Annotated in this window: 53 protein-coding genes and 1 pseudogene (2 of these 54 only partly in view); 28 read left to right on the top strand and 26 right to left on the bottom strand. The window is 37.7% G+C overall.

What is annotated here, in order from left to right:
• The 8 genes and pseudogenes from KYH19_RS02050 to KYH19_RS24115 form a co-directional block, all read left to right on the top strand.
• Positions 1–868: the 3' portion of a glycoside hydrolase family 31 protein gene (locus KYH19_RS02050; protein ID WP_219077379.1), read on the top strand. 1,595 nt of this gene lie to the left of the window's left edge; only the last 868 of its 2,463 coding nucleotides appear in the window; the start codon falls outside the window, past its left edge; its stop codon occupies positions 866–868.
• A 60-nt stretch (positions 869–928) separates the two neighbouring features.
• A complete protein-coding gene (glgB, locus tag KYH19_RS02055) occupies positions 929–2,893 on the top strand; it encodes a 1,4-alpha-glucan branching protein GlgB (protein ID WP_219077380.1) in 1,965 nt (654 codons plus the stop codon).
• A gap of 1,287 nt (positions 2,894–4,180) precedes the next feature.
• Positions 4,181–6,358 (top strand): Ig-like domain-containing protein, encoded by a 2,178-nt coding sequence (locus KYH19_RS02060; RefSeq protein WP_219077381.1) that lies wholly within the window; start codon positions 4,181–4,183, stop codon positions 6,356–6,358.
• Between the two features lie 39 nt (positions 6,359–6,397).
• The gene (locus tag KYH19_RS02065; RefSeq protein WP_219077382.1) at positions 6,398–7,102 is read left to right on the top strand and encodes a hypothetical protein; all 705 of its coding nucleotides are present in this window, start codon (positions 6,398–6,400) and stop codon (positions 7,100–7,102) included.
• A gap of 18 nt (positions 7,103–7,120) precedes the next feature.
• Positions 7,121–8,056, top strand: a complete 936-nt coding sequence (locus KYH19_RS02070) for a gliding motility-associated C-terminal domain-containing protein (protein WP_219077383.1) — start codon at positions 7,121–7,123, stop codon at positions 8,054–8,056.
• A gap of 22 nt (positions 8,057–8,078) precedes the next feature.
• Entirely contained in the window at positions 8,079–9,050 is a 972-nt protein-coding gene (locus tag KYH19_RS02075) for a type IX secretion system membrane protein PorP/SprF (RefSeq protein ID WP_219077384.1), read from the top strand.
• Positions 9,051–9,741: 691 nt separating this feature from the next.
• Positions 9,742–10,320 carry a Crp/Fnr family transcriptional regulator gene (locus tag KYH19_RS02080; protein WP_219077385.1) on the top strand — a complete coding sequence of 193 codons (579 nt, stop codon included), beginning with the start codon at positions 9,742–9,744 and terminating at the stop codon, positions 10,318–10,320.
• Between the two features lie 457 nt (positions 10,321–10,777).
• Positions 10,778–10,891, top strand: a pseudogene (locus KYH19_RS24115) (DDE transposase); the annotation flags it as partial.
• 681 nt (positions 10,892–11,572) lie between these two features.
• Here the strand turns inward: KYH19_RS24115 and gap are convergent.
• Genes gap through pfkA form a run of 3 tightly spaced genes read right to left on the bottom strand, consistent with a single transcriptional unit; the run spans position 11,573 to position 14,409 of the window.
• Positions 11,573–12,571: a type I glyceraldehyde-3-phosphate dehydrogenase gene (gene gap / locus KYH19_RS02085; protein WP_029280245.1), complete on the bottom strand. Its 999-nt coding sequence runs from the start codon at positions 12,569–12,571 to the stop codon at positions 11,573–11,575.
• A gap of 7 nt (positions 12,572–12,578) precedes the next feature.
• Positions 12,579–13,421 carry a hypothetical protein gene (locus KYH19_RS02090; protein ID WP_121282345.1) on the bottom strand — a complete coding sequence of 281 codons (843 nt, stop codon included), beginning with the start codon at positions 13,419–13,421 and terminating at the stop codon, positions 12,579–12,581.
• A gap of 1 nt (position 13,422) precedes the next feature.
• On the bottom strand, positions 13,423–14,409 hold the full coding sequence (pfkA, locus tag KYH19_RS02095; protein WP_057932582.1) for a 6-phosphofructokinase: 987 nt from the start codon (positions 14,407–14,409) through the stop codon (positions 13,423–13,425).
• Positions 14,410–14,520: 111 nt separating this feature from the next.
• On the opposite strand from pfkA, the gene KYH19_RS02100 reads away from it, so the two are divergent.
• A complete protein-coding gene (locus KYH19_RS02100; RefSeq protein ID WP_051692040.1) occupies positions 14,521–15,210 on the top strand; it encodes an NUDIX domain-containing protein in 690 nt (229 codons plus the stop codon).
• Positions 15,211–15,389: 179 nt separating this feature from the next.
• Here the strand turns inward: KYH19_RS02100 and KYH19_RS02105 are convergent, their stop codons facing one another.
• A complete protein-coding gene (locus tag KYH19_RS02105; RefSeq protein ID WP_132395084.1) occupies positions 15,390–16,250 on the bottom strand; it encodes an N-acetylglucosamine kinase in 861 nt (286 codons plus the stop codon).
• A 219-nt stretch (positions 16,251–16,469) separates the two neighbouring features.
• Between KYH19_RS02105 and KYH19_RS02110 the strand changes: the two genes are divergently transcribed.
• From KYH19_RS02110 to KYH19_RS02130, 5 genes are all read left to right on the top strand, one after another.
• Positions 16,470–17,495, top strand: a complete 1,026-nt coding sequence (locus KYH19_RS02110) for a low specificity L-threonine aldolase (protein WP_219077386.1) — start codon at positions 16,470–16,472, stop codon at positions 17,493–17,495.
• Positions 17,496–17,598: 103 nt separating this feature from the next.
• On the top strand, positions 17,599–19,110 hold the full coding sequence (gene accC, locus KYH19_RS02115; protein ID WP_219077387.1) for an acetyl-CoA carboxylase biotin carboxylase subunit: 1,512 nt from the start codon (positions 17,599–17,601) through the stop codon (positions 19,108–19,110).
• A 135-nt stretch (positions 19,111–19,245) separates the two neighbouring features.
• On the top strand, positions 19,246–19,830 hold the full coding sequence (locus KYH19_RS02120; protein WP_219077388.1) for a riboflavin synthase: 585 nt from the start codon (positions 19,246–19,248) through the stop codon (positions 19,828–19,830).
• Positions 19,831–19,992: 162 nt separating this feature from the next.
• Positions 19,993–22,641, top strand: coding sequence for a glycoside hydrolase family 78 protein (locus tag KYH19_RS02125; RefSeq protein ID WP_219077389.1), 2,649 nt, complete (start codon positions 19,993–19,995; stop codon positions 22,639–22,641).
• A 156-nt stretch (positions 22,642–22,797) separates the two neighbouring features.
• Positions 22,798–23,259 carry a DUF4268 domain-containing protein gene (locus KYH19_RS02130; protein ID WP_219077390.1) on the top strand — a complete coding sequence of 154 codons (462 nt, stop codon included), beginning with the start codon at positions 22,798–22,800 and terminating at the stop codon, positions 23,257–23,259.
• On the opposite strand, the gene KYH19_RS02135 is transcribed toward KYH19_RS02130, so the two are convergent.
• Positions 23,256–24,407, bottom strand: coding sequence for a hypothetical protein (locus tag KYH19_RS02135; RefSeq protein ID WP_219077391.1), 1,152 nt, complete (start codon positions 24,405–24,407; stop codon positions 23,256–23,258). The two genes, KYH19_RS02130 and KYH19_RS02135, sit on opposite strands and share 4 nt — an antisense overlap.
• Positions 24,408–24,537: 130 nt before the next feature.
• On the opposite strand from KYH19_RS02135, the gene KYH19_RS02140 reads away from it, so the two are divergent.
• From KYH19_RS02140 to KYH19_RS02155, 4 genes are all read left to right on the top strand, one after another.
• Positions 24,538–24,834 (top strand): hypothetical protein, encoded by a 297-nt coding sequence (locus KYH19_RS02140; RefSeq protein WP_121282359.1) that lies wholly within the window; start codon positions 24,538–24,540, stop codon positions 24,832–24,834.
• Between the two features lie 12 nt (positions 24,835–24,846).
• Positions 24,847–25,437: a porin family protein gene (locus KYH19_RS02145; RefSeq protein WP_121282361.1), complete on the top strand. Its 591-nt coding sequence runs from the start codon at positions 24,847–24,849 to the stop codon at positions 25,435–25,437.
• A 202-nt stretch (positions 25,438–25,639) separates the two neighbouring features.
• Positions 25,640–26,059, top strand: coding sequence for an organic hydroperoxide resistance protein (locus tag KYH19_RS02150; protein ID WP_219077392.1), 420 nt, complete (start codon positions 25,640–25,642; stop codon positions 26,057–26,059).
• Between the two features lie 147 nt (positions 26,060–26,206).
• Positions 26,207–26,686, top strand: a complete 480-nt coding sequence (locus KYH19_RS02155) for a MarR family winged helix-turn-helix transcriptional regulator (RefSeq protein WP_255562534.1) — start codon at positions 26,207–26,209, stop codon at positions 26,684–26,686.
• A gap of 35 nt (positions 26,687–26,721) precedes the next feature.
• Here the strand turns inward: KYH19_RS02155 and KYH19_RS02160 are convergent, their stop codons facing one another.
• From KYH19_RS02160 to KYH19_RS02170, 3 genes are all read right to left on the bottom strand, one after another.
• Positions 26,722–27,639, bottom strand: coding sequence for a YihY/virulence factor BrkB family protein (locus KYH19_RS02160; RefSeq protein ID WP_219077393.1), 918 nt, complete (start codon positions 27,637–27,639; stop codon positions 26,722–26,724).
• A gap of 75 nt (positions 27,640–27,714) precedes the next feature.
• The gene (locus KYH19_RS02165) at positions 27,715–28,113 is read right to left on the bottom strand and encodes an META domain-containing protein (protein ID WP_219077394.1); all 399 of its coding nucleotides are present in this window, start codon (positions 28,111–28,113) and stop codon (positions 27,715–27,717) included.
• 82 nt (positions 28,114–28,195) lie between these two features.
• Positions 28,196–28,714: a GNAT family N-acetyltransferase gene (locus KYH19_RS02170; protein WP_219077395.1), complete on the bottom strand. Its 519-nt coding sequence runs from the start codon at positions 28,712–28,714 to the stop codon at positions 28,196–28,198.
• A gap of 499 nt (positions 28,715–29,213) precedes the next feature.
• Between KYH19_RS02170 and KYH19_RS02175 the strand changes: the two genes are divergently transcribed.
• A complete protein-coding gene (locus tag KYH19_RS02175; protein WP_219077396.1) occupies positions 29,214–30,005 on the top strand; it encodes a hypothetical protein in 792 nt (263 codons plus the stop codon).
• A gap of 30 nt (positions 30,006–30,035) precedes the next feature.
• Positions 30,036–30,779 carry a hypothetical protein gene (locus tag KYH19_RS02180; protein WP_219077397.1) on the top strand — a complete coding sequence of 248 codons (744 nt, stop codon included), beginning with the start codon at positions 30,036–30,038 and terminating at the stop codon, positions 30,777–30,779.
• A gap of 84 nt (positions 30,780–30,863) precedes the next feature.
• On the opposite strand, the gene KYH19_RS02185 is transcribed toward KYH19_RS02180, so the two are convergent.
• From KYH19_RS02185 to KYH19_RS02210, 6 genes are all read right to left on the bottom strand, one after another.
• Complete coding sequence (locus tag KYH19_RS02185; RefSeq protein WP_219077398.1) at positions 30,864–31,472, bottom strand: alpha-ketoglutarate-dependent dioxygenase AlkB; 609 nt, start codon at positions 31,470–31,472, stop codon at positions 30,864–30,866.
• Positions 31,448–31,696, bottom strand: coding sequence for an Ada metal-binding domain-containing protein (locus KYH19_RS02190; protein ID WP_219077399.1), 249 nt, complete (start codon positions 31,694–31,696; stop codon positions 31,448–31,450). Before KYH19_RS02190 ends, KYH19_RS02185 begins: the two co-directional genes overlap by 25 nt.
• Positions 31,693–32,541, bottom strand: a complete 849-nt coding sequence (locus tag KYH19_RS02195; protein ID WP_219077400.1) for a methylated-DNA--[protein]-cysteine S-methyltransferase — start codon at positions 32,539–32,541, stop codon at positions 31,693–31,695. Before KYH19_RS02195 ends, KYH19_RS02190 begins: the two co-directional genes overlap by 4 nt.
• A 91-nt stretch (positions 32,542–32,632) precedes the next feature.
• On the bottom strand, positions 32,633–33,169 hold the full coding sequence (locus KYH19_RS02200) for a MepB family protein (protein ID WP_219077401.1): 537 nt from the start codon (positions 33,167–33,169) through the stop codon (positions 32,633–32,635).
• Between the two features lie 31 nt (positions 33,170–33,200).
• The gene (locus tag KYH19_RS02205) at positions 33,201–33,539 is read right to left on the bottom strand and encodes a n-acetylglutamate synthase (RefSeq protein ID WP_121282383.1); all 339 of its coding nucleotides are present in this window, start codon (positions 33,537–33,539) and stop codon (positions 33,201–33,203) included.
• Between the two features lie 106 nt (positions 33,540–33,645).
• On the bottom strand, positions 33,646–34,005 hold the full coding sequence (locus KYH19_RS02210; protein WP_121282386.1) for a hypothetical protein: 360 nt from the start codon (positions 34,003–34,005) through the stop codon (positions 33,646–33,648).
• A 238-nt stretch (positions 34,006–34,243) separates the two neighbouring features.
• On the opposite strand from KYH19_RS02210, the gene KYH19_RS02215 reads away from it, so the two are divergent.
• Positions 34,244–34,591 carry a single-stranded DNA-binding protein gene (locus tag KYH19_RS02215; protein WP_132395054.1) on the top strand — a complete coding sequence of 116 codons (348 nt, stop codon included), beginning with the start codon at positions 34,244–34,246 and terminating at the stop codon, positions 34,589–34,591.
• Between the two features lie 55 nt (positions 34,592–34,646).
• Here the strand turns inward: KYH19_RS02215 and KYH19_RS02220 are convergent, their stop codons facing one another.
• From KYH19_RS02220 to KYH19_RS02240, 5 genes are all read right to left on the bottom strand, one after another.
• Positions 34,647–36,698: a TonB-dependent receptor gene (locus tag KYH19_RS02220; protein ID WP_219077402.1), complete on the bottom strand. Its 2,052-nt coding sequence runs from the start codon at positions 36,696–36,698 to the stop codon at positions 34,647–34,649.
• A gap of 81 nt (positions 36,699–36,779) precedes the next feature.
• On the bottom strand, positions 36,780–38,099 hold the full coding sequence (locus tag KYH19_RS02225; RefSeq protein WP_219077403.1) for a sorbosone dehydrogenase family protein: 1,320 nt from the start codon (positions 38,097–38,099) through the stop codon (positions 36,780–36,782).
• Between the two features lie 403 nt (positions 38,100–38,502).
• Positions 38,503–39,075 carry a hypothetical protein gene (locus KYH19_RS02230; protein ID WP_219077404.1) on the bottom strand — a complete coding sequence of 191 codons (573 nt, stop codon included), beginning with the start codon at positions 39,073–39,075 and terminating at the stop codon, positions 38,503–38,505.
• 376 nt (positions 39,076–39,451) lie between these two features.
• Positions 39,452–40,798 carry an ankyrin repeat domain-containing protein gene (locus KYH19_RS02235; RefSeq protein ID WP_255562535.1) on the bottom strand — a complete coding sequence of 449 codons (1,347 nt, stop codon included), beginning with the start codon at positions 40,796–40,798 and terminating at the stop codon, positions 39,452–39,454.
• A 9-nt stretch (positions 40,799–40,807) separates the two neighbouring features.
• Positions 40,808–42,052, bottom strand: a complete 1,245-nt coding sequence (locus tag KYH19_RS02240) for an ankyrin repeat domain-containing protein (protein WP_219077406.1) — start codon at positions 42,050–42,052, stop codon at positions 40,808–40,810.
• An 866-nt stretch (positions 42,053–42,918) separates the two neighbouring features.
• Between KYH19_RS02240 and KYH19_RS02245 the strand changes: the two genes are divergently transcribed.
• Both KYH19_RS02245 and KYH19_RS02250 read left to right on the top strand, forming a co-directional pair.
• Positions 42,919–45,138 carry an NADP-dependent isocitrate dehydrogenase gene (locus KYH19_RS02245; RefSeq protein ID WP_219077407.1) on the top strand — a complete coding sequence of 740 codons (2,220 nt, stop codon included), beginning with the start codon at positions 42,919–42,921 and terminating at the stop codon, positions 45,136–45,138.
• A gap of 396 nt (positions 45,139–45,534) precedes the next feature.
• The gene (locus KYH19_RS02250) at positions 45,535–45,942 is read left to right on the top strand and encodes a hypothetical protein (protein ID WP_219077408.1); all 408 of its coding nucleotides are present in this window, start codon (positions 45,535–45,537) and stop codon (positions 45,940–45,942) included.
• A gap of 114 nt (positions 45,943–46,056) precedes the next feature.
• Here the strand turns inward: KYH19_RS02250 and KYH19_RS02255 are convergent, their stop codons facing one another.
• Positions 46,057–47,880, bottom strand: a complete 1,824-nt coding sequence (locus KYH19_RS02255; protein ID WP_219077409.1) for a DNA polymerase III subunit gamma/tau — start codon at positions 47,878–47,880, stop codon at positions 46,057–46,059.
• Positions 47,881–48,016: 136 nt separating this feature from the next.
• Between KYH19_RS02255 and KYH19_RS02260 the strand changes: the two genes are divergently transcribed.
• Complete coding sequence (locus KYH19_RS02260) at positions 48,017–48,763, top strand: hypothetical protein (protein ID WP_219077410.1); 747 nt, start codon at positions 48,017–48,019, stop codon at positions 48,761–48,763.
• Between the two features lie 5 nt (positions 48,764–48,768).
• On the opposite strand, the gene KYH19_RS02265 is transcribed toward KYH19_RS02260, so the two are convergent.
• The 3 genes from KYH19_RS02265 to KYH19_RS02275 all read right to left on the bottom strand — a co-directional run bounded on the left by KYH19_RS02265 (position 48,769) and on the right by KYH19_RS02275 (position 52,792).
• The gene (locus KYH19_RS02265; RefSeq protein WP_219077411.1) at positions 48,769–49,527 is read right to left on the bottom strand and encodes a DUF1570 domain-containing protein; all 759 of its coding nucleotides are present in this window, start codon (positions 49,525–49,527) and stop codon (positions 48,769–48,771) included.
• Between the two features lie 21 nt (positions 49,528–49,548).
• Entirely contained in the window at positions 49,549–51,852 is a 2,304-nt protein-coding gene (locus KYH19_RS02270) for a TlpA disulfide reductase family protein (RefSeq protein WP_219077412.1), read from the bottom strand.
• A gap of 76 nt (positions 51,853–51,928) precedes the next feature.
• Positions 51,929–52,792: an AraC family transcriptional regulator gene (locus KYH19_RS02275; protein WP_193419849.1), complete on the bottom strand. Its 864-nt coding sequence runs from the start codon at positions 52,790–52,792 to the stop codon at positions 51,929–51,931.
• 181 nt (positions 52,793–52,973) lie between these two features.
• On the opposite strand from KYH19_RS02275, the gene KYH19_RS02280 reads away from it, so the two are divergent.
• From KYH19_RS02280 to rplI, 4 genes are all read left to right on the top strand, one after another.
• Positions 52,974–53,567, top strand: coding sequence for a hypothetical protein (locus KYH19_RS02280; RefSeq protein WP_219077413.1), 594 nt, complete (start codon positions 52,974–52,976; stop codon positions 53,565–53,567).
• 246 nt (positions 53,568–53,813) lie between these two features.
• Positions 53,814–54,170: a 30S ribosomal protein S6 gene (rpsF, locus tag KYH19_RS02285; protein WP_029283098.1), complete on the top strand. Its 357-nt coding sequence runs from the start codon at positions 53,814–53,816 to the stop codon at positions 54,168–54,170.
• The gene (gene rpsR / locus KYH19_RS02290; RefSeq protein WP_010599582.1) at positions 54,170–54,433 is read left to right on the top strand and encodes a 30S ribosomal protein S18; all 264 of its coding nucleotides are present in this window, start codon (positions 54,170–54,172) and stop codon (positions 54,431–54,433) included. The genes rpsF and rpsR overlap by 1 nt, the downstream gene beginning before the upstream one ends.
• 12 nt (positions 54,434–54,445) lie before the next feature.
• Positions 54,446–54,889 (top strand): 50S ribosomal protein L9, encoded by a 444-nt coding sequence (gene rplI, locus KYH19_RS02295; RefSeq protein ID WP_025144599.1) that lies wholly within the window; start codon positions 54,446–54,448, stop codon positions 54,887–54,889.
• A gap of 90 nt (positions 54,890–54,979) precedes the next feature.
• Here the strand turns inward: rplI and KYH19_RS02300 are convergent, their stop codons facing one another.
• The 3 genes from KYH19_RS02300 to KYH19_RS02310 all read right to left on the bottom strand — a co-directional run.
• Entirely contained in the window at positions 54,980–56,335 is a 1,356-nt protein-coding gene (locus KYH19_RS02300; RefSeq protein ID WP_219077414.1) for an ATP-binding protein, read from the bottom strand.
• A gap of 282 nt (positions 56,336–56,617) precedes the next feature.
• Complete coding sequence (locus tag KYH19_RS02305) at positions 56,618–57,316, bottom strand: SDR family oxidoreductase (RefSeq protein ID WP_219077415.1); 699 nt, start codon at positions 57,314–57,316, stop codon at positions 56,618–56,620.
• A 30-nt stretch (positions 57,317–57,346) separates the two neighbouring features.
• A protein-coding gene (locus KYH19_RS02310) for a DUF1080 domain-containing protein (protein WP_132395028.1) crosses the window boundary here: on the bottom strand, positions 57,347–57,671 show its 3' portion. Its footprint extends 485 nt past the window's final position; the window shows 325 of its 810 coding nt (coding positions 486–810); its start codon lies beyond the right edge, outside the window — the gene reads right to left on this strand; it ends in the stop codon at positions 57,347–57,349.

The following is a 57,671-nucleotide window of genomic DNA, read 5'->3' on the forward strand; positions in this document are numbered from 1 at the left end:
AGATATTGGTGGGTTTAGCGGCGAACCGGATGGTGAATTATTTACCCGTTGGATTCAGTTGGGTACATTTTCTCCTTTTATGCGTGCACACTCTGCCGGCGACACCGCTGAACGGGAACCCTGGAGCTTTGGTCAGTTTTTCGAAGATATTAACCGTAAGTTTATCGAATTAAGGTACCGTTTAATGCCTTACCTGTATTCGGTATTTTGGGAGCATCACCGTTATGGTTTTCCTATTTTAAGACCGCTGGTAATGCTTGAACAGGAAAATATTAGTAACAGTTTCCGTCAGGATGAGTTCTGTTATGGTGATAAATTGTTAATCTGCCCGGTTTTAGAACAGGGTGCAATCTCCAGAAAAGTTTATCTTCCAAAAGGAACCTGGTATAACTTCTGGACGAATGAGGTATTGGATGGTGGTAACGAATATACCGTTGATGCCAAAATAGACAGTATGCCGATGTTTGTGCGTGCAGGTACAGTTTTACCAGAATATCCGGTAATGCAATATGTAGACGAAAAATCGATTACTGAAGTAATATTGAATATCTACCATAGCGATTATGAAGTAAATTCGTACATGTATGAAGATCATGGCGATACATTTGCCTATGAGCAAGATATTTATCTCGAAAAGAAATTTACGGTAAAAGGCGATACACAGGCCATTAAGGTTAGCCAACGTAATGAAGGTTTGTACACGCCTAATTATGAATTTTACGTTTGTAATGTTATTGGTGTAAAATTCCAGGTTAAAAAGATCATTATCGATAATAAAGAGGTGAAAGATTTTTATACCGATGATCAGAATATACTGCACTTTCAGTGCAATAAAAACTTTACCGATATACAGATTTTAAGTCTGTAAATCTTTTAGCCCCAAATACTGTTTAGTACTTGGGGCTTCATTTATCTAGCCAGAATACCTATGCCAGCAGCAAAAAAAGTTCCTGTAAAAAAAACATCTCAACCAATAATTGATAAACAGAAATCCGTTTGGATCCACAGTTTATTTACCGATTATGATATTGATCTTTTTCTTGTAGGAAAGCATTTCAGGCTTTACGAGAAAATGGGTTCGCATTTAACTACTGTTGATGGGACGGCCGGAACTTATTTTTCAGTTTGGGCTCCAAATGCCATTCGTGTCAGTGTAGTAGGTGATTTTAATAGTTGGAATAACAGTTCGCATCCGCTGAATGTGAGGTGGGATAAATCGGGTATTTGGGAAGGTTTTATTCCTGGTATTGCAAAGGGCGAAGTTTATAAATATTTTGTCAAAGGCTTTGATGAATCCGAGCATTTAAAGGGCGATCCTTATGCTAGAAGGTGGGAACTTCCTCCACAAACAGCTTGCATCGTTTGGGACACCGATTACACCTGGAAAGATAAAGCCTGGCTCAAAAAAAGGGCAAAATTAAATGCTTTGAACCAACCCATCTCGGTATATGAAATACATCTTGGCTCTTGGGAACGAGATCCGGCCGATCCGGAACGTATTTTAACCGCCAGGGAAGTAGCCGGCAGATTAGTACCTTATGTTAAGGAAATGGGTTTTACACATGTAGAACTAATGCCGGTAATGGAGTTCCCGTATTTACCGAGCTGGGGATATCAGATTACAGGATATTTTGGAGCGAGTTCTCGTTATGGTTCTCCGCAGGATTTAATGTATCTGATTGATGAGCTCCATAAAGCAGATATTGCAGTGATATTGGATTGGGTTCCTTCTCATTTTCCAGGTGACAGGCATGGTTTGTATGAGTTTGATGGAACACATTTGTACGAACACGCCGATATGCGGAAAGGTTTTCATCCCGATTGGAAATCGTACATATTCAATTACGACAGAAATGAGGTGCGTTCTTTCCTCATCAGTAATGCTTTATTTTGGTTGGATCAATACCATGCTGATGGATTGAGGGTAGATGCCGTGGCATCGATGTTGTATTTCAACTTCTCCCGGGAAGATGGAGATGCGGCAACAAACGAATATGGAGGAAGTGAAAACCTTGGGGCTATACAATTTTTGCAGGACCTGAATGTTGCCGTTTATGGAAATTTTGAGGGTGTACAAACTATTGCAGAGGAAAGCAGCACTTATCCTGGTGTAACCCATCCGGTACATGCCGGTGGATTGGGGTTTGGAATGAAATGGATGATGGGTTGGATGAATGACACGTTAAAGTATTTTAAAGTTGAAACACTCGGACGGAAACATCACCACCATCAGTTGAGTTTTAGCATGACTTATGCTTTCACCGAAAATTTCATGTTACCTTTCTCTCATGATGAAGTAGTGCATGGTAAATCGCCAATGCTTTATAAAATGCCTGGCGATGATTGGCAGAAATTCGCTAACCTGAGGGCACTTTATGGTTACATGTTTACTCATCCGGGCGCAAAACTGCTGTTTATGGGCAATGAATTTGGCGAAACCAATGAGTGGAACTTTACACAATCATTAGATTGGCATTTATTACAATATGCGCCACATAAAGGCATGCAGGAAACAGTTAAGGCTTTGAACTTTCTGTATCGCAAAGAACCTGCATTGTATCATTTCAATTTTAGTTATGAAGGTTTTCAATGGATTGATGCCGATAACACAAGCGAATCTGTGTTTGTGTATATGCGAAAAGGACCAAAGCCTAAAGATACTTTGGTTATTGCTATAAACTTAACTCCAGTGGTTCGGGAGAATTATAAAATCGGGGTACCGTTTAAAACCAAATGGACAGAGATTTTTAATACCGACGATCTTGTTTATTATGGAGGCGGCATAAACAACAGAGGCGATATTGTTCCAGATCTCAAAGAATATAATGAACAGGAATATTCAATAATTGTCGATTTGCCACCTTTGGCTGTAGTGATTTTTAAGAGCAAGTAAAAATATTATTGGTTCCTATATCACGCCAAAAACGCATATATAAGCATAATTTTGGCGTAGTATAGTTTTTATATTACGCCAAAACTTAATTTTTGGCGATCTCTGATGCTGTAAATTAAATATTTATAGAACAGGTTATAGGGAGGCCTGAAGAAAAATTGCTGCTCAAGAAATTGAAAAATCTGACGGGAGCGAATTAAGTACTATTCTTAACGATAATTACAACATATCAAGTCACAAATAATAAATGTTATCCGGATTTTGTACAAAAAGAGATTATGGATGTGCTATTGGTGATTATTCAGAAAACCAGTTATCAATTTTAAATAAGAAAAGCTTCCCATTGCTGGAAAGCTTTCTTAAACCCTGGAGTGGAAGCTTCCAGAGAGGGTGCAAAGATACAATAACCATTTTATCTTGCAAATATTATTTTTAGAATAATATTTATGCTAATAACAGTTGTATGAAATTTTGTTGTAAAGTTTTGATAGTTAGTGTTTAATATTTTTTTACGTTAAAATTTATTCTTTCGGTATGGGCCGAATATCATCGAATTTGGATTAAGGTTCGCTCCGTTAACCATAATCTACCTGTTCTGACAGGGATCAGTAAGTTTTGCATCGATAAACTAACAATCTTTAACAAATCATGGTTACTTTAATCTGGAATTGACGCAAGCGGTTTTTCAATGTCCTTAAGTTAAGGATAAATCTCAAAAAGATGTCGCGCTGAGGGGTAATTTATTGTATAAAATCAATGTAAATGACAGAAAGTTTTAATGCTAAGTTTTGGCGAGGAATCGTCATTGCGAGGAGGCCTTTTCAGCCGACAAAGCAATCTTACAACTATCGCAAGTAGCGAGCGCTTTAAGATTGCTTCGTGCCTCGCAATGACGATCTTTCTATTGGAGCTGTCATTGATAGCTTATTCGAAGGGGATTTATTCGCGATTTATCAATATCAAGAAGTCTTCGGCTACGCTCATACTGACGACCGCGGTGCTTAACTTAATGACATTGATCGTTCCACAGGGTGCGAAGGTGTAATAGTTGGCTAAAATTTCCATCCCGAAAGTAGACCCAATACCTCTAAGTGATTTAGTTTGGTTGATAAATATTTATAAAACAGGTCTTTATGTCTTGATTGAAAGGCTTTAATGAATAAAGTGAACGGATAATGTAGCGTTGGTTCGCAATACTTTTGTATTGCGAGTAAACAAACAAACTTAATTTTACGTTATCCCAAATCTACATTGAAAAGGCGCTCCGGTCAATTTTTATTGGTATTTGTGTTATTTTTTATACCTGCGTATTTATATGCACAGTGTGAAAATACAAAGCGTACTTACGCAGATTTTCAGGGATCATTCCAATACGGATTTAAGGTATTGGGTGGGTCTTTAATTATGGGTACCATTTCAGATGCAGGAAACGCTGTTAATGGAAAGGTTAAAGATGCATCAACATTAGGCGTTGGACTTGGCCTGGCAGGATTGGCATCTTCGACCCAATTCTTACAGTTTAGCGCTGCTGGTGGTTCACCCAGATCAATTCTTGCCAATACTCCCGTTACCATAAAAATTTCACTCCCTACTGAAGTCTTAAGTGTTCTAAGCGGTGTAGAGATAGGAACATTTACAGGTTTGCATACTGTTGATGCTGATTGGCCACTATTGGGATTGCTTGGTCCAGGTCATGATGCGGGATATGCGGCAACTACTGTCCCAATTTATAACTCAACCAATATAGCAGGTGTAATTAGCGGCTCTGGAGAGGTTGAGATTACACTCACGCCCAACCAGATATACAATGGGATTTACGTAAAAGTATCGGGCAATTTACTCTCGGTAGCATTGTCTACAAAGCTGTTTCATGCCTATATTATGGAAACGACTACTGATAAGATTGATTGTGATGAAGTAATTGATGTTTTATCAGGAGTACAGCCTACTGTTATTGGCGGGGTGTTAAATGCAACCGGAAAGGTAACTGATCCTTTCAATTCGATAGATAACGATAAAGATAGCTATGCGCTGATGGATGTTGGGGCGTCGGTATTAAACAAAATATACCTTACGGCAATATTTAATAAACCTTCTCAGCCGAAAGATTCTGTGAGCATTATAATAGGTAAGCCAGGGGGCGGATTACTTAATCTAAATTTACTTACGGGATTTATCATTCAGCCTTATTTAAATGGGGTCAAAGCGGGCGATGCCTTCGATAATACAGGGACTTTTCTAAATCTTAGGCTTTTTCCGGGGTCAACAGATAAATATGTACTCACCTTTCCGATTACTGAGGTTTACGACCGTTTAGAAATCACTACCGGTGGATTGGCCGGTGTGCTGGGCTCACTTCAGATTTATGATATTAAAAGGAAATTAGCTAAACCACGCACATTGATTGATCCTATCGCTGAGGATACCAGAGCCATCTGTCAGGGAGAAACCACCACCTTTTCCGTTAACAATCCACAGGCCTGTACAGAATATAAATGGTATGATGCTGAAACAGGAGGTAATTTGTTGCATACCGGAGAAAATTATACTCCTCCATCCTCGCTACTTGCCGGAGATTATAGTTATTATGTACAAGGCAGCAGAACGTATTGCGTAACCGGAGTTTCTGAAAGACTCCGTGTAAAATTAAAGGTTAATCCATTACCTCCTCTTGATGTTCCGGGTACAATAATTTGCAGTGGAGCTACGGCTACGTTAGCGGTCAGTAATTCAGATATCGCCCAATATACATACAATTGGTATGCTACTTCCAATGGCGTTGCACCATTTAATACAGGAGCAACCTATACAACGCCCGCCCTTACTGCAAACATTACATACTACGTAGAAGCCATTAATACATTAACAGGCTGTAAGAATGTCGGGGGGCGCAAAGCAGTATTGGTAAATGTTAAGCCTATTGCTGTCGTAAATCCGATTATTGGCGTAAATACCATCTGTGCAGGAACTACCACAACTTTAACCAATAGTAATCCTTTGGGTGTTTGGACCAGTAGCGATGTGGCCATTGCAACAATAGATGCGACAGGAAATGTCACAGCAATTGCAGCAGGAAGCGCTGTCATCAGTTACACCGTTGCCGATGATGTTACTTATTGTGGGAAGAAAGTGGATTTTAATTTAACCGTAAATCCACAGCCAAATTTGACTTTAGGGTCAGATCCGGGAATTTGCGAAGGACTTACTACAACTAAGATTGCTTATACCAATCCTGTTTTTAACCCAATAACCTATAGTATTTCCTGGACGGGGAATTTACTGCCCGCTGTTCTTAATCAGGCTTTGCCAGCAAATGAAATCACCATTATTATACCTTCAACAACTCCTGTAGCAGTTTACCAGGGAGTTTTGGCTATTAAAAATGCAAATGGCTGCGTACGGGCTATCCCATTTAGTCTTAGGGTAAAGCTTGTGCCACATAAACCAACAGTATCTATTAATTAAAAAAGAAAATAAATTATTCATCCCTAACAAATTAACATCATGACAAAAAAATCTACAAAACTAAATCTAAGAATCTTTGCATTCTTAATGTTCTTATTGCCGCTGGGTGCCTTTGCGCAGACTACAACGTACGTTTGTGGAGCAAATTCTGCTACTTTGACACCTGATTTTCAGGGATATGTGCCTGTTGCAGGAGATAAGGTTATTTGGAAAGATGGAGCAACAACCGTAGAAACAATTACTTTTCCAAATGCAGATGGTGGTAAGTACGTTACTCCGACAACCTTACCTGAGGGTGCTCACGAATACACTGTACAGGTAATAACAGCTGACGCAAATTTATGTCCTGGTGATGTATCTGATAAAATTAATATTTATAAACTTCCAGCGCCTGTCGTTACAGCATCATCATCTGTTCCTTCAGCCTGTGTTGATTTGACCACCAGACCGGTAGTGACTGTTGCTCTGTCGTCCATTGCTCCACCAAGCGGTGTTACCATTACCTATAATTGGACTGTTACATTAGATGGTGTTACGAAAACACTTTCTGATATAGCAGATCAAACCGGTAATTCCCTTACAATGAAGTCGGGTATTGCCACAGGTACTTATGTTTTTTCTGTAGAAGCAAGTTACAACGGCAACGGTGCGCCGATTCTACTAGCTGCTAACTGTAAGGATATCAAAACTGTTACCGTTATCCTAACGCCTAAACCAGGAAAACCTACAATAACAGTTGGCTAGTAGGTTAATCGATTCATGATGTTTAACAGGTTAGGGATAATTGTGTTCGGTGTGCTGCTGCTTTCTGCAGCAGCATGCTTTGCGCAATCTAGCAATCCGAACACGCTGAACCTTAAACCAGGCGTAACTGTTAAACTGAGGGCCAATGGTACAGGTGCTACCTCTTATCAATGGTTCAAAAATGGAAACGCCTTATTAGGCGCTACCGAGCAAGATTATGTGGTAAATGCTGCCGGAAAATATACGGTTATTACTTTTAGTTTAGGTGGCTGTAGTTCAGACCTCTCCGAAGAGATGGAAGTGATTATGGAATCACAGATCTCAGCAGATGTTTCCATCGTTAAAAGATCTGAAAGCAGACAGGTAATCAATACCGAGGTATTTAAATACAATTTATTGGTGCGTAATAACGGACTCGGTGAAGCTACCAACATACAGGTAAAGGATGACCTTCCAGAAAATTTAACCTTTGTAAGTGTTGATCCTGCTGTTGTTGGTACTGCAAGTTATAACGATCAAACCAAGACGGTTTCCTGGGCTATACCATCACTTGCTAATGGCAGTTTTGTTGAACTGATCATTAATGTAAGGTCGATGAAACCTGGTAATGTGGTTAATCGTGCTACTGTTACGATTGATGAACCAGATCCCGATCTATCAAATAACATTTCTGTGGATACCAAGGAAATTACCGGACTTAAAATCCCAAATGTGTTTACCCCAAATGGTGATGGAAAAAATGAAACCTTTTTTATTGAGCGGTTGGACCTTTACAGCGAAAATCAGCTTACCATTATTAATCGCTGGGGAAGTACGGTCTATGAAAAGAAAGGCTATTTAAATGACTGGACAGCGAACGGTCTGGTAGACGGAACTTATTTCTATGTGATTAAGGTAAAAACGGCAAGTGCTCAATGGCAGGAATTTAAAGGCTACGTAACCGTAATGAGATAGATGAAAGTTAAAATGTGAGGATATGAAAAAGATAGTTTTAACGACATTGTTTAATTTATTCTGCCTTTGTCTGTTTGCTCAGCAGAATGCACAGTTTGGACAATATATGTTTAACGGTTTGTATATCAATCCGGCTTATGCCGGCTACAAGGAAGAACTCTATATGCAGGCTTTCGTCCGGGCTCAATGGACAGGTATTCAGGGTGCTCCCCAAACGCTTTCCATATCAGTAGATGAAGCAGTTAAAGAAGAAACTCTGGGTTTGGGTTTATTGGTATCTAAAGATAAAATTGGCGCGCAGAACTCGTTAAACTTATCAGGGAATTTTGCTTATCGCATTAAATTAGACCGTACTGAAACCAATGTGCTTGCATTTGGCGTTGGAATTGGTGTAATGCAGATGGGACTGAATGGGAGTTTACTAGATCCGACCGAAACTGGCGACAACAGGATTCCGACCGGATATGAGAGTAGGACTGTGCCGGATGTCAGGGCAGGCGTGCACTATTCGAATGAGAAATTCTTTATCGGTTTCTCTGCCAATAACTTGCTTACGCAGTATCTTCCGGTTTTTAGGGATAATAATCTCCTCAATATTGCTTCCAAGCCGCATTTTTATTTAACCGCTGGTATGGTATTCCCAATGAATGATGATTTTATGTTCAAGCCTACTTTTTTGATTAAAGATGATTTGAATGGGCCAAGCTCATTAGATCTTAACGCTTTTTTAATGATCAGGGAAAAGCTTTGGTTAGGTGCAGCGTATAGAACCTCTGTAAAACTTTATCCTAAGCCAGCACTGCAAAACAATTTAAGGGCAAGAAGTGCCGTCGGACTCGTTACTGAGTTCTTTGTTCGCGAAAACCTGCGGATTGGCTATGGTTACGACTACAGTTTAAATAAATTGGGTAACTATGATTATGGCTCACACGAAGTTTCCATTGGTTATTACCTGCAAACTGCAAAAAGCAGAAGACCAAAGTGTTACTTCTGATAGTCAAGCTCCTGTAAGTCTAACTCCCTGTTTTTTAGGCTAAACTAAATTTCTTTGAAAATATACTGCCTTGTTATTCGCTTTCTCTGTAAAAAATGAATGGAACAAATGTTATGAGATGCTTCACCTCGATTTCGTGTTTTATTGGTCAAGCTATGCTGCTTATACTCCCATTCGGTTGTTTGTTTTTTGGTTGTGATATAACAAACAAATATTCAGTATGTTAAACAATAATGTCAAATCATTCAGGCAATCTTTGTTTTAAAGAGTTACCCCTTCCAAACGTGTTGGTTGTAAGAATGGTTTATCTGGCGATAAGCTCTTTTTTACTACGGCAAAAGCGAATGATCGTGATACATTTAAGGCACTCTACAAGAAGTATTCGGCAGCAATTTATGGTAATATCGTAAAGTGTGTAGGTGACGAAGAAAAAGCTAAATTAATTTTAGAACAAACATTCCGTGAAGCTTGGTATTATTTTCCACAATTTGATGAGACTAAATTCAGAATTTTTACCTGGATAAATCAGTATGCGCTTCAAAACATTAAAGAATATACATTACAAAGCTTGTAGACAGCATAACGGGTACATTATTCTACTTTATTTTGATATATCATTTAAAATTGCTATAATTAAGGGTCTAAAGTCTATCTCTGTTTGTTTATGCTCGAATCCCGTAAGGTATTTTTGGTGAGCGCTGTATTAAATTATTTCAGCAGTTTATGTCCAATAACATCTGGATTTATCCAGGAAATAAAAAAAAATGTAGAGCCTCTTCTAATCAAGAAGAATAAATACATTTTATCGCCTCTTGATAATAATGATTATGTTTTTTTTGTAGTATCTGGTGTGGTAAGAGGTTTTATTAAGGATGGTAATAAAGAGATTACCACCTGGATTAGTCTAGGAGATGAATTGATTGGGGCAATTCAACATCCTGATGAACACCACAAGCCTTCTATTGAATATTTGCAGGCATTGGAAAATTCAGAATTAGTTGCCATTCCGCGCTTATTGATTGATAAGCTTTATGCCAATTACCAGGAAACGAATGTTATTGTCAGAAAGATTTTAGCGCTTCAGTATCATGTCGCTTCTGAGCGGGCTATAATCGCTCGAATACCTTCAGCAGAAAGGCGTTATGAAAAATTCCTGGAACTAAATTCCATTGATATATCTAGAGTACCTTTAAGGTGTTTAGCCAGTTATTTAGGCATGCGCTTAGAAACACTTAGCCGTATACGCAGTAAGTTGGTAAGGCAGCGCTGATGTAATGGGTAAAAATGTCTCTCAGTTGATCTCAATTATAACAGGTTAGTCGATCCGTGAGGGAAATATACATATGCTCACATATTACTATGTATTTTTTTACCGATTAATATGCAACATGGATCTGCGCATGCTAAATACTGTATTTGTGGACGTTTAGGTTGCACTTATAAGCCACTCTGCTAAGGAAATTTTATTTGTTTATGTTTAGGGTACACGCTTCCCTAAAACCAAAACAGATTTATTGAAGAATTTTTCGTTTTTTTTCATTTAAATTCAAATCTTCATCAAATCTTAATCTTTCTGTCGTAATATTGTAGGCATAAGGGGTGAGAGCCTTATACCAACTTCATAAGTTGAGAGCGTTAATTTAGATAGGGGATGTAGCCAGTGGCTACATCCTTTTTGCGTTATTAATTTTAGTAATCCAGATGGGAGGTAGCTTGGTGTTGACCCAACAAATGCTTCTGCTGAATCTTTCAATGCAAAGATTAAAGCTTTTAGATCCCAATTCCGAGGGGTGAAATGCATAAAGTTTTTCCTATATAGGCTAACTCAACTATATGCTTAAAAATAATTAGGGATTAAGTTTTGGTGTTGACCCTGTTTGATGAAATAAGAATTATGAATGGTTAAAAAAGAAATATTAATTCAACTCTCCTTTAAATAAGAAAAGGGACAACTTATCCAAGCTTGTCCCTTTTTTCTAACCAAATATAAACCTGTTATGAGCCAGGCTTTGTCTTTAACTTTCTTTCTAAACCGGGGCTTATCCAGGAAGTGATTTATCTTTTTTATTGTTAACAAACATCGTTCCGTTTATTACTCTACAAATATAGTAAAAAAAATGATAGTGTAAAAAATACACTAAGAAAATTTTAAGTATTTTTTTTGTCATTTTTTATTTCCTGTTCTTTTTTCATGAGCTTTTGGGATTTAAAATGATCGTATTGCAAATATAAGGTTAAAATATGTTAACGAATTGTTAAATATTATCAATTTATAGTATTATTTAGTCAAATGTTACTTGGTTATGGATGTAAAGTTGATTTAGCCTGACTTTTTTGAAATTATTTTAGTTTTTCTGCTTTGTAAGTGAATTTTGCAGATTAAAATTTTATATAATTAATTTTTTGAGTGATTTTGAAATGTAATTTTACAGGTGAAAATCTTGTTTAAAACAAAAAAGGCAACATTAATTGAATAATGTTGCCTTTTATATGGTTTTAAAATCGCTTAAAGCGTTTTTTCGTTACAAACTTGCGTAGTATTCTACAAATTTAGCTAATGCAGAAGAATATCCCCATTCGTTGTCGTACCATGATACCACTTTAACGAAATTATCATTTAATGAAATACCAGCTTTAGCATCAAAAATCGAAGCGTGGTCATCACCAATGAAGTCAGAAGAAACAACTTCATCTTCAGTATAAGCCAACACACCTTTTAATTCGCCTTCAGAAGCTGCTTTCATAGCGGCTTTAATTTGCTCGTAAGTAGCTGGTTTCTCTAAACGTGCAGTTAAATCTACTACCGAAACGTCAGCAACAGGAACGCGGAAAGACATACCGGTTAATTTACCTTTTAATTCAGGTAAAACCATACCTACAGCTTTAGCAGCGCCGGTAGAAGAAGGAATGATATTAGAAAAACCACCACGGCCACCTCTCCAGTCTTTAGCAGAAGGACCATCAACTGTTTTTTGGGTTGCTGTTACAGCGTGGATTGTACTCATTAAACCTTCAACGATACCGAAGTTATCGTTTAAAACTTTAGCAATTGGTGCTAAACAGTTCGTAGTACAAGATGCATTCGAAACAATAGTTTGGTCTGCAGTTAATTTATGGTGATTAACACCCATTACATAAGTAGGGATATCGCCATCTTTAGCAGGGGCAGAGAAAACTACTTTTTTAGCACCGGCAGCGATGTGTTTTTCTGCATCGGCACGGGTTAAGAATAAACCTGTTGATTCGATTACCACTTCTACACCTACAGCATCCCATTTCAAATCAGCTGGGTTTCTTTCTGCAGTTACACGGATGGTTTTGCCATTAACAACTAAATTACCATCAACAACTTCAATAGTGCCATCAAATTTGCCATGTGTAGTATCATATTTTAACATGTATGCCATATAATCTGGCTCGATCAAATCGTTAATCGCTACAATATCCAATCCTCTTTTTAATGCGGCTCTGAAAACCAGTCTGCCAATACGGCCAAAGCCGTTTATTCCAATTTTGCTCATTGTTTTGTTAATTAGTGTAATGTTTTAATAAATTTTGTATTGGTTCTTTAATGATGCTTTTAATCTTTAAATCATATTTGCCGGCCACAAACCTTAAACGGTCTTCGAGTTCGGCAGCTACTTTGCCTACAATATGCAGCTCACTATCTTTATGTTTCTGCGATGTAGGCAGAACATAGGTTTCGAAATATTTTTCGAATCCCTCATCAATCAGTTTACTGATATATTCGTGTTTGCTGTTATGGGTAATGAAATCGAAAAATGAGGTTAGAAATATATTTGCCTGTGGCTTATTATAAATACGTTCTAATATTTGAGGGCGGTCCAGATTGTGTGTTAATATAAATTTGGCCTCAATATCCTGTGGCATTTTTTTGCTTAAAAATTCTTTTAGGAGTATTTTTCCAAAATAATTCGAAGAACCTTCATCGCCCAATATATAACCTAACCCAAAGTTGTTATTTATTGGCTTTTTCCCGTCGAAGTAAGCACAGTGTGCACCACTTCCCAGCATACCAACAATACCTGGCTGATCATAACAAGCAGCTTTAGCGGCGCCAAACAAGTCATTTTCTACTACAATTTTACTGTATTTAAAAAATGATGCCAGGGTTTTGGCCAATTCCTCTTTTCTGTCTGCTGATGATGCCCCGGCTGCGAAAAAATAAATTTTCTTTATGTTTTCTGCATTGTTAACTAAGGTTACTTTTTTGTTTAAAATCTGTAAAATCGTTTTTGGATCAACAAAGCAAGGGTTCAGGCCTGTAGTATTACAATGTGCTACCACCTGTCCATTTTGTGTTATTTTCCAAAATGCTGTTTTCGATCCGCTATAAACAACTGCTACCATATTATATTGAAAGTACCTCTGTCATTTCCATTAAATCGGGCTCGAGTTTAAAAGAATGAGCAGTTAAAGCCTCTCTTATGCTGGTTAATTTTATTTCATTTCCTTTTAAACCGACCATTTGCTCCGTTTCGCCCGCAATTAACGCATTTACTGCGGCAAAACCTAAACGACTGCCCAAAATTCTGTCAAAACTGCTTGGGCTACCACCACGTTGAAGGTGGCCAAGTATGGTTACTTTGGTGTCGTAATGATCAAAAGTTTCTTTTACCTTTTTAGCAATATCGTAAGCACCGCCTTGTTTATGGCCTTCTGCCACAATAACGATACTTGATGATTTTTTTGTTGCTGCACCTAAGGCCAGTTTATTAATCAATTCATTTACGCTGGTTTCCTTTTCAGGCAACAGAACAGCTTCGGCACCACTTGCAATTGAACTCCTGAGTGCAATACATCCAGAATCGCGTCCCATTACCTCTATAAAGAATAAACGGTCGTGCGCATCTGCTGTATCCCTGATTTTGTCAATTGCTTCGATTACAGTGTTAATCGCTGTATCGTAACCTAAAGTAAAGTCAGATCCTACTAAATCGTTATCAATAGTTCCTGGTATACCGATCACTTTAACCCCAAAAGTTTCCGAAAAACGTTTAGCTCCGGTAAATGTTCCATCGCCACCGATGACCACTAATCCATCGATATCGTTTTTCTTTAAGTTATTGTATGCAATCTGCTGACCTTCGTCTGTTTTAAATTCTAAACAGCGTGCAGTTTTTAATATGGTGCCGCCCAGGTGTAAAATATTACTTACAGAACGGGCGTCCATTGGTTTTATGTTGTCGGTTATTAAACCCTGGTAACCTTGCATTACACCAAACATGTTAATGCCATGGTAAATTCCGGTACGAACAACAGCTCTGATTGCTGCATTCATTCCAGGGGCATCGCCTCCAGAAGTTAATACAGCTATATTTTTTATATTTGGCTCCATCTTTATAATACGAATATAGTGTGTATTTTTTACACTAAGTAATTTATTTTATTTTTTTTACTTAATATTGAAAGTCATACCTTTATCTGCTTAAAATAACTAAATTTTACTTTGGAACAAATTTTACCTCACTTAGATTCTGTATTCTCAATAGATTGCGTTTTGTTTGGATTTGATGGTAAGGAATTAAAAATCCTGCTAATTGAAAGGAATGAAGAGCCATTTAAAGATTGGTGGGCACTGCCCGGTAATATTGTTGGCCCTGATGAAAGTTTAGATCAATCAGCCTCCCGGATTTTGTACGAGCTTACCGGTTTGCGCGGTATTTACATGGAGCAGTACTATGCTTTTGGCGATCCGCACAGGCACCCACAAGGTAGGGTAATTACTTTGGCATACTATGCTTTGATTCGTTTGGGTGGAGATAAAGAATTACGCCCGATCAGTACTTATGCCAAACGGGCAAATTGGCTGCCAATAACCGATCTGCCTAAACTGGCTTTCGATCACCAGAAAATTTACGATAAAGGATTGGAAAAAATAAAACGACGGATTAAACACCAGCCTATTGCTTTCGAACTCTTGCCAGAGAAATTTACCTTAACACAATTGCAGCATGTGTATGAGCTGGTTTTGGGTAAAAAACTCGATAAAAGAAACTTTAGAAAGAAGATTGTAAGTTTTGGGGTATTGAAAGAACTCGACGAAAAACAAAAAGGTGTGTCGTACCGTGCAGCTACTTTGTACCGCTTTGATAAGCGTAAATACGCGAAACTTTTTGGTAAGGAGATTTCTTTCTAGCGGAGAGGGTTGAGCGGAGGGCGTTAAGCGTGGAGCGGAGAGTTGAAAGAAAGAAATAATTAAACCTGTTGTATAAAAAAAAAATCCCGGTTTGAAATTTCAAACCGGGATTTTTTTGCTTGTATATATTATATTTTATAACGACTCTGGACTAAAGACTCCAGACTTAGGACTGAATACTAAGCCTTAGGCGCTAACTCCAGGTGGTAATGAACCAGGTCATCTATAGGAGAGCGGATAATTTTACCCACACCCATTTCGTAACGGTCAGCTACAATACTTAAAATATCACGGAAACTATAACCAACAGAACCCACACAGTTTAATTTGTGGTCTTTGTAGTTAGGATAGTGGATGACCAAAGCTTCGAAAAATGCAGTAAAAGCATAATCAATGGTAGCAAAGGCATAATCCTCATAGTTATCTTTAAAATCGTATAAGAATTTACTAAAACTTGCGCAGAAACGGTTTGGCAATGGCTTATTGTAAATGTTATCGAAAATATCTTCGTTGGTTAAGGCATAGTTATCGTAAAAAGCTTCACGTAAGCCTTTCGGCATGTAACCTTTCATGTAATCGCTCAAAATGCGTTTACCGATGTACGAACCACTACCTTCATCACCCAGGAAATAACCTAATGAATCAATGTTCATGGTAATTTCAGATCCATCGTAAAGACATGAGTTGGTACCTGTACCTAAGATAGCAGCAAATCCTGGCTCGTTTCCAAGAAGTGCCCTGGAAGAGGCAAGTAAATCATGACCTACAAAAATTGTTGCATTGATAAAGATTTGTTGCATGGCATCGGCCACAATCTTAACATTTGCAGGTGTAGAACAGCCGGCGCCGTAGTAATAAACTGCTGTTAATTTCTCTCTTTCCAAGTGGTCTGGAAGAGTCTCATTCAAAGACTTTACAATGTACTCTCCTTTGGAAAAATATGGATTGTAACCTTCGGTGTTAAAGTAAATTTTTCTGCCGGCCTCGTTAATCAAACACCAATTTGTTTTGGTAGATCCGCCGTCTGCAATTACTATCATTTTATTTATTTTTGGTTTTAGCACGATAAAAGTATAAAAAGTCTTATATTTTGTATCCTTTTTTTTAATAATTTTTTAACAATTTGTTATTGTCGGAAATTAAGTGTGTAAAAAATACACTATATAGGTTCTTTAATCACCGAAAAACCTTAAAATTATACCAGAAAAGGCATTGGTCTTTTTTTTAACGTCAAAAATATTTTACAACAAAATAGCAAAATGAATAATAGATTTTTAGATTTCAGGAGCGATACGGTAACCAGGCCAACGGCAGGAATGTTGGATGCGATGATGAATGCAAAAGTGGGCGATGACGTTTTTGGCGAAGATGAAACGGTGCATACATTGGAGACAAAACTGGCCTCGACCTTTAATATGGAAGCCGGATTATTTTGCCCGTCGGGAACGATGACCAACCAGATTGCAATCAAGTGTTTTACCCAGCCTATGGACGAGGTAATCTGCGATCAGACTGCACATGTTTACCGTTACGAAATTGGGGGCATTGCCTTCCACTCCGGCGCATCGGTAAGGCTGTTGCATGGCGAACGTGGGATTTTGACGCCAGAGCTGATAGAACCTGAAATCAATGAAGATAATATTCACTATCCCAACTCCAGTTTGGTTGTTTTGGAAAATACAGTGAATAAAGGTGGCGGAAGCTGTTATACCTTATCACAGATTGCGCCTATTCATCACCTTTGTAACATAAAAGGACTAAAGTTGCATTTAGATGGTGCGCGTATTTTTAATGCACTAACGGCCACAGGCGATAAGGCAGGGGAATACGGTAAATATTTTGATGGCATTTCGGTTTGTTTATCTAAAGGACTCGGTGCACCAGTGGGTTCGGTATTATTAGGGGGCAAACAAATGATCCATAAAGCACGTAAAATCAGGAAAGCTTTTGGTGGGGGCATGCGCCAGGCCGGATTTTTAGCCGCTGCCGGTATTTATGCGCTTGATAACCATGTAGAACGTCTAAAAGAAGATCATGCCCATGCGCAAGCTTTGGCTAATGCTTTAGCTACCGCAAAATATGTAAAATCAGTAATGCCTGTTGAAACCAATATTGTTATTTTCGAGGTAGAAAAAGGATCGGCAGAGAAAATTGTTAACCAGTTAAAGGAAAAAGGGCTGTACTGTAATACCACCAGTGCGAGTACTATTCGTTTGGTAACACACCTGGATTTAAGCCCTGAAATGATCGATCAGGCAATTGAAATAATATTACATTTGTATTAGTCGGAGGTCCGAAGTCGGGAGCCCGAAGTCAATAGTTTTATAGTTCATGATCAATAGTCAGATAGTTCATTTACAATCTGCATATACACAAAGCCTAACCAAAATGCCCGAAAACTCCAAACTCCAAACCCCAATCTCCAAACTCTTAATCGCTAACCGTGGCGAAATTGCTTTGCGTATTATGCGTTCGGCAAAGGAAATGGGGATTAAAACGGTTGCTGTTTTTTCTGAAGCAGACCGGAATGCACTGCATGTACGTTACGCCGATGAGGCGGTTTGTATTGGTCCGGCTCCCTCTAACCAGAGTTATTTAGTCGGTGAGAAAATTATCGATGCCTGTAAACTAACGGGTGCTGAAGCCATTCATCCGGGATATGGCTTTTTATCAGAAAATGCAAATTTTGCACAAATGGTTGCTGATGCCGGACTCATTCTGGTTGGTCCTTCGCCGCAGGCTATGGAAACCATGGGTAACAAATTATCAGCAAAGGCAGCAGCGCTAAAATATAACATCCCGATGGTTCCCGGAACAGAAGAAGCCATTCAGGATGTAAACGAGGCAAAACAGCGTGCAATCGAAGTTGGTTTCCCGATATTAATCAAAGCTGCTGCAGGTGGTGGAGGTAAAGGAATGCGCATTGTAGAGCGGGCTGAAGATTTTGAAGAACAGATGCAGCTTGCCGTAAGCGAGGCTACCTCAGCCTTTGGCGATGGAGCTGTTTTTATCGAACGTTATGTTACCTCTCCAAGGCACATCGAAATACAGGTTCTGGGAGATACTCATGGCAATATTGTGCATCTTTTTGAACGTGAGTGTTCTGTGCAGCGGCGTCATCAGAAAGTGGTAGAAGAAGCCCCGTCAGCTGTTTTAACTGAAGAAATCAGGCAGCAAATGGGAAAATGTGCGGTAGATGTAGCCCGTTCCGTAAATTATACCGGAGCGGGTACGGTTGAGTTTATTTTAGATGAGAACCTCGATTTCTTTTTCCTGGAAATGAATACCCGCTTGCAGGTAGAGCATCCGGTAACTGAGCTGATTACAGGTATAGATCTGGTAAAAGAACAGCTAAAAATTGCATCTGGCGAAAAATTGAGCTTTAGTCAGGAGGACTTAAAAATCAGTGGACATGCCATAGAACTTAGGGTATATGCCGAAGATCCGGCAAATAATTTCCTGCCTGATATTGGTGTTTTGCAGACTTACAGCACACCTAAAGGCAATGGAGTAAGGGTTGATGATGGTTTTGAGCAGGGCATGGAAATCCCGATTTATTATGATCCGATGATTGCAAAATTGATCACTTACGGAAAAGATAGGGAAGAAGCCATAGAGCGAATGGTGAGGGCTATCGAAGAATATGATATTACGGGGATAGAAACTACTTTGGGTTTTGGTAAGTTTGTAATGCAGCACGAAGCTTTTAAAACGGGTAATTTTGATACGCATTTTGTAGGCAAATACTTTAAGCCTGAAAGTTTAAAGGTACAGGATGAAACCGAAGCCTTAATTGCTGCGGTAATTGCTGCAAAGCTGTTTGAAAAAAAAGAGGGGAAGTTGGGTGATGCAGTTGTTAAAAGTACTTCTGATTGGAGAAAAAATAGATTGAAATACTAGAATAAAAAGAATCATCACCTGATAGATCGTCATTCCCAACTTGATTAGGAATTGTAATGCCTTAGTCGAGTTTGTATGTAGCATTATGGTTCCCGCCTGCGCGGGAATGACGTGTAGAAAAAAAAGAAGTATAAAATGTTCACAGGAATTATAGAAACACTTGGCGAGGTTACTGCCATTAAAAACGACCATACCAATATTCACTTTACCATTTCTTCCGCAATCAGCCATGAGCTTAAAATAGACCAAAGTGTAGCCCATAACGGCGTATGTTTAACGGTAGTGGCGCTGAATGATGGAACACACACGGTTACCGCAATTGATGAAACCCTCAACAAAACCAATTTAGGGGATTTAAAAGTGGGCAGTAAAATTAACCTGGAACGCTGCATGCAGATGAATGCCCGTTTAGATGGACATATTGTACAGGGCCATGTAGACCAGACTGCTGTTTGTGTTAAACGCGAAGAACTGGATGGTAGCTGGGAATACCGCTTTAAATATGATGCCGGTGCCGGAAATGTAACCGTAGAAAAAGGCTCGGCCTGTGTAAACGGTATCAGTTTGACGGTGGTAAATTCCGAGGCCGACGAATTTTCGGTATTTATCATCCCATACACTTTTGAACATACCAATTTACAAGAGGTTGAGGTTGGTGATACCGTAAATCTAGAATTCGATATTATCGGCAAGTATGTTGCCAGATTAATGAATAGATAATTTTTATCACCTTTTTTAGGTTAATGGTCTGTTTTGTAGTTGATTGATTGGTGATTGGCGTTATTTTAACGTTTAATTTTTCATGACAGTGCAGGATGGTTGGTTGAATTATATTGCTGAATATAGTAGTGTTAAAATTAAAAAATTTAACACTAACCATTTATGAACAGAATTTCCCGCATGTTAAGCGCAATGTTTACCATTGCCTTATTATTTTTATTTACAGAGAATGCTTCAGCTCAAAAAATCTCCTTAAAAGATTTAACTGTTGAGCATTTGGTAAATCCTTTTAGTGTTGATAACCCAAAGCCCAGATTTAGCTGGAAAATTATTTCAACAGCAAAAAATACCAGGCAGAAAAACTACGAAATCAGGCTGGGTACCTCGCCAAAAATTGACAAAGTTTTATGGAAAACAACTATAAATAATGATCAGTCGGTTCTGGTGGCTTACGATGGTCCCCAATTATCATCCAAAACCAAATATTACTGGCAGGTTAGGGTAAAAGATAATCATGGAAATACTTCCTCTTGGTCACCGGTGCAATATTTTCAAACGGGTTTAAAGCCTGAAGATTGGAATGCGAAATGGATCACAGTAGAAGGTAAAGATACTTCACTCGCTAGTCCACTGTTTAGAAAAGAATTTAACCTCAAAAAAGAAGTAAAATCTGCCATGGCTTACATTACTGCTAAAGGTTTGTATGAGGCCAATATTAACGGCGGGCGTGTTAGTGATGCTTATTTTGCTCCAGGATGGACAAGTTATAAAGATCATATTCAGTACCAGGTTTACGATGTTAAGCAATCGCTAAAGAAAGGCGCCAATGTAATTGGCGTTTCACTAGGCGATGGCTGGTACAAGGGGCGTATCGGATTTAGTAATCAAAAACAATTTTATGGCGATACCAGGGCATTGTTAATGCAATTGGAAGTGGAATATACCGACGGAAGCAAAGAAACCATTGTAACGGATAATAGCTGGAAAACAGGTTATGGGCCGATAGTGGCTTCCAATATTTATGATGGAGAAACCTACGATGCCCGGTTAGAACTCAATGGCTGGAATAATATTGGTTTTAAAGAAAATACTACCTGGAAACCAGTGCAAGAACTGGCTATGGGGGCTGAGAAATTGATTGGAATGAGCGGGCCGCCGGTAACCAAACATGAAGAATTTAAAGCTTTAAAAATATTTAAAACGCCTTTAGGCGAAACGGTAGTCGATTTCGGACAGAACCTGGTAGGCTGGGTAATGTTAAAAGCCAAAGGTGCAGCAGGTACAAAAATTACCATTAGCCATGCTGAAGTATTAACCAGAGAAGGGAATTTTTATACCACCAACCTCCGTACAGCGAAGCAACAGAACAACTATATATTAAAAGAGGAAACCGAGCAGGTATTCGAACCACATTTTTCTTTTCAGGGCTTTAGGTACGTCAAAATAGATGGCTACCATGGTGAGCTGAAGTTGGAAAACCTTACCGCTGTAGCTGTTTATTCGGACATGAAAACCAGTGGGAAATTCAGCACTTCCAATCCTTTACTAAATCAATTGCAGCATAATATTAGCTGGGGACAGAAAGGGAATTTTGTTGATGTGCCAACAGATTGTCCTCAAAGAGATGAACGTTTAGGCTGGACAGGGGATGCGCAGGCATTTGCCTCAACTGCGGCATATAATATGGATGTATCGGGCTTTTTTACTAAATGGCTAAAAGATGTTGCTGCAGATCAGCTTCCAAATGGTAGTGTTCCATTTGTAATTCCAAATGTGCTGAACCAAAATGATGCAGGTTCTGCAGGCTGGGCTGATGTGGCTACCATTGTTCCCTGGGATATATATGTATCATATGGAGATAAAGGGATTTTGGAAAAGCAATATGAAAGCATGAAAAAGTGGGTTGATTATATCTCATCAGTAGCAAAAAACAACCTTTGGAATACGGGTTTCCACTTTGGCGATTGGTTGTTTTACCGGCCAAATGATGATAATGATGGGCGTGCCGCAGTGACGGATAAATATATGATTGCGCAAACATTTTACGCACACTCAACCCAGTTGCTGATAAATGCGGCAAAGGTATTGGGTAAAACAGACGACGTAACGAAATACAATGCGCTGTTAGAACAGATTAAAACAGCTTACATCAAAGAGAATATGACACCTAGTGGCAAATTGATCTCTAATACGCAAACGGCATACGTACTGGCTTTACAGTTTGATATGCTACCTGAAAACTTACGTCCACAGGCCGCACAAAGACTGGTAGATAATGTGAGGGATTACGGGAACCACCTGACTACGGGTTTTTTGGGTACACCATACCTTTGTCATGTATTAAGCCGTTTTGGGCACGAAGATGTTGCTTACGATCTGTTGTTGCAGGAAAGTTACCCTTCATGGTTATATCCTGTTAAAATGGGAGCAACCACCATTTGGGAGCGCTGGGATGGCATTAAACAGGATGGCTCTTTTCAAACAGCAGATATGAATTCTTTTAACCACTACGCTTATGGCGCCATTGGCGATTGGATGTATAAAAATATTGCCGGTATTAATCCTGTATCAGCGCAACCTGGTTACAAAAACATTTTAATTGCACCAAGACCAGGTGGGAAATTAACCAATGCCTCGGCAGAACTGGAAACGGTTTATGGTACGGTTAAATCAGCATGGACCATTGCAGATGGCATTTTTAAGCTGGATGTAACTGTGCCAGCCAATGCAAGTGCTACCGTAGTATTGCCAAAAAACGATAAAAAAGAAGAAATAGGATCAGGTAGCTATCATTTTGAATGCAAATATTAATCGCTAATATTGCAGCATTGTAAAAAGAACACAAAAGATCGTCATTCCCAACTCGATTGGGAATCTTAATGCGCTGAGTAGTAAGATTCCCGCCTGCGCGGGAATGACGATTTAGATTAATGATGATAAGGCCTCTATTATATGCGGCAAAAATAAATGTACAGTAAAGAAGAAGCAGCCCGTTTGCGCCAACAGTTTTGGATCAGTTTTGGGCAATATATGAAACCTGTCCCTTCAGCAAGCGGTTCGACCGTAAACTGGACGAACTACAAGACTGGTGTGAAAAACATCTTCTTTAAAATGGATGTTGATGGTAAGAAGGCATTTATCAGCATTCAACTCTCGCATCCTGATTCTGAAATCAGGCACCTCATCTTCGAACAGTTTGAAGAGTTTAAGCTGATGTTTAGCAATACGGTAAATGAAGAATGGGGCTGGATTAAAGATGCAACCGATGATTTCGGAAAAACGGTATCTCAGATTTCAATCAGCATTACCGGAGTAAGCATTTTTAATCAACAGCACTGGCCTACGTTAATCTCCTTTTTTAAACCCAGAATAATTGCCTTAGATGAATTTTGGGATAATGTAAAACCTGTTTTCGAAGATTTGGTTTAATCAGCCAGATTTAGCTGTGCAATCCTATCCTTTGAAAATTTAATTTCTTCTTTATCATCAGTCAAGTTGGGCTTACTTTTTAAGTAGAGGTTATAATATTTAAGTGCATTTTTCCCTTGTTTTAATCTGGTATCGTAAAATACCGCTAAACGATAATATAGGGTGGGCGTTGCTTTAAACTGCAGTCCTTTCTTGTAGGCGGCGTTCGCAAATGTTAACTGGTTGTTTTCTTCGTAAACCAAACCCAATAAAGAGTAATAGCTGGAAGTATTGGGTGAAATGGCTTCATCTATGGTTTTCTTAGTATAAATAGCCGCCTGTGGATAATTCTTTAGTGCGCGGTAACTAAGTGAGGTATAATATAAAGTCGCTTCATTCTCCATCGCGGCTGCCTCCAATTGTTTAAAAAGATCGATTGCTTTCTGGTGCTTTTTGGTGTAATAATAGGCCTTTGCCACATCTTTTATCACCCCTGCATCGGAACCATCTTTCAATAGTTTCTCTCCCGATGCAATCACTTCGCTGTACTTTTTAAGCTGGTTGGCAATAGGAAGTTTCGCCCTTTGCAGTACCAGGTTATCACTATCTCCTTTAATGGCAACATTAAGTACCTCGTAAGCCTTTTCGTATTGCTGATAAGCAGAATGTTCTTCAGCAAGATCGGTAGCAACATCGCCCTCTAGTGGGTTAATCTGATTAGCTTTTAACAAATATATAAGCTTTAACGAATCCTTTGGAGAATTGTATAAATTGGCTAGCAGTTTATACACACTAAAATTATTGCTGTCTATTTTTACAATTTTACTGTAATACAGTTTGGCCTTTTCGGTATTACCTCTTTTTGTATTAATACTACCAAGGCTGAAGAGAATAGGCAGGCTCTGCGGTTGCAGTGTATAAGCCTTACTATAAAATTTTTCAGCTTCTGCATTATTGCCGGCCATTAAAAAACAATAACCAATCTGGCTGAGGGTTTTAAAATCGTTCACCTCTTCTCCATAAATACTTTTGAGGTATTGAGCAGCATCAGCATAACGCTGGGTCTGATAGAAGTCGAAAAGTTTTTCTTTATCGATCATGGTTGCGTTTTGTGCGTAAATACCTATACTTAAACAAAGCAATGCCAGTAATGTGAGCAGTTTTTTCATAATGGTTAATATTTAACTAAAATATTAGTTGTTTTTGATAATTCCAAATCCGTTTTAAAAAATTAGGGAAACAAAACAAAATAGGGGGTAAGGGGTTTATACAGAATAGTTGAACTAAAAAATAAGACCTATGAATACTTTAAAGAAGTTTGAATTAATGGAAAAGATTGTGCGTGAACTGGAAGATTTACAAAATTCTCAGCAGGCACTTATTCAAAAAATTGGTAAAATTGAAGTAGATAATATTGAATTGGGTGATAGCCGCCTGGAAAAAGATTTACCAGATATTCATCAAAATTTAGCAGATAACTTAGATACTATCTCAGGAATTTTAGATTACTTTGCGGGTAAAACACAAAACTTTGGTGATAAAAACAATGTTGATGCTTTAAAAGAACAAGAAGCCATTAACAATGCCACCAGCTAAATTTAATCGCATATGAAATTTTTATCTTTAACCGTTGCCTTTTTGCTTGTTGGCTTATTTGCCAGCGCACAGGTATTACCGTCTTTCCAGCTGGGCATTAAAGCTGGTGCAAATTTTTCGAAATTTGATAGTGAAAACACTTTTAACAGCAATAACCGCACTGGTTTTTACGGTGGCCTTTGGGCTAGGGTAGGTGCAGCAGGCGTTTATTTTCAACCAGAGCTTTATGTATCAGGAAAAAAAGCGGATTTAGTGAGCGATGCAACGGGAGAGGTAAATAAAGTACGCTTTACAAGTCTTGATGTGCCGCTATTGGTGGGTACAAAATTCGGCGCTGCCGGTATCGGACTCCGTTTAAACACGGGGCCAATGTTCTCCTTGATATTAGATGAAAACCAAAGTTTTGGTCAGGCAGCAGGAAGTGTATTCAAAGCCGACTTTAAAAATCAAGCTATGGCTTGGCAGTTTGGTGCAGGTTTAGACCTGAAAAAACTAAGCTTTGATGCACGTTACGAACTTGGCCTGTCAAAAATAAACAAAGCAGGTTATCCTGGTACTAAGCTAAATTTATTTACGGTTGGTTTAGGTTATAGGATTCTGTAATAAAAATTATTAAGAAAAAAAGGTGTTCATTAAAAATGAACACCTTTTTTTATGCCTTAAATTTTATATATGTATTGTTTCTACCTATCTGAAAGGCTTTATCAGGATTTTTAAAAGATAAAATTTGCTTTTGTAAAATTGTTGATTACATTTGTATCGTAAACGATATAATCGTTTACGATACAAATAAAAAAAATATAATATGAAAACGTTGTATGAAACAAGCGCTACCGTAACTGGCGGACGTAATGGAAAAATAACAAGTGAAAATGGTGTTTTAGAACTGGAAGTGAGAATGCCGAAGGAACTAGGTGGTACTGGTGAGGGATATACTAATCCTGAACAGCTTTTTGCTGCGGGTTATGCGGCCTGCTTTGATAGTGCGTTAAACTTAGTGATGCATCAGGATAAAGTGAAACCTGAAGGACCTTCTACTGTTAAAGCAAATGTTTCGCTCCATCCGGATGAAAAAGGAGGCTTCAGGTTAGGCGTTTCATTACAGGTGCACATCCCGGGAATGGATGCTACACAGGCGAAACAATTTGTAGAGAAAGCACATGCGGTATGTCCATACTCAAATGCGACACGTGGCAATATTGATGTTAAATTGGAAGTAATTTAATTATTGAATTAAGTAGAGTCGTGATAATAGATGAAGCGTTATTTCGACCGTAGTAGAGAAATCTTTTAAAATAGCTTAAAGATTTCTCTGCTCTGTTCTAGCTAAATTAACAACCGATTTTTGTGTTCACCGCAGATTTCGGAGAAAATGATTTACTTAGCTGAATATTTTATTGTTAAAGAAAAACTTGCGATGGAAATAGATGAGTCTTTAAAATTGGAAAATCAATTGTGTTTTCCACTTTATGCTGCTTCGAGGTTAGTAACAAAATGTTATCAGCCTGGGCTTGATGCCCTGGGCATAACCTATCCGCAATATCTGGTATTAATGGTGTTATGGGAAAACGATTCGGTTAACCTAAGCCTGCTTTCACAGAAATTGATGTTGCAATCGAACACTTTAACCCCTTTGCTTAAACGCATGCAGGAAACCGGACTTGTGGAGCGTGTGAGATCATTAAAAGATGAAAGAAGCATCGTGATATCGCTTACAGAAAAGGGATTGGCATTGAAAGAAAAAGCACCGGTTTTACGGGCTCAGCTTGGCGATCATCTGGGTATAAACCTTGAAGAAATTATCCAATTAAAAACCCTGCTTGATAAACTGATCAAAAACCTGGCGGTATAAATTAGGTTTACCAATTAAAAAGGTTTCATCTAGCCTTATTTTTCTGGTTCAACTTCGGTCAGCTCATAAGCAAACGACCCATTTTTAGGGATAATTGGCGTAGCCCTTCCAACGCTCAATGCTTTTATAAATGAAGCACCGAAATAGAATATCAATGAAGAATAGAATACAAAAAGCATAATTACGATAATGGATCCGGCTGATCCATAAATATTGCTGATGTTACTCAGTGGCAATAAAATCCTTAAAATATATTTTCCTACTGTAAAAAGGCAGCCGGTTAACAAGCCTCCGGAAATTGCTGCCCTCCACGTTGGACGTCCGTTTGTTAAATATCTGAAAAGTATTGTAAACCAGGTGGTTACGATGACTACAAAAACCAATTGGTTGATGATCGAAGTTAAGACTAATCCGAAAGAAGGAGCACCGTCTTTTAGATAGGCGCCAATAAATGCCTGCACACTATCGGCAAGTAAACCGATGAAAAATAATATGCCGGCAAATAAGATAATGGTAACAGATATTGCCCTTGATTTAAGTGTATTAACAATCCCTTTTTTATCTTTCTGGCCTATATTCCAAATCTGTTCTAAAGAATTTTTAATCACATTGAATAGCGTAGTAGCTACAAAAAGGAAAAATATAAAACTGAACAAAGTAACATACCAGGCCTGATCGATTCCCCGGATGTTTCTTAATGTAGTTCTGATCTGTAAAATACTTTCATTATCAAGAATACTAGCCAAACGTTCGAACAGGTGTGTAGCCAATAGCCGTCTATCAGTAAACATCCCGAATAGTCTGATGAGGATAATTAATATTGGAGGTAAAGCGAAATTGGTAAAAAAAGCAGTAGCACCGGCCAGACGTAAGGGATCATTCTGCTGAAATAAATTAAATGCTTTTCTTACGGTCGAGAAAAAAAACTTCAGATCTTGTATTATCGATGGCATTACTCCTGCGTTAAACTCAAAAGGCCGAAAATAGTAAAAATACTTTGTTCAGCCTTTTTTATAAATGTAAAGATTCTAATGTGTTTTACTGAAAACCATTAAGGTTTTATCGCCGTTCAACAGATATAGTTTATTATCAGCTATTTTAGCACTATTAACCTGATTAAGGGCATGTAAGTATGCGCGTTCAGCAGCATCAGTTTCCTGACAGAACATTTTTGTGCTAAAAACATTTTTAACGGTTATTTTATGATCAGCAATTTCTCCCTGTCCACCGTAACTGTTGCAGAACGATTTTCCGCTGAATTTAAGGCTGTCAGCAAAGTTTAACGTTGCTTTTGCTGTTGAGGGTAAAGTTAATCCTGGCAGCTCCGCTAATTCCCATTTGGTATTGGTAAAACTTGCCGGATCTAATTTTTCTTTACAGGAACTCAATAATAAGATCAACATTCCACAGTAAATAAGGTGTTTCATAACAAAGGTTTATATTATTTCCTTTTTAACATCAAAAACTAAACCATAAAAAGATAAAATTGACTTTTGATTAAAACCGTGCTTATTTTTCAATCTTCATCCAATGGTGTTTTATGCCATCGTAATCGAAAATAGAGATACGTTTTAAACCCACTTTTTCCAACACATGGATAGACCCCAGATTATTGATATCTGCAATACCAATAATCTCATTCAACTTTAGTTCATTAAAACCATAGTCCCGCGCTGCCAGTGCAGTTTCTGTAGCATAACCCTTTCCCCAAAACCGTTTGCTGAACCGATAACCCAGATCGTAATAATTAATATGGTTATTTGTAGCTTCTTTAATGAATTTTAATCCTGACCAGCCCACAAAGTTACCTGTTGCTTTTTCGATAACAGCCCATCTCCCGATACCATTTTCGTTATACTGTTTTCTTATAAATTCGATTTCTGCGAAACTTTGTTCGATTGATTTTACAGGTTTGTTGCCAAGATAAAGATGAACATCAGGGTCACTGTCCATTTCAAACATACCCTCAGCATCGGCAGGCATTAGTTCGCGTAAAATTAAGCGTTCGGTTTCAGCAAAAATCTTCATTTCTATGATCTTTTTTGATTAAAATTAGCATAAAATATGTAATATATGATGAAATGGGCTTTGCCTTGATCTGTGAAATCAGCGTGAAGCGATTAGCGTTTTGTTCCCGCAGATTTAAGAAGATTTGCGCATAGGATAAAGATGTAAAATGTAAGACGGATGATGGAATTGGATTCTACGGTGATCTGCGAAATCAGCATGAAGCGATTAGCGTTTTGTTCCCACAGATTTAAGAAGATTTGCGCAGATGGTTAAGAATGGATGGTGTAAGACGAATGATGGAATTTATTTAAATTTAACGCTGTGCGCTCTGTGCTTTTCTTTGTGATAAAAAATAATGGTTTAGCATATAGCACTAATATCTGATTTTCGGTTGAAAAATACGTCCAGTATCCCGCAAATCAAATTTTAAACGAAAGCCATAATTTTTTGCTGATTTTAATAACAGAAAAATAATTAAAGATTTTAAATTAGCGAAAATATATAAATAGCTATACTCATGAAAATTACGCTTTATGCACTATTACTTTCAGTTGTTTTATTCGGCTGCGGAGGCAATTCTGAAAAAACTTTTAAAGCACGCGCATTTGCGGCGAGTGATGATTTTAATGTATTTCCAAAATCAACAAAAGACATATTAAGCATTGTAAAAACCGATTCAGGAAAATTAGCGGCTGCCGATCGCTTTGCCATTAAATATAAGGATACTGTCATTACGATTGATGATGCGCCAAATGCTGAAACAAAGAAATTTAAGGTTGCTTCTTTTATCAATACGCAAAAAACAGCCGTATTGGTGCAGAGTGCAAATGAAAAAGACAAGATGGATCCTTTCTATATTGTTTATGTAAATGGCGGAAAAACAGAAGTGGTGAGTTTGAATAAGCCATCAAAAGGTGCTGAAGATAAAAAATATACAAATGGATTAGAGGAATTAACCAGGAGCAATCTATTGGTAAACAACGATTTCTTTATCACAACAATCAACTCAAGGGTTTACCCGATCAAGCGTCAAAAAGAAGATGAGCGCATCCAGGGGAAATTCTTTATGTATTCTAGCGATAAAACTACATTGGCATTTTTAACAGCCAATGCTTTATACCAGGTAAATACCAAAACCGGAGAAACTTTTAATCTACCTTTGCCTGCATCATTAACCAGTCAGCCTGAAACCTTGGTAGCAAATATTCAAAGAGACTATACTTGGGTGCCAAATGAGCACGGAACTTCATTCTTAAAGAAAAATGCTGATGATGACCGCATTGTAGATATTAAAGAGTTTAAGCACTAACTTGTCTTATTTTGCTTTTAATTACTCGCAATGAGCTTTTACGATAGATATATAAATGGTGAAACGCACAGTGTTTATACCGATATTGAAAAACTAGGAGAAGAGGCATTTTCTCCTGGTTACTATCCTGATGTTGAAAAGGTATTGACCGAGACCTTCCAAAGGGTTAGATTCAATCTTGAGGTTATCTACAAAGAACTTAAGAATATCAATTACGTTTTCTGGAAAGATAAGATGGGAAATGACGAGGCATTATCTGGTCCTTTCTCTGATAAGGATGATCGACTTCACATATTAATGCAGAGTGTTGAACCTGTGGGGAAATTACCTATATCGATGAAAATGTTTTACCAGATTGTTGGCTCCTGCAATTTTGCATGGAATTATCAAGATGCTCCAAAGATTCTGTGGGAGATGGCAGATCCGATTCAGATAGCACCTTTAACCGACTGTGTTTCGCAGGTTACTGACCCGTATTGGTTGAAAGAAATGGAAGAATACATACAAGATGACGATTTTGGCTTTGCTTTTTTGTATCTTTCTGCTGATAGCCTTCATAAAGATAATATTAGTGGGGGTGCTCCTTACGCTTTGCAGTTAAATAGGCAGAAAAGTATTGATGGTAAATTTTTAAACGAGCCTAATGACACTACTTTTATAAATTACTTGAGAATCTGTTTCGAGAAATGTGGTTTTCCTGGCATGTCTTCTGCAGATAATAAGATATTTCAGGAATTCTTCGATAAAGTAAAACCTCAATTACAGAAAATATAAACCTGCAAAATGTTTTGGTTTGTGAAGATACAAACTAAGTCCTAAGGATGACAATATTTTTTCTTTAAGTAAATCACATTTAATTTACACCATCATCGTTCTAAAGGTGAGGTTTACCCTTGGCCGATTTACTTTTTTAGTAGGAGGAAGGCGGTGAAGCCAATTCGTTTGCGTTTCATCTTTCATCACCAACAAACTGCCATGTTCTAAAAATAAAGTAACCGTTTCTTTGCTCTGCTTGTGTTTGAAAAGAAACCTCCTTTCGGCTCCAAAACTTAAAGATGCAATGGCAGAATTTTTCGCCAACGCTTTTTCATCATCACTGTGGTAAGCCATGCCTTCATCTCCGTTATGATATAAATTGAGCAGACAAGAGTTGTAAGTTTGGCCTGTTTGTTTTTCCGAAATTCTTTTGAGTTCAAGCAGTTCTTTTGTCCACGGTAAAGCTGTTTTAGATTTATTAGAATAGGTGTACGAATAGGACTCATCCCCATACCAGGCCACTTTTCTTTTGGTAATAATGTGTTTGCCCATAATAAACGCTTCATCATTTTTCCACTCAATCGTATTCATTAATGCATCGAAATAGTGATCAGCTTCTTTTTTTGAAAATAATTTTCCAAAATAATTAACCGTTCCACCGTGAGGAAGCAAGTTGTAGTTAATAGCTACCGTGCTGTTAAATAAATCCATTCTTTATATGCTGTTTTTAAGCAATGCCCACATGGACGATAGCCATGTTGAAGTGCTTCTTTTTCAGAACGAAAAAATATGCGGTTTTCTTTTTTCATCCGCTTTCCCGATCTACATTTAAGCAGTCCGTAAATTTTCAATCTGGCATTTCCGCCGAAGCAAATATCTTTGTTTTTAAAATGCTTTTTTAATTCTTCAGTTGAAATATCGACATGTTTAATCATGCGGAACTAACATTGGTTTTAGCTGCTTCCCAACCAATCATGGCTGTTTTCCGGTTCACTCCCCAATGGTAGCCACCCAAAGCACCGCTTGATTGTATTACCCGGTGGCAGGGAATGAGGAAGGCTACCGGATTATCGCCAATGGCTGTACCCACCGCTCTGGATGCGTTTGGATTTTGTAATTGTTTGGCAATGTTGCCATAAGTGGCTAATTTGCCCATGGGGATTTTTAACAGTGCTTCCCAAACTTTTAACTGGAAATCCGTTCCTTTTAAATGCAGTTTAATCTGCTGCAGTTTGCTCCAATCGTGACTGAAAATGTATAAAGCATTTTGCTGTTCTTTATCTAATAGCTGCTGATATTGAGCCACTGGGAACTGGAATTGCAGATTTGCAAAAGCAGTATTTTCATCGTCGTAAAAAGCGATATGGCAGATTCCTTTTGAGGTGCTGGCTACAATAACATTACCAAACGGACTTTCTGCAAAACTGTAATTGATACAAAGGTTTTCGCCACCGTTTTTATATTCGCCGGGTGTCATGCCTTCAATGTTTACAAAAAGATCGTGCAGTCTGCTGGTTCCCGATAAGCCTGTTTCTAATGCGGTATCGAATAAACTTTGGTTTTCTTTCAGCATTTCTTTCGCATAACCAATGCTAATGTATTGCAAAAAACGTTTAGGGGTGGTGCCAGCCCACTCGCTAAATAATCTTTGGAAATGAAAGGGGCTTAGGTTTACTTTTTTTGCTATTTCTTCTAAACCAGGCTGTATTTTGAAATTCTCTTTGATATAGCTTATGGCTTCAGCTATCCGGTTAAAATTGATTTCTTCTTGTGCTTTCATGGTCTTGAATAATTTATATCCAAAAGTAGTTTGGAAAGAAACGGCAAACCACCCGAAACTTGCTAAGTTTAACCAGGTCTTAAAATGCTGTTTATTGAATTCCGTTGTCAATTAATTTCTTCGCCTTTACAAGATCGGTATTTCCATTGATGTCAATCTGAAGAAAATAAGGCGTTTGCCATTGTTGGGTTTTCTCTGCCTGTTTATTGGTTACTATATCCCAGGGTGGATAAACCCTAATCCCTCTTTTACCTTCTATTCCTTTTGCAGTAATAATTTTATGCTTTGCCAATATGGCTTTTGGAAAAATGAACTGTCCTGATTGGCCGGTACTATTAGCAGATATTATCAATAGGTCAAATTCATCCTGATCTGTAAACGGAGTAGTAAATCCAGCCTCATCCCGTTTCCATATGGTTACAAATTGCCCCGTCTTGGTTGGGGTGATTTTAGAAAGGCGGTGTTTGATTCTTAGTCCGTTTAACTCAAAAGTGCAAGCTGCATATTCCTGACTTTCATTTTCAATTTGTAGATCGTTTATTTGATAATCAAGCGGGCTGTAAACTAAATCGGATGCGGTTAGCAATAGAGATGATAGCCGGTTTGTGAGATTTTCTTTTATAGGCATACCAATTCAAGAGATTTATCTGTAATTAAGTTTATTGCTCTTCAATGATAGATTGTCCTTTCGATTGATCTCCGGATGTCCACTGCCAGGTTTCATGGAGTCTGATTTTGCCATTGGCTAATTGCTCCGGCTTTGAATTGCAGATTCCAGTCATTAATTCTCCTTGTTTATTTACCTGATGGTAGCGCATTTCGATATTGCCATTTTCATCTACCAAGCCAATCAAATGGCCAAAAATAATCTTTCCACCCTCATATTCTGCTGTCAGGATATTTCCTGCTTGTTTATATCTAAAAATGGTTTCATTTGATGTTTCTCCATTTTCTGTATTATTTACCGGTTTAAAAAGCTTGTTATTATAGTTTATCATATTTGATAAAACTAATCATCTCCATTAGAATAAAAAAATCACAGGCCTGGCTTCCGCAAATTTTAGGTGTTTATAGAGTAAACCGAAGCATTTTAATGAGGCTAACCTAACCTAAGCTTTCTTCTCTTTTTACCAGCAGATAGTTATCATCATTTAGCGTTAAATAACCGTATTCATAACAGAAAATATAGGTGTTCCCATTGTGGGTTTCATAACAATAGGTGTGATATTCAAAATTAAAGCCTGCTGAAACCAGCTTTTTACCAGTAGTCTTTGTTTTTCCATTTGGATTAAGCGCAACAAGGATAGCACGATTCTTTTTTAGAATGTTATTTACCCTTTTAATCACGAGGTTATCCTCAATCTTTAAACGATTGTTGTAATTGCTGCGGCAAGAATCATCGCAGTATTTTTTATCGGCCCTTCCTCTAATCAGGGTTCCGCAGTCTAAACATAAACGTTCCATAATAATTTCTTTTTTATTATGGGATGATGTTCTAATTTATAAAATAAAAGTGGTGAATGAAAAAAAATAAAACATCGTATTGAAGGTTCGGGGGTATATTATCCGTGTATAAACGTTTATAAACGACTATAAATGTTTACAATCCGACTAATTTTTGGTGCAGTTTGCAATTTTGTCCTGTCGGTTATCGAGGTGATGACTGTTCGTTAAACATTTAGAAACTTAAAATTTAAAGATCATGGAAAGTGCAACTAACAAAGTAGTATTGAGCGGATTTGCAGGAGCAGATGCAGAGATTAAAACTTTTGGAACTCAAAAATTGGCAAAGGTTAACCTGGCCATAAACGAAACCTATAGAAATTCTGATGGTGAGGAAGTAAAAAGAGTACAATGGTTTAATTTAATTTTCTGGAATGCAAAAGCCGAGCTTGCCGAAGCTCAGGTTAAAAAGGGTACAGGCTTAACTGTAGAAGGCAGGTTACAAGCAAATGTTTATGATGGTACAGACGGGAAAAAGCGCTATGCAATAGAAATAGTAGTTAACGATGTGACCATCAGGGAAAGAGAAAAACAAGAAGCTTTTTAGCTTATCGTATTATCGCATCATATAGATGTTCAATTTATATGATGCGATTTAAAGGTTACAATTGAATAGAGAGGCCTGTATAAAAATTAATTCCCGGGGCTGAGTTAAAATACCTTCCATTGGCTGCGTTTAAGTCGTTGCCTAAGCTGTATTTCACGTTGAGCAGATTGTTTACCCCCGCAAATAGATCCAGATGAATTTTGTTAACGCTTAAATTTCTGATGCCGAATTTGCTTTCAACCAAATGATATCTTTTCGCAAAAACGGTATTGTTATCGTTTAAAGGGATTGAAGAGGTATAATTGTGTTGCACAAAAAGGTAAAATGCTTTCGGAAAATTAAACTCCAAACTATTCACTAAAATGCTTTCCGGAACTCCGGTAAGTTTGTTGCCGCTAAAATTAACAGTGCCATTTACAAAATCTTCAAATCTAAAATGGCTAAACGTGTAATTACATCTCCATTGTAAACCTGTTAAAAAAGAGGAATTATTTCTGATCATCCAAAGGATAGTTTCCAGTTCAATTCCCTGTTGTTTGGTTCCCCCGGCATTGATAAAATACTCGCTGTCGTTTTGATTTAACCTTCTAACAATAGCATCCTTCAAGCGGTAAGTGAATAAGTTTCCGGCAGCATAAAAGCGTTTGTTTTTGGTTTTATAACGCAGACCCAATTCATAATTCCAGCCGAGTTCTGCCTGCAGGTTATTATTGATATTGTTATCCGAAGACCTTACTTCTGCAATGGTTGGTGGCGAATAACCTTTACTTATTGATGCCCTAGCCGAAAAATCAGAAGTGATGAGATAAGATACTGCTGCCTTTGGCATAAACTGGGCATCGAATTTTCTTTGTTTTGAGGCAATAAAGACTGGGAAATAACTCTCGTAATTATACTTGTAGAAATTTAGGCTCGAAGCGAGTTCAATCAGAAATTTATTGTTGATATCGAAGTTTAACCTCAAGTAAGCAAAATCCTGACCGGCTTTTAAGCGGTCTGAAGCCTGCATTTTAGTAGCTTCACCACCGTTGTTATCGAAATTTTTAATCTGGCTTTTTGTGGCTGAATTTTCTAACCCGATCTGAGCGTTAAATTTGAAATCTTCTTTTGTCTGCGCGTATTCTAAAAATGTTCTTAAGCCGAATGTACTTTCATAACGCTGTTCGTAATTGGTAATAAAAGGGTTCTTGAAATCGGTATAAGAGGTGAATAAAGCAATCACGTGTTTTAACCGTTGGCTGATCTGATAGGAGTTAGCTATTCCCCCGAAAATGGTTTTATTGTAAATGGCAGCTTGCTGTGCAATGGCTCCGGGTAATGTTGGTGTTGCAGGGCGGGCCAGTTTAGGATCCTGATCTAATTGTGCAGTTGTTAAGCCACCAGGTGTTTCGTATTTTAAATCACTATAAAAAGCAAAAGCCTTTAAACTACCGGCATTACTATAATTCCATTGCTGCAAAGTTTGAAAATATTTTCTGCCCATTGAACTGTTTTGTCGATAGCCATCACTTCTCTGGTATCCTTCGCTGAAACTAAAACTGTAATTTTTATATTGCTGTTTGATCGATGCTGTTTGATGGAAGAGGCCATACGAACCGCCAGTAGCTGAAACGCTAATTTCATTACGGTTTATGGTTGGGGGATTAATTAAAATGGCACCACCTGTATTTGCGCCAAAAATATTGGCTTCCGGCCCCTTATAAATTTCCATCATACCTACTGCAGAAACATCTAATGCGTTTAGGTAGGTATTCCCACCCGCATCAGTTAAGGGGAAATCATCGATGTAAATTTTAATATTTCGTATGCCAAAAGGAGACCGGAGTAAACTGCCACGGAGCGATAAACGATAGCTACCAGGCGAACGTTCCTCCATCCGTACCCCAGGTACAGTGTTTAACATGCTCACTAATGAACTGCTGGGTTGGTTTTTTATTAAGCTACTATCTATAACATTTACAGCCGATACTGATCTTAATAAGGTTTGGTTATTATAATAACCCTTAACGGTAACTTCTTCGAGTTTTTTGATCGAATCAGGTTTAAGTGTCTGAGCTAAGCTCGTAAAAGAAAGTAGGATAAACAGTAAGGTAAAATTCGATTTCAAAATGGAAAGAGATTATTAGTTTAGCCACAAACCGGCAGATAAATTTACTACATATTCTGCTAGTCTGTGGCTGATGATAAATTATTTTACAGCTACTTTCCATACTACACCGCTAACATCGTCCGCAACCAGTAAAGCACCATCAGGCGTTAGGGTAACTCCAACCGGACGACCATAAACTTCTGCCTTATCTGTATCTGCGATAAAACCGGTTAAAAAATCTTCAGGTTTTCCTGTCGGTTTGCCGTCTTTAAAGGGTACGAATGCTACTTTATAGCCAGAAATTGCCGACCGGTTCCATGAGCCATGTTGACCAATAAATGCACCTCCCTGGTATTTTTTCGGAAACTTGTCACCTTTATAAAAAGCCAATCCTAAAGAAGCCGTATGTGCACCAACCGCAACATCCGGAGCAATTGCTTTTTTAACCATTTCAGGGTTTTTGCCTTTCAAGCGAGGATCTTCATTCTGGCCATAATAAGAGTACGGCCAACCATAAAAAGCACCTTGTTTAACACTCGTAATGTAATCTGGAACAAGATCATCGCCTAGTCCGTCCCGTTCGTTAACAGCTGTCCAAAGCATATTTGTTGATGGTGCCCAATCTATCCCAACAGGGTTTCGCAAACCACTGGCATAAATCTTTTCACCGGTTCCATCTGGATTAATTTCTAAAATATTGGCTCTTCTTACCTCATTTTCCATTCCGTTTTCACCTACATTACTGCCCGATCCTACAGTGATATAAATTTTGCTTTTATCTGCATTGGTAATGAGGTTTCTTGTCCAGTGGTTGTTGTATCCACCTGCCGGAAGGCTCAGGATTTTTTTACCTGTTGCTGTTATTTTGGTGTCGCCTGTTTTATAAGGATATTGCCACAAGCCATCGGTATTGGCTACATAAAATGAATTGCCAATAATCAGCATGCCGAAGGGCTGGTTCAAACCATTTAAAAAGGTGGTAACCGTTTCAGGTTTACCATCTTTATTCTCATCGCGGTATAGTAGAATCGTATTTGCACTTTTTCCTGGCACTTCTGATTTTGCCTTGCCTGTTACAGTATTGGCTACGGTTTCTACAGCACTTCTTTCTGAGTTGGAAAGTGCTACCAATACATCACCATTGGGCGCGATATAGGTATTGCGCGGACTTTTAATGTTGGCCGCAAATTTGGTTACTACAAAACCTTCTGGTGCAACAGGTGTTTTTCCATCTGGCCAGCCAATTACTTTGCTGAATTTATTTTTAGCGGCATTGGTATCTGGAGCTGGCAAATTTACTGCCCCGGTTCTGGTTGTTATGGTAGTATCTTCTCCCTGTTTTTGTGAATTGGAATTAGATTGACATCCAAAAAGGACGGCAATAGAAAGCATTGATACGTAAAAAATCTTGTTTTTCATGTTACCCGGTTTTTTGATTAACAATTTATCTCAAAAAATATAACATCGAAAACGGAGAGAAGTTTTTAGCGCTGGTATAATTGCTGCAAGACTGAATAATAAAAGGAAAGCACCCGAGAGCACCTTCCTGGAGAGCGCATATTATTTTCCCTATTTAATGCTATAATGATAGCAGGGAAGTATTTTTTATTCCTTTAAATTAAGTTCTTGATTGATCTGGAAAAATCAGTTCATCAAAGGATGATATAATTTGAGCTTGTAGGAGTGGAGTAAAGGAATTTGATCATAAATTTTCCGGCGTTAATTTGACAGCGATTAATTATCACTAAATTACAGTATCACACCTGATTTTTTAGTTAATTTTTGTTAAATCGTTTTTAACGCTACCCGATTTTTCTGGTATTTATTTTACCAGGTTTTCCTGTAATTTTTTCTCGATGTCTTTAGCATTTAGTAACAGTGCAGAGAATTGTGGATCGGATTTCACCAATAAGAATTTTCCGTTAGGGAGCACAATAGCTGAAGTACCGCAGGTGGTTGCCTCGTTAAATAATAGCTTTTTTAAAAATCCCGGATCTGTTTCTATTTCCAATCCTTTTGATTTAACCGGGCTGAAACTTTTTCCTTCCTCCCGGTATTGATAAATGGCAACTTTTGGTCTGGACTCGGCTTTTTCCTGAATTTTTTTTTGAAAGGTCCATCTTACATTGTTCAGGAATTCTGCGTTCTGATAGCTAAGGTCTTTCCAGCAGTAGTCTTTATTGAAATCGTATTTAATAATGATGGTATCTTTTAAAGCAAGCCTTTCATTTTGTTTTAAGAAATTATGCAGCGAATCGATCTGTGCCTCTGTTAGTGTGCCCGCCTGATAACGTTTGTTTTCGTCTACATACAATTTTGGAGAACAGGCATATAGAAAAAGGGAAAGAAAGAGAGAAGTAAATAACTGGATTTTGATTTTAGGGATAAATTTCATTTATGTGAGCATTAATGTCGATTTCCTGATCAGGAGAATTCTTAAAAATAAATTTAGAACTAAAAATTTATTAGACAATATTTTTCAGTAGAAAATTCGTCATTTCGACTGAAGCGTAGCGAAATGGAGAAATCTACCTCTATAGATCTCTCGACTAAATTGCGCTGTACTCAGGATTTGCAGTTTACATTAAAGCGGTCGTCATCTCGACTGGAGCAACGCGGAGTGGAGAGATCTACCTCGATAGATCTCTCGACTACGTTGCACTCCGTTCGAGATGACGACGTCTATGGGAAGTAATCTTTACAATTTTTCGGTTATCCATATTTTTTTTATGTAATAATTTTAAACTCGAAATGACGACCGCGGGATTAACTCAACCTTTTAAAATCTTAGCTTTCTCCGCATCAAATTCTTCCTGCGATAAAATTCCGGCGTCCAATAGCTCTTTTAAATCCAATAAGGCCTGTTTTTTTGCAGCTATATCATTTTTTGGAGCTTCAGTAGTATTTTCTGTTGATACTGTGCTTGTAGCCTGAACATTTGAGTTAGCCGCAGAACCGTATTTCAGCAAAAGTTCGGTAATTTCATTAAAGCCTTTAATATTTGAATAATCAATTGCCTTTTGCTCTTTCACATTCACAATGGAGGGATCTGCAGATTTTTCGAGTAAAAATTTAACCACATCTTTTTTACCGTTTGCAGCGGCATAATGTAAAGCTGTGTTTCCGCTTTCATCCTGAATATTAACATTTGCTCCTTTTTCCAATAACAATTTCAGCATGCTTAAGTGACCACTTTTAGCCGCAACATGTAACATGCTTTCCCCGCCGTAATTGTAATTGTTATCGAAAGAGAAACTGGCCGAAATGGAAATGTTATTGGCTGTTTCTACCCACTCAAGATAAGAATACATTGAATCATCATTACCTGAAAGTGGTTTGGCATAATTTACATCCACACCATTGGCTAAAAATAACTCTACAATTTCTTTCTGGTTATTGGCGCAGGCATACCAGATTGGCGATAATCCATTTTTTGAAGAGACAAATACATCTGCTCCTTTTTCTACAAGGATTTTGGTGAGCATCCTGTTGGCATCATAACAGGCAAGCAGTAGTGCCGATTCGCCATCGTGGTTAACATGGTTGATGTTTGCACCTTTATCGAGGATCAATTCGACCATTGGTGTATTTTTAGATTTAACTGCAAAAATTACAGGCGAATCTCCATGTTTATTTGTTGTATTGATGTTGGCGCCAAATTCCAGTAGTTTCTGAACCACTTCTTTATTTCTCCAGGCAGATGCAATGAGTAGGGGAGTTTCTGCTTCGTTATTTTCACTGTCAACATCCAGGCCTTTATCAAGCAGCTTTTCCAAAACCTCAATCTGCCCGTTTTGAGCAGTTAAATGCAGCAGACTATTACCTTTAAGGTCTTTGATATCGACCCTTGCACCTTTATCTAACAGATATAGCGCCGTTTGTTTCTGTTTTTGAAGGCAGGCAAAATAAAAGGGTGTTTCGCCATCATGGTCCTCATAGTCTAAATCTGCACCGCGGTCGATTAAAATTTTTACCAGGTCTAAATATCCATGATGTGCAGCGTAGTGCAGTGCTGTTCGGCCTTTTTCATCCGTATAACCTACTTCTACTTCATTATTGGCTAATAAAAGTTCAGCTATTTTCCGTTTGCCGCTTTCGCAGGCAATTATAAATGACATCGACATATATTAAGATTGTTTCATGAGCAGTTCAACAGTTTTTATTTTCAGGTTATCATCCGAGGCCAGCATTAAAGCCGTTTGATCCTTATCGTTGCTTAAAGTAATATCTGCTCCGTTTTCGATCAGGAGTTTCACTTTACGATAAGTTTCTTTTGCCTTTTCGGCTTCGTAATTTACGTTATAGGCGCAAACCTTATGTAACAGGGTATTTCCCTGATCATCCGTTCTGTTGATATCTACCTGTCCACTTTCCAGTACTGCTTCTAAAATATTGCCCTGTTTTTCAGCAATTACATCTAATGGAGTTTTATTTGCGCTGTACCAGGTACTGTTTTGATATAAATCGGCACCATCGTCAATCAGTTTTTTAAGGAAGTTGATGCTACTTTCGCTATTCGACATCATGCGTACATATTCGAATAGCAAAGTTTCTCCTTTTTTACTTATCTGATCAAACGCAGGGGTGTCAAAATTGCGGAGCGTGTCGTAAATGTTTTCACTTTGCGCATGTGCTACTGCATAGAAGAAAGCTGAATTTCCCTCCTGGTCGGTCTGGTTTGGATCTGCACCATTTTCAAGCAAGTGTGCGATTAAATTTTTCTTGTTAAATTTTATCGCGGTAATTAAAGGCGTTTCCTGTACAATATTGCCTTCGTTAATATCAACGCCTTCATTAACAAGAATATCGATATATCCTTTGAGTAAATCGCTGGTCTGCTCGTCATTCAGATTGTATCTGCGGAAATTGCTTTTTACTACCTGGTGGATGTAGTTTTCTTCGGCATTGTTTTTAAAATTAGTCGTGCATCCAGCATCGATACAGGCTTTTATTACGCCTAAACCAACTCCATTTTCGAAGAGATAGCTCAATAAAGTTTTTGCATTTACTTCATCGTTCAGGTTATCGAAGTGGCCAATAAATTCGTTGAAGAAAGCAATGTCTTCATCTTCGTTACCCAAATTGCGTACGATACTCTGAAAAATACTTTTATCAAAATTGTCGAATTCATAAATATCTGTTTCGATGGTTTTATCCTTTACCATCATATTTAGGATTTCGTACTGTTTTTCTTTGATGAGGTTATCGAAAATTGATGATTTCTGATGATCCTGTAGGTTTTTGGAGAGTTTTTCGCCGTTCTGCATCAGGCTTTTAGCTTCGTCAAATTTTCGGGCATTTAACTGTTGATCTAAGGTAGTTTCGGTCATTTCAATTAAAATTTTTAAAATAGATAGATATATTTGCTTCACGCTACAAAAGTTTAGCCAAAGAATTTGCGTAATCTAAAACTATCTGGAATGTTGCAGAGAATCAGAATGATAAAGAATGTCTTGTTAGTCGCTTATTTTTTGGAAAGCAGTTGAAGTGTTCTATAGGTTAATTTCTTCCTGCTCTACCTTCTGCCATGAAAAATGGCATTCGTTCGATCAGGTTTAGTTGGGGTAGTTTTCTGCTACTATGCCGGTTTTCTGTGGCACAGCCTTAGGTTTATAGCCCTGATGGGAACGGGCATCCTGATTTTTTCCATCGGGATAAAGCGGAGAGCAGGACTACCTTTAAAAATAGCGAAGGACATTGCGCTCCAAGAACCGTTTATGCTATTGTGCAACTGTTTTTTGATTCTTCTGCCACTTAAGATTGACGGCGTCCTTAGGCAAGGATTGTGGGTTTTTGAATGGAAGCTAGCAAAATGCCTAAACTGATCTTAAATATCTGTGTCCACAGGACACGATATGATAAAAAATCGGAACCGCTGGATCAGGTTTATTTGGTTTTCTGATACTATGCTAATTTTCCGTGTCAAAGGCCTAAGTTTTTAGCCCTGATCGGAGCGGGCATCCCGATTTTTTCTATCGGGATAAAGTGGAGAGCAGGACAAACTTTAAATATAGTAAATGACCCTGCGCTCCCTAAAAACAATAGTATGTTATATTATTATTCACTATGATGAAAATTATGGGTTTTTAATAAATGAATTGTTCATCCAAACCAGAAATAACATTGCGATGTTCCTTAATTCATTCGATTATTTTATCTTTAGGCGATTTTAAAAAGATCGGTTTACAAAGCCATAAACCGATCGGATCATTAAATAAATAAGCAAAATCAATATAACATGTCAAATACATCAAAAATTATCTACACCAAAACCGATGAGGCGCCAATGTTGGCTACTTATTCACTTTTACCTATCGTACAAGCTTTTACCGCATCAGCAGGTATTGATGTAGAAACCAGAGATATTTCTTTAGCAGGAAGAATTTTGGCCAACTTTCCGGAGTATTTAAAAGACGATCAAAAAATTGGTGATGCACTGGGAGAACTTGGTGCTTTGGCTACTACCCCAGAGGCAAACATTATCAAATTACCAAATATTTCTGCTTCTATCCCACAATTGGTAGGCGCAATTACTGAGCTTCAGGCGCAGGGCTTTGCTATTCCAAATTACCCTGATAATGCGCAGAGCGACGAAGAAAAAGCAATTAAAGCTAAATATGCAAAAGTTTTAGGTTCGGCTGTAAATCCGGTTTTACGTGAAGGTAACTCTGACCGTAGAGCGCCTAAAGCAGTTAAAAACTACGCTAAACAAAACCCGCACTCAATGGGTAAATGGTCTGCAGATTCTAAAACCAAAGTGGTTAGCATGACTGAAGGTGATTTTTATGGTTCGGAGAAATCTACAACTGTTGCTGAAGCAAGTCAGTTTAAAATAGAATTTGTAGCTGCAGATGGTGCGGTAACCGAATTAAAAGGTTTATCGCCATTAAAAGCAGGTGAAGTGATTGATAGTTCTGCATTGAGCTTATCGGCATTGAAAACTTTTGTAGCTAAAGAAATTGCTGAAGCTAAAGCTGAAGGCGTTTTATTATCAGCGCACTTAAAAGCAACGATGATGAAGGTTTCCGATCCGATCATGTTCGGTGCTATTGTAGAAGTTTATTTCGCAGATGTTTTTGCTAAATATGCAGATCTTTTCAAAGAACTAAATGTCGATACCCGCAACGGTTTAGGTGATGTGTATGCAAAAATTGCAGGCAATGCAAAACAGGCAGAGGTTGAAGCCGCTTTAGCGCAGGCCATTGAAAATGGACCAGCTTTAGCCATGGTAAACTCTGATAAAGGAATTACTAACCTGCACGTGCCATCTGATGTGATTGTTGATGCTTCAATGCCGGCAATGATCCGCACTTCTGGACAAATGTGGAACAAAGAAGGTAAACCTGAAGATACGATCGCTTTAATTCCAGACCGTTCTTACGCGGGTGTATATACTGCAACCATTGATGACTGTAAAGCACATGGTGCTTTTGATGTAACCACCATCGGTTCGGTACCGAATGTTGGCTTAATGGCTCAAAAAGCTGAAGAATATGGTTCGCACGATAAAACTTTCCAGGCTACCGGAGCAGGAACTATCCGTGTTACCGATGCTGATGGCAAAGTTTTTTTCGATCAGAAAGTAGAAAAAGGCGATATCTTCCGCATGTGCCAGACTAAAGATGCCCCGATTCAGGACTGGGTAAAATTAGCGGTAAACAGGGCACGTTTATCCGAAACTCCAGCTGTTTTCTGGTTAGATGAGCAAAGAGCGCATGATAGAGAAATCATTACTAAAGTAAATACTTACCTAAAAGACCACGATACTGCAGGTTTAGATATCCGCATTTTGGCTCCGATTGAAGCGACCAAGTTTACATTAGAGCGTATCCGTAAAGGTTTAGATACCATTTCGGTTACCGGTAATGTATTGCGTGATTATTTAACCGATTTATTCCCGATTTTAGAGTTAGGAACTTCAGCGAAAATGCTTTCTATCGTTCCATTAATGAATGGTGGCGGTTTATTCGAAACAGGTGCCGGTGGTTCTGCTCCAAAACACATTGAGCAGTTTATAGAAGAAGGTTATTTGCGTTGGGATTCGCTTGGTGAGTTTTTAGCACTTCAGGCTTCCTTAGAGCATTTATCTCAAACTCAAAACAATGCAAAAGCGCAGGTATTGGCTGATGCTTTGGATGAGGCAAATGCTAAATTTTTGGCAACAGATAAATCTCCTGGTAGAAAATTAGGAACGATCGATAACCGTGGGTCTCACTTCTATTTAGCCTTATATTGGGCTGAGGCGTTAGCGGCTCAGAGCAAAGATGCTGATCTGAAAGCCAGATTTGCACCATTGGCTAAAACTTTGTTAGAAAATGAAGCTAAAATTAACGAGGAATTGATCGGTTCACAAGGTAAGCCTCAAAACATTGGCGGTTACTACAACCCTAATGATGAGTTGGCAAGCAAAGCCATGCGCCCAAGTGAAACATTAAATACCTCTTTGGCTAGTTTATAAGCTAAATTGAGTTATCAATTTTAATACGCTTCTAGTATGGAAGTTGACAACTCTTAAAATATTTAGGCGTCCTGATTTAAAAATCTGGGTGCTTTTTTATGAGTTGTCAACTTTAATATGCTCCCGGTACGGAAGTTGACAACTCTTTAATACCCATTTCTGTCTTTATGACACTATCTATTGGATAATGGGTTCTATTACTTCAGGCGATCTTGAGCTTCTATTTATTTAACCGACAGTTACAAATCACATTTTCCATGCGTGAGGACTTGGTTGTATAGCCCGACCCTTGCGCAGCTTGGGGCACGCCCAGATAATAACAAAATTCTTTTACTAAAGAAAAACCTTATCTACACCTCTTTGTTATATCACTATAAATTAAAGGAGAACCATACCATGGCAATTAACGAAAATAAAGGATCGAAGGATAAAATACATAGTACAACAGAAAATAGTGAAATCAATAAGGAAAACCTTGCTTACGATGAAAATAAGCAAAGTTACGAACTCGATGTAAAGGGAACGGACAGCGAATACGATCACCCGATGGGATATGAAACTGTAGCTGCCGGTGCAAAAGATGACGATTCTACTTACGATGAGGCTAACCCTTATATTGGCGATGAATATGCCAGAGATGAAGATATAGCAAACGATGAGCTGGAAGAACTGGGTATGCATGTAGATAACGGAGAAAGTGTTAAACTAAGTCCTGAAGATGAAATTCTTGCCCGTACACCAGAGGATAACCGCGATGATTTAGACGAAGAAGGTTACCCAATTAATGATGAGAAAGAAAAATAGTCAGGAGATCACGTTGGTAAGATACTGATTTGACGAAATAATCATAAATAGAAAAGCAGGATTATACTAAAAGTGTGATCCTGCTTTTTGCTTTGGTTAAAAAACTATTCATTTTTACGGATTAATATCTAAATTAAACCTCCGGCGCAATTCGTCCAGCTTTGGATTTTTGTTTACGAGGTAATCATACTTTTCGCGATTTCCGTAGAGCCTGTTTTCTATCTTGCGCTCCATTAACTTATAAGTAACCTCAACACCAAAGTTTCTAAGCTCGTTCCGTAAAAAATTTAAAAGTTCAACAGACTCTTGTTGTACAAGATGCTCCTGCGTTTTACTCTCTACCGAAATCTCGATTAGCTGAGGATTTAAAAGTGTAGGAGCAAAATTGTTTAAGATGGTAAAAAGATTAATCCGGTCAGTGGCCTTCATCTTTTGGGTAAAGGCATTCCAGACCTCAAGTAAACGGTCGTAACTGAAGGATTCTCTGGCATCGCCCGTAACTTTTTTGGGTCCGTCATCATCATCTCCCTGGGCTACACGTTCCAAATCATTTAACGAAGGGATGAGTGTACTGATTGCGTTTGCCCTTGGAATATTAATACTGATGGAAGTGGCAGATGGTGGCGGACCAACCCGCGGACTTTCCTTTGGCTTTTCTGCTACTGGTATGCTAGGTGAAACAGGAGTATTAACAACAGGTGCGGCGGCTTGAGCGGTATTTTCAACCTCAACTTTTGGCTTCGAGCTTTCAGCCGGCTCAGCTACGACATTAGTTTTTTTTTTATCCTGATCTGCGTCAGTTGCTGTGTTATTAGGGCTTAAAGGCTGTTGAGCTAGATTGACGACCGACCTGATGTGGCACATTTTAATCAGTGCCAACTCTACCTGCAAACGCTGGTTTTTAGAATTCTTATAATTCAGATCGCAGGTATTGGCCAAATTTAATGCCGTTAATAAAAACGATAATTCTGTTTGCCTGCACTGATCAAGGTACTTTTGTTTGATATTTTCACTCACCTCCAACAATTTAATGGTAGCGGCATCTTTACCTACTAATAGGTTCCGGAAGTGACTGGCCAAACCATTGATAAAGTTGTTGCCATCAAAACCATTGTTCAGAATTTCATCGAACAGAAGCAGGGTCTGGCTAACTTCTGCTGCGGTTAGGTAAGAAGTAAGTTTAAAAAAGTAATCGTAATCTAAAATGTTGAGGTTGTCGATTACCGCTTTATAAGTGATGTTCTTATTGGCATAACTGGCAATCTGATCGAACATCGAAAGTGCATCACGCAAACCACCATCTGCTTTTTGAGCAATAATGTGTAAACCATCACTTTCGAAAGCAATATTTTCGCGTTGGGCAATGGTTGACAGGTGGCTGGCAATATCTTCTACCTGGATACGGTTGAAATCAAAAATCTGGCAACGCGATAAAATAGTCGGCAGGATTTTATGTTTTTCGGTAGTGGCCAGGATAAAAATAGCATAAGAAGGCGGTTCTTCCAATGTTTTCAGAAAGGCATTAAATGCACTCTGAGATAACATGTGAACCTCATCAATGATATAGATCTTATATTTTCCCGCTTGGGGCGGTATACGAACCTGCTCAATTAAGCTACGGATATCATCAACTGAGTTGTTTGATGCCGCATCTAATTCGTGAACATTAAAGGAATGCCCGTTCTGGAAAGAAAGACAATTGTCGCATTGACCACAAGCTTCCATATCTGCTGTAGGATTAGTACAGTTAATGGTTTTTGCAAGGATACGTGCGCAGGTTGTTTTACCCACCCCACGCGGCCCGCAAAATAAAAATGCCTGGGCAAGCTGATTGTTTTTAATGGCGTTTTTTAACGTACCAGTAATGTGCTGCTGGCCAACAACGGTTTCGAAGGTGGCTGGGCGGTATTTACGGGCAGAAACGATAAAATTTTCCATCGGCACGAAAATAGGAAAAATTTAGGTGTTGTAAGATTGAAAAGTTGGAATGTGGAAAAGTTGAAATACTGAAATGATTTGTAAAAGATTGCGTAACATTTAAGGATAAAATTAATCTAATTGTAAAACTTTATAAATGAGGATATTAATTTTTATTGGCGCAATAATGTTGTCTTTTGCAGGCACTTCGATGGCACAGGTTGATACTATAAATGCACAAAACCATAAATTGGTGATGAGCAATCTGAAAGAGGGAAAAAACAGTTACCTGGTTTATATGACTGATTCTCTTGAAATGAAACGGACTATCGGAGATATATGGGAGAGAACAACTGCTTTTAAAAAAAGAGATAAAAATGAAGTTGTAGAATTTGGTTGGAAATGGCTTCACAACGATTCACTTTTCGCCGCAGTAACAAACATCTGTGACCGGAAAACAATGTCTCCAATTTATCATTATGCCAGTTATAAACGCAGAGGCGTTTTTGCATACGATTATAAAAATGGCTTGATGCAGCCATCTGATACCGTAAAAAATAATGACGCAATCAAAAAAGGTCCGGTTAAATTAGATATTCCGATCATTTCGTGGGAGCAGGATTTAGAAACTTACCCATTATTGCCAATTAAAAAAGTTGGCCAGCAGTTTGATATTTCCTTTTTCGATCCTAACGAAAAATCAGCATCCTATCATCGTTATGAAGTGGTTGGCAAAGATAATTTGAAATTGAATGCAGATATAACAGCTAATTGCTGGCTGCTTAAAATTAATTACAGCAAAGACAGTTATGCTATTTTCTGGCTATCCGAGAAATCAAAAGAGGTGATTAAAATGAAAGAATATTATAAAGGTAACTACCGTATAAAAGTGAAGCAATATTGATTATATTAATAATACAGGTTGTAAAACTGTTTATATCTTTCTTCAAACTTGTCAAAACTGCCAAAAGTTAGTTCAATAGATTTTTCGGTATCGTAGCCTTGAGTGTTTAGTTTTATTATTTTTTTAAGCAGGTCTGTTCTTTTCGATTTTATAAAAAAGTAGATCATACTATAGGCTGTGTTGTAATTGTCGTCTATACCATGCCCGTAAAAAGAACCGCTATATATTTTAAAGAAATTTTTTAACCTTTCGCTGTCTTTCGAATCTATTCCTGCTTTTATGCTCTTAATTCTGCCGCTTTGCGGGTAAGCGTATAAATTCCCCTCGCTGTCAAAATCCAGCGTTTCGAAAAACTCTGCTAATCCTTCGTTTAACCATTTGGGAGAATTCTTAAAATTAAACTGAAAAATACTATGACTGGCCTCATGGAGTGCTACCGAAATGAAATCGCTGCTCTTGTATACAAAGGCTTCGTTAATTGCGGCAATATAAAATCCGGCACTATTTATTGGTGCGCTGTATGTTTTTTGCGCTAACCGGTAATCTTTATTTTTTCCATAGATGTTTATTTTTACCGGGGCGGTAATGTTTTCTCTTGTCTCAAAAATTTCGTTGCAGAACATGCGTTCGTAAGCAATTAGTTTTTCTATTTTCTTTTGCTCGTTGTCGTTTATCTTGCAATTAACTAAATTAAGGTCAACGTATTGGGCGTAAAGGGGTATACTGATCATATTTGCTATTACAAGCAGCAGAAATTTATTCATGTTACTGTCTTAATTTCTTTGTTACAAGTGTTCTTCTAAAAGTTTTTTAATTTGTCTGTTATCCATAAATCCCAAAGCCGGGTTTACCACTTTGCCTTCTTTATTAATCAGCACTTGATGCGGAATGCCTGTAATTTTAAATTTATCAGCTAAATAGCGCCATTCATCACTTTTTAGCCTATAATGTTGTCCTTTTATAGTGGGCACTAAATTCTGGTAGGCAACCAAAGGCGAGCTTTCATCAGTAATGTAAACAAATACAACATTGCTATCTTTCATTTCTTCTTTCAAAGGCCTGATTTCCGCAATTCCGTTAAGGCAGGGACCACACCATGTTGCCCAAAAATCAACTAAAATAACCTTACCTGCATGTTTGCTGATAATGTTATCTAAAATTTTATCCGCTTCTACTTTTGGTGTTTGGTTTACAAAATATCCTCCGTTTTTTTTATTGGCGATGATCTGTTTTTCGGTATCGTTGTTTCTGAGTTTAATATAATCTTTTACAAACTGATTCTTAATATCTGATAGGGCATAAGGCAAATTGTTCTGGCTGATTGGAGAGAGTTCGCTAACAATTGGTCTTAAAATATCTTGTGCGTTCATAATATCAACCAAAATCCCTTTGTTAATATTAAATGCCGAATCGATTAATTTGATATAATAATTTGAGAAATTTTTTGTGTTAAAGATTTTGATAAAATCACCATGTTCCTGCAACCATGCATCTTGTATGTGTTTATCAGCACTATCTATTTTTAATGAAAGTCCATCTGATGATATCAATTTTTCGAATGATTTGTCTAAATCAGTAAGTGCGATATTACTCGCTTTAAGCGCATGTAACATATCAGCATAATTATGGGTATAGCTATATCTGTCAGGTCTTACTCCCGGTAAAAATTTAAATCTGTTAATAAAGGCATTGTAATTTCCACTAATTACAGAAAGTTCATCATTGATGATTTTTTGGTCGAAAAAATTATAGTAATCATCAGGGTATTTTTCAGCCTTCTTTTTAGTCGCCCTATTTGCAGATTCATAATTCCAGTTATACTCGATAATATGGTTGGCATAACCACATAAAATATCTATCCTTTTAACTTGATAGGCTTTCTCTGAAAGGGTTCCTAGCTGGTGGATGGAGTCTAACCTGGAAAGTTCTGTTTTTTGAAGGTTCAGTAAATAAGTTTTATAATCGTTTGGCTTCATATCAACTATTCTTTTTTGGATGTCTTCATAGTCGAATAAATCAAATTTATTTAAAAGAGAAAGATCCTCATTTAATTGAGCCAGCCCACCTGTATATCTGGTATTTTCATCACCAATAATGACAAAAAGTTCTTTACCAGGCTCCAGGTAGATATCATTTTCATTGACTATATCTGACCTCAGGAAAACTCTTTCGGGTTGATAAATCCCTACTTTGGCCGAAAAATAACCGTTTTTTTGTATTGCTATGATCTGGTTTTCCTGTCCCCCCGATATAATATTGTCTATGTACAACATCAGGGTTTTAGTAGCCAATTTAGGACTGTAGTTTTTAATATAACCACTAAAAGTAGCACTATCGTTTTTGAAGATGGGAAGTTTATAGGTTTCCTTTTGAATAATTCTTTTACAATCTGCCTGGTTTTTGCTTAACTGAACTGTTTTATTATCAATGGTAAGGTTGATCGTGTTGTTTTTTAACCCGCTAATTGAAAGCTGTTTGGTTTCTTTGCCATTAGCAATGGTTATTGATGTAAGGATGCTATTCGGCTTTTTAAGGGTGTTTTTATAAGTCCAAACTTTGTTATCATAAACTACCGATTGATTATAAAAGGCGATTTCGAGATTATTATTGTTTTTATTATACCAGCTCGTATAAATAAAGTTTGGAAGTAAATTTTTGCTTTCCTGCAAGGCAATGTCATAGATTTTCCAGCTATTATCACCCTCTTCTCCATAATCAATACTGGTGGCTTTTGCATTAATTTTTGGAAAAATAAGCTGATACGATACACTACCACTTGGTGGCATATAGTATTGATTATCTAATGGAATGCCAACTGTTTTCCTGATGTAGTATTTGGCGGTACCGGTATTGTCTTGAAGATAAGTGTTTTTAGGTATCCTGATCCATTGCCCGGCAGTATAGGTAGTGGTAAACCATAATACAGTAGCGGTATCTGATGTTACTATTTTTGTGATTTTCAGCGTTGATGAGGCGCTGTTAAAACCAACAAATGGATTGGTTATTGTTTTTTGAGCGTGCAGGCCTACTGTAACTATCGATAGAAAAAAGGCTAGTACAATTTTTTGATGGAGAGAACTGGTTTTCATTGTTTTAGATTGAAAAACAAGTATAACTAAAAAACGGGTTATTGTCCGTTAAATTCTGTTAAATAAGAGTTGTAAACTATTTGATCACTGATTTTAGTTCATGCCTATATTCTGAAGCACTTTTGCCGGTAAATTCTTTAAATAATTTATTGAAATGGCTAAAGTTGTTAAAGCCACTTTCATAAGAAATATTGGCAATGCTGATGGGTTTTTCGGCAAGAAGCTTTGACGCATGCACTACACGATATTCGTTTACAAAATGTGTAAAGGTTTTTTTGGTAATTTTTTTAAAATAACGGCAAAAGGAAGGAACCGTCATACTCGACATTTCCGCCACGTGCTGTAAACTAATCTGTTCCTGGAAATGGTCTTTTACGTAGTTAAAAATCATATTAATGCGGTCGTTATCCTGCACCTGCATTTCCATCGAAAATCCGTCAGCATTTAAGATTTTATAATCTTTCGCATGTTCAAGTTCCTTTAATACGCTGAGTAGCGTTAAAAGTCTTTCAAAAGGCGACTGATCGTCCATCATTTCTATGCTATCGCCAACGGCCCGCATGGTTTCGCTACCAAAGGCAATTCCCGCCTTTGCTTTGTCGAATAATTCGTGGATGCCTTTGATTTCCTGCAGACCTAAAAAGATGTCGCCCAAAAAATCGGGTTTCATCTGGATAACAGTTTCGTTTTTGTTTCCGGTATTGGTATCGGTAAAACCACAATGGGGAAGATTGCTGCCAATGAGGATCAGATCACCTTCGGTATAATAGGACACATGACTGCCGATCTGCCTTTTGCCGGCCCCTCCGTTAACAAACACCATTTCAATTTCAGGATGGTAATGCCAAAGATGCGCCATATTGTTGGCGTTTTCTACATATTTTGAATAATAAAATGAACTTCCAAAAGAAGGCTCAACAACTTCAAAACTTGGCTTCATGTTTTGCTAAATTATTGTTCTAAAATACATAAAAAATATGCTTTATTATGGGTTTTGTTAAAATATCGCATAATTAAGGGTAATATAGCATAGATATTAGCAAATATGCAATCACCTATCTTTCAGAGGCCTCCGTACCTTAGTGCTATAATATAATGATTAACTCTAAAAAATATTGGTTATGAAAAAGTTCTTAAAAATCGGTTTAATAGCAGCGTTATTTTTTACTGCTACGGGTGTACACGCTAACGATGATGATTTTACTTTAAAAGTAAAAGGTGAAAAAGAAAAATTTATTCGTTTCTCTGTAGATAAAGCAGAAAATGTTAATTTATCACTCATTGATGCATATGATGAAGTTTTATTTGAAGAAAACATCCATGCTTCAGCTGCCTCTAGCAAAGTTTATGATCTGAATGAGCTTCCTGATGGAAAATATACGCTTAAAGTAGAGTCGGATGTAAAAGTTGCAAAATATAGTGTGGTAATTAAAAACGGTGAGGCAGTTGTTTCTGAACCGAAAATTTCTAACATATTTAAACCTGTTTATACTAAAAAAGATCAGGTAATTACGCTTAACCTTGAAAACCTGGAGAATAGTCCGGTGGAAGTTAAAGTGTATAACGAATACAACGATGTGGTCTATAGTGAGGTATTCAAAGATAAATCGCAACTGGTAAAGAAATTCAATATCGGTAAAACAGATTCTAAGGAATTAACCTTCGTGGTGAAGTTCAATGAAGAGAGCTTTGTTAAAACGATTGAAACATATTAAACATTTTACAGCTAATTGATATGGGGAGATTGTCGGATAGATGGTCTCCCTTTTTTATTATGTAAGATGGGGAGATGTAAGATGGATGATGTAGTATTCATGGTTTCCATTTCCACCTTCCTTTTACGTTATTACATTTTACCTCATAAAATCTAATTAATCATTTGATTTTAAGAAATATATTGTTACTTTTGCATCCCCGTAATATACCTCGGGATTAAAAAATTAAAAACATAATTTATAACAATGAATCAGTACGAAACTGTTATCGTTCTAACCCCGTTGTTATCTGAAGAGGCTGCGAAAGAGGCATTAGCTAAATTCAAAGCAGTTCTGACTGATAACGGAGCCGAAATTATCCAGGAAGATAATTGGGGTTTGAGAAAATTAGCGTATCCAATTGAGAAAAAATCAAATGGATTCTTCAACTTAACTGAATACAAAGCTTCAGGAGATTTGATCGCAAAATTAGAGCTTCAATTAAAACGCGATGAGCGTGTGTTACGTTTCTTAACTATCCGTTTAGACAAACACGCTGTTGCTTACAATGAGAAAAAGCGTAGTGGTGCTTTTAACAAAAAAACTAAGGAGGTTGCAGCGTAATGGCAAGAGAACAAATACAATACGTAACAGCCCCTAAAGTAGAGGATAACCGTAAAAAATATTGCCGTTTTAAGAAAAACGGAATTAAATACATCGATTACAAGGATGCAAATTTCTTGTTGAAATTTATTAACGATCAAGGTAAATTATTACCACGCCGTTTAACCGGTACTTCGTTAAAATTCCAACGTAAAGTGGCTCAGGCTGTTAAACGCGCCCGTCATATCGGTTTGTTACCTTTCGTTGCTGATCAATTAAAATAGGAGGCTAGAGATATGGAAATTATTTTAAAACAAGATATTAAAGGCCTTGGTGAGAAAGATGATGTAGTTACTGTAAAGCCAGGTTATGGCCGTAACTATTTAATCCCTCAAGGATTTGGCGCTTTGGCTACTTCTTCTGCTAAAAAAGTTTTAGCTGAAAATTTAAAGCAAGCTGCTTTTAAACAAGATAAAATTAAGAAAGATGCTGAAGGTGTTGCTGAGCGTTTAACTGATGTTAAACTTTCAATCGGTGCTAAAGCTGGCGAAAGCGGAAAAATCTTTGGAGCGGTTAACACCATCCAGATTGCTGAAGCATTAAAAGCTCAAGGCTTTGATGTAGACCGTCGTCGTATTACTTTCGAAACTGAACCTAAATTTGTTGGCGAATATGTTGCTAACTTAAACTTACACAAAGAAGTTAAAGTTCAGGTTCCTTTCGAAGTAATCGCTGAATAAGCATTCTTTAAAGAATCAATAAAAAGTCCCGATGAAAATCGGGACTTTTTATATGGAAAACGAATGAGATAAGAGGGATGATGGTGCGATTTACAGAGATTGATTTGTTAGCCATTCGGCATATTCTGCTATGCGTGTTCCCAGGTAGTAAGGAATGTTTAATAACAGATAAGGTTTGCCTGATGGTGTAATTGTTTTTTCTAGCTTAAACTCGCCTCCATATACTCTAATGGCAAAGGGATGCTCTGAGATATCGATGAATTGATGAAGTGATCTTAGGCTTCCCGTACTGCCCGATTTTATTTCAATCGGTATTACAATTTTTTTATAGGCATAAATTAAATCAACTTCTGCGTCAGACTGTTTTTTTTCTCTTACCCAAAAATTGGGCTTGTGAGAAGAAATGCGCTCAATCGATATCAGTTCTTGGGTAAATAAATGTGGAATAACGGCACCTTTGTAGGCTGAACTTAAATCGTCTAAGGCGAGCATTTCTCCTTGAATGCCCAATGAATAGTTGATTAATCCTGTATCTAAAAATTGTAGTCTGGGTGATTTTTTTAAATCAGGAATAATCGGAACCTCCGTATTTGTAGATGGATATATTAACCGGATAATTTTTGCATCATCTAATATCCTAAAAGCCTCTCCAACCTCTCTGGATTTATAATTCGAATTGCCGAAACCTTGAAAAATAACACGCTTATCCAGGAAAAGATGGGCAGTACCCATAACGTGATTAATCGTCCTTCTCGCTGTATCGTTTTGGGTGTATTTTTCTATATCATTTTTGTAGGTTGCCCAAATGCTTTCGTAAACAATAGGTAGATCAGAAAGGTTATGTTCTTCCAAATCAGTTTTTATTATTTCTGGCATGCCTCCAATAATGGCATATCTATGAAAGGCTTTTAATAATAATTTATGGGCAATGGCTTTTATAGGTGTTTGAAGCAGATGTTTTAACAGGTCATCTTTTTTGTTAGCTTGAAGGTATTCTTGAAAATTTAAAGGATATAAGTATAAAAATTCCACCCTGCCAACCGGAAAACTTTTTACTTTTTGTAATACGAACTCCAAAAGGGAACCTGCACTGATTACATGCAGTTCAGGGATTTCTTCGTAAAAATACCTTAGCATTTGTATCGCTTTCGTACTTTCCTGAATTTCATCAACAAAGAGCAAAGTTTCAGCTATTTTATCTGATTGAATTCCATGTCCCAGTAATAATGCTTCAACAATGCTTTGTACATCGTCAAAATCATCAAAATATTGATGGTGTGCAGGTTTCTCAAGATTAAGAAAAATAGCATTGGAATAGTTTTTTGCAAAGCTTTTTATCAGTGTTGTTTTTCCCACCTGACGTGCCCCTCTAATAATCAGAGGTTTTCTATTTTTGCTGTTTTTCCATTGATTTAAATTTTCCTCAATAGATCGTTTAAATGCCATTTTTTGTTTTTTTTGTAACAAAGTCAACCCAAATTTATGAATTTTTTGTAACAAAGTCAGGGCATTTTATTTTTTATTTGTAACAAAGTCAATCCAAATTTCTGTATTTTTTGTAACAAAGTCAGGGCATTTGTAATTTCTGGTAAGGTAAGATAGCTAACAGGATGTTAAATTTGTAAAGTCTACGGGAAACAATTAACGCTTCCCGCAGTAAAAAAATAAGAATAATTTATTCATGTCGTAGAATTAACTACATCTTCCATCTCACATCATCCATCCTTACTATCCCTTTGGCGTTGTTGGTCTGATTTCCACTTTGCTTGGTAGTGTTCTTGCTGGCATGGCTAATAAATCAACAATCAATTTGCCCATATCTTCGGGTTGAATTTTCCAAGCATCATCTTCAGCATTCGGCTGATGATCGTTAAAATGGCTCGCTACCGATCCTGGCATAATGGTACTTACCTTTACGCCATATTTTCTTAAATCGAGCATAACCGATTGGGTAAAGCCTGTTAAGCCAAATTTACTGGCATTATAAGCCGATCCTCCGGCGAAAAAATTCGTGCCTGCCAAACTGGAAATGGTGAAGATATGTCCCTTTGTTTTTTTGATCTCCTCTACCGAAGCTTTAATGCTGTAAAAAACACCAGTTAAATTTGTATCAATGGTTTCTTTCCATAAATTAATATCCAATTCATCAACCGGTGCAAAATGACCAACACCTGCATTGGCAATGAGTACATCCAATTGCCCCCATTTTTCGAGTATCAGATTTACAGCATCCTGCTGAGATTTAAAATCCACAACATCTGCTTCAAGGGCCAATACATCACCATGTGCTACCAGCTGAGATGCAGCCTGGTTTGCGCTGTCTATTGTCCTGCTGGTAATGGCTACTTTATAGCCTTCTTTTAAAAGTGATTCGGCTATGCCGAAACCAATTCCTTTGCTTCCGCCTGTAATTAATGCAACTTTCATGTTGTTGTAACGTATGATATCGTAAAATGTTTAATTAGATTTTTTCTTATTGTGGTGAGGAAGCTCCATGATCTGGATATCTTTAAAATCTACCGGCTGCCCTTCGCTTTGTAAGGCAATAAAACCCTGAGTAAGGGCTTTTCCGTCGATTTTAATTTTCGGATCGTAACGGTTAGCTACCCCGCCACCTATTTGTGGTTTGCTATATTGTAAAACGGTATCGCCATTTATAATATGCGTTACAAGCGAATCGCCAAGAACAATTAGTTCTGCAGATACCCATTGGTCGCCATCGTATGTTTTTGATTTGGAATCCAGGCAATGTCCATCATATAATTTACCTTGATAAAAAATA

The sequence above is a fragment of the Pedobacter sp. D749 genome, from assembly GCF_019317285.1.
In the GTDB taxonomy this organism is placed as follows: Bacteria; Bacteroidota; Bacteroidia; order Sphingobacteriales; family Sphingobacteriaceae; genus Pedobacter.

Excerpts from the sequence above, each read along its gene's own strand:
- glgB (WP_219077380.1), top strand. The coding sequence starts at position 929 with ATGCCAGCAGCAAAAAAAGTTCCTGTAAAAAAAACATCTCAACCAATA.
- KYH19_RS02065 (WP_219077382.1), top strand. The coding sequence starts at position 6,398 with ATGACAAAAAAATCTACAAAACTAAATCTAAGAATCTTTGCATTCTTA.
- KYH19_RS02070 (WP_219077383.1), top strand. The coding sequence starts at position 7,121 with ATGTTTAACAGGTTAGGGATAATTGTGTTCGGTGTGCTGCTGCTTTCT.
- KYH19_RS02075 (WP_219077384.1), top strand. The coding sequence starts at position 8,079 with ATGAAAAAGATAGTTTTAACGACATTGTTTAATTTATTCTGCCTTTGT.
- gap (WP_029280245.1), bottom strand. The coding sequence starts at position 12,571 with ATGAGCAAAATTGGAATAAACGGCTTTGGCCGTATTGGCAGACTGGTT.
- KYH19_RS02090 (WP_121282345.1), bottom strand. The coding sequence starts at position 13,421 with ATGGTAGCAGTTGTTTATAGCGGATCGAAAACAGCATTTTGGAAAATA.
- pfkA (WP_057932582.1), bottom strand. The coding sequence starts at position 14,409 with ATGGAGCCAAATATAAAAAATATAGCTGTATTAACTTCTGGAGGCGAT.
- KYH19_RS02105 (WP_132395084.1), bottom strand. The coding sequence starts at position 16,250 with ATGATAGTAATTGCAGACGGCGGATCTACCAAAACAAATTGGTGTTTG.
- KYH19_RS02110 (WP_219077386.1), top strand. The coding sequence starts at position 16,470 with ATGAATAATAGATTTTTAGATTTCAGGAGCGATACGGTAACCAGGCCA.
- accC (WP_219077387.1), top strand. The coding sequence starts at position 17,599 with ATGCCCGAAAACTCCAAACTCCAAACCCCAATCTCCAAACTCTTAATC.
- KYH19_RS02120 (WP_219077388.1), top strand. The coding sequence starts at position 19,246 with ATGTTCACAGGAATTATAGAAACACTTGGCGAGGTTACTGCCATTAAA.
- KYH19_RS02125 (WP_219077389.1), top strand. The coding sequence starts at position 19,993 with ATGAACAGAATTTCCCGCATGTTAAGCGCAATGTTTACCATTGCCTTA.
- KYH19_RS02130 (WP_219077390.1), top strand. The coding sequence starts at position 22,798 with ATGTACAGTAAAGAAGAAGCAGCCCGTTTGCGCCAACAGTTTTGGATC.
- KYH19_RS02135 (WP_219077391.1), bottom strand. The coding sequence starts at position 24,407 with ATGAAAAAACTGCTCACATTACTGGCATTGCTTTGTTTAAGTATAGGT.
- KYH19_RS02140 (WP_121282359.1), top strand. The coding sequence starts at position 24,538 with ATGAATACTTTAAAGAAGTTTGAATTAATGGAAAAGATTGTGCGTGAA.
- KYH19_RS02145 (WP_121282361.1), top strand. The coding sequence starts at position 24,847 with ATGAAATTTTTATCTTTAACCGTTGCCTTTTTGCTTGTTGGCTTATTT.
- KYH19_RS02150 (WP_219077392.1), top strand. The coding sequence starts at position 25,640 with ATGAAAACGTTGTATGAAACAAGCGCTACCGTAACTGGCGGACGTAAT.
- KYH19_RS02155 (WP_255562534.1), top strand. The coding sequence starts at position 26,207 with ATGATTTACTTAGCTGAATATTTTATTGTTAAAGAAAAACTTGCGATG.
- KYH19_RS02160 (WP_219077393.1), bottom strand. The coding sequence starts at position 27,639 with ATGCCATCGATAATACAAGATCTGAAGTTTTTTTTCTCGACCGTAAGA.
- KYH19_RS02165 (WP_219077394.1), bottom strand. The coding sequence starts at position 28,113 with ATGAAACACCTTATTTACTGTGGAATGTTGATCTTATTATTGAGTTCC.
- KYH19_RS02170 (WP_219077395.1), bottom strand. The coding sequence starts at position 28,714 with ATGAAGATTTTTGCTGAAACCGAACGCTTAATTTTACGCGAACTAATG.
- KYH19_RS02175 (WP_219077396.1), top strand. The coding sequence starts at position 29,214 with ATGAAAATTACGCTTTATGCACTATTACTTTCAGTTGTTTTATTCGGC.
- KYH19_RS02180 (WP_219077397.1), top strand. The coding sequence starts at position 30,036 with ATGAGCTTTTACGATAGATATATAAATGGTGAAACGCACAGTGTTTAT.
- KYH19_RS02185 (WP_219077398.1), bottom strand. The coding sequence starts at position 31,472 with ATGGATTTATTTAACAGCACGGTAGCTATTAACTACAACTTGCTTCCT.
- KYH19_RS02190 (WP_219077399.1), bottom strand. The coding sequence starts at position 31,696 with ATGATTAAACATGTCGATATTTCAACTGAAGAATTAAAAAAGCATTTT.
- KYH19_RS02195 (WP_219077400.1), bottom strand. The coding sequence starts at position 32,541 with ATGAAAGCACAAGAAGAAATCAATTTTAACCGGATAGCTGAAGCCATA.
- KYH19_RS02200 (WP_219077401.1), bottom strand. The coding sequence starts at position 33,169 with ATGCCTATAAAAGAAAATCTCACAAACCGGCTATCATCTCTATTGCTA.
- KYH19_RS02205 (WP_121282383.1), bottom strand. The coding sequence starts at position 33,539 with ATGATAAACTATAATAACAAGCTTTTTAAACCGGTAAATAATACAGAA.
- KYH19_RS02210 (WP_121282386.1), bottom strand. The coding sequence starts at position 34,005 with ATGGAACGTTTATGTTTAGACTGCGGAACCCTGATTAGAGGAAGGGCC.
- KYH19_RS02215 (WP_132395054.1), top strand. The coding sequence starts at position 34,244 with ATGGAAAGTGCAACTAACAAAGTAGTATTGAGCGGATTTGCAGGAGCA.
- KYH19_RS02225 (WP_219077403.1), bottom strand. The coding sequence starts at position 38,099 with ATGAAAAACAAGATTTTTTACGTATCAATGCTTTCTATTGCCGTCCTT.
- KYH19_RS02230 (WP_219077404.1), bottom strand. The coding sequence starts at position 39,075 with ATGAAATTTATCCCTAAAATCAAAATCCAGTTATTTACTTCTCTCTTT.
- KYH19_RS02235 (WP_255562535.1), bottom strand. The coding sequence starts at position 40,798 with ATGTCATTTATAATTGCCTGCGAAAGCGGCAAACGGAAAATAGCTGAA.
- KYH19_RS02245 (WP_219077407.1), top strand. The coding sequence starts at position 42,919 with ATGTCAAATACATCAAAAATTATCTACACCAAAACCGATGAGGCGCCA.
- KYH19_RS02250 (WP_219077408.1), top strand. The coding sequence starts at position 45,535 with ATGGCAATTAACGAAAATAAAGGATCGAAGGATAAAATACATAGTACA.
- KYH19_RS02255 (WP_219077409.1), bottom strand. The coding sequence starts at position 47,880 with ATGGAAAATTTTATCGTTTCTGCCCGTAAATACCGCCCAGCCACCTTC.
- KYH19_RS02260 (WP_219077410.1), top strand. The coding sequence starts at position 48,017 with ATGAGGATATTAATTTTTATTGGCGCAATAATGTTGTCTTTTGCAGGC.
- KYH19_RS02265 (WP_219077411.1), bottom strand. The coding sequence starts at position 49,527 with ATGAATAAATTTCTGCTGCTTGTAATAGCAAATATGATCAGTATACCC.
- KYH19_RS02270 (WP_219077412.1), bottom strand. The coding sequence starts at position 51,852 with ATGAAAACCAGTTCTCTCCATCAAAAAATTGTACTAGCCTTTTTTCTA.
- KYH19_RS02275 (WP_193419849.1), bottom strand. The coding sequence starts at position 52,792 with ATGAAGCCAAGTTTTGAAGTTGTTGAGCCTTCTTTTGGAAGTTCATTT.
- KYH19_RS02280 (WP_219077413.1), top strand. The coding sequence starts at position 52,974 with ATGAAAAAGTTCTTAAAAATCGGTTTAATAGCAGCGTTATTTTTTACT.
- rpsF (WP_029283098.1), top strand. The coding sequence starts at position 53,814 with ATGAATCAGTACGAAACTGTTATCGTTCTAACCCCGTTGTTATCTGAA.
- rpsR (WP_010599582.1), top strand. The coding sequence starts at position 54,170 with ATGGCAAGAGAACAAATACAATACGTAACAGCCCCTAAAGTAGAGGAT.
- rplI (WP_025144599.1), top strand. The coding sequence starts at position 54,446 with ATGGAAATTATTTTAAAACAAGATATTAAAGGCCTTGGTGAGAAAGAT.
- KYH19_RS02300 (WP_219077414.1), bottom strand. The coding sequence starts at position 56,335 with ATGGCATTTAAACGATCTATTGAGGAAAATTTAAATCAATGGAAAAAC.
- KYH19_RS02305 (WP_219077415.1), bottom strand. The coding sequence starts at position 57,316 with ATGAAAGTTGCATTAATTACAGGCGGAAGCAAAGGAATTGGTTTCGGC.